Here is a 44,702-nt window from a genome sequence, read left to right as displayed (position 1 = left end):
AAAGAACACTACACGGACATCCGCCCACACGTCCAAACCTCCACGCATCCCGGGCGTGTCGCACCCAAAAAGCCCGAAAACAAGCCGATCGGCCCCCACACAGCCACACACGGCCGCGGAGACCCGGTCTGTCGAGCCGGGGGATCGCTCCTCAGGAGCATGCGCGGCACCGGGCGACCACCCGTCGGTGCTCCGCGAGGGAGTCCCCCTCGGTGACCGTGTAGCCAGGTCACCGAGACACCGGGTCGCAAAGACACCAGATCACTGGATCACTGGATCACTGGATCACTGGATCACGGAGACACCGGTCACCGAGTCACCGGGTCACCGAGTCACCGAGTCACCGAGTCACCGGGTCACCGAGTCACCGGGTCACCGGGTCACCGAGTCACCGAGTCACCGGGTCACCGGGTCACCGGGTCACCGGAACATCGGGGCACGGGGACACCAGGACGCGGGAGCACTGAGACACCGGCGCACTCGGTCGCCGGGTCACCAGGTCACCAGGTCACCAGGTCACCAGGTCACCGGGCCACCGGGTCGCGGAGACTCCGGATCACCGGACACCGAGACATCGAGACATCGAGACACCGGTACTTCCGAAGAGGCAAAGCCCCGAACGCGCGGGACACCGGGACACCGGGACACCGGGACACCGGCGATACCCGATGTCGCGACTAGGCGAGCGGAAGCAGCTGGACCGCGCCGAGCGAGACGACGGCGATGAAGATCCACGATGCGAGTCCGACGGCGACTGCGCGGCCACCCGTCCGGGCGAGCTTCTCGAAGCGGATCCCCGTGCCCAGACCGAAGAGGGCCAATCCGAGCAGGACGGTCTGCAGCAGATCCGCCGCGCCGAGAACGCCCTCGGGGATCGGCACCACGGTGCGGAGCACGACCGCGACGAGGAAACCGACGACGAAGAGCGGCACGATCGGCGGGCGTGCACCGACGTCGCCGCCTCGTCGGCGGATGACGAGCGAGGTGATCGCGACCACCGGGGCGAGCATCACCACCCGGGTCAGTTTCACGACGATCGCGATGGCCAACGCCGATGCGCCGGCGGTCTGCGCGGTGGCCACGACCTGCCCGACATCGTGCACGCTCGCACCCGTCCAGGCGCCGAACTGCATGTCGGTGAGGCCGAGAGCCGAGGCGATCGGCGGAAGGATCGCGATCGCGGCGGTCCCGCACAGGGTGACGAGGGCGACCGGGGTCGCGGCATCACGGCCGCGGTCTCTCGTGACCGCGCTCATCGCGCCGATGGCCGAGGCGCCGCAGATCGAGAAGCCGGCGGCGAGCAGCAGCGGCTGATCACCGGGCAGTCGTGCCCATCGGCCCAGCGCCCAGGTCACGAAGAAGGTCGCGGCCAGGATGGCGACGACCACCACGACGGTGAGCCACCCGAGCCCGGCAACATCGACGAGGCTGAGCTTGAGTCCGAGCAGCACCACCCCGATGCGCAGGAGCCGCTTCGCCGAGAGGGTCAGCCCGGGAGCGAGGACCCCGTCGACTGCGGGGCGTGCCGCCGGGATCTGCGCGACGATGACGCCAAGCAGAACGCACACGGTGAGGATCGGCACCGCCGGAACGAGCGAATGCACCCCCCATGCGATCGCCGTTGCGACCGCGGCCACCCCGACTCCCGGCGCCCAGGGGGCGCGGGGAGTCGCGGTCTTCGGGCCGGCGGTCACGACGGGCGCGCGGTCAGACGCGGTTCTTGGCGGGGTTGATCAGCGAGCCGATGCCCGAGATCGCGACCTCGACGGTCTGCCCCGCGGTGAACGGGCCGATTCCCGACGGAGTCCCCGTCAGGATCACGTCGCCCGGGAGCAGGGTGAACACGTCGGTGACGTACTCGATCAGCTCGGGGATCTTGTGGATCATCTGCATCGTGGACTCGCGCTGCATGACCTCGCCGTCGACGCGGGTCTCGATCGTCGCGTCGCTCCAGTCGAACTCGTTCTCGATGTACGGCCCGAGGGGCAGGAACGTGTCGTAGCCCTTGGCGCGTGTCCACTGGCCGTCGCTGTTCTGCACGTCGCGAGCCGTCACATCGTTCGCGATCGTGTACCCGAAGACCACGTCTTCGTAGTTCTCGGCCTTGACGCGCTTCGCGATGGAGCCGATCACGATGGCCAGCTCCCCTTCGAAGTCGACCTGGCCGACGTCGGGCGGAAGCTGGATCGAGTCGCCGAAGCCGATGACCGTCGTGTTCGGCTTCATGAACAGCAGCGGAGCCTCGGGCGGCGTCTGCCCGAGCTCGTCGGCGTGATCGTGGTAGTTGAGACCCACGCCCACGACCTTCGATCGGGGGATGACCGGGGCGAGGATCTTCGCCGAGCGGAGGGAGATCCGTTCGCCGGTGGTCTCGTAGCCGCTGTACATCGGGTCGCCTGCCAGCACGATGAGTTCGCGCTCGTCGACGATGCCGTAGCGGGGGTCTTCGCCGGGGGTGGCGAACCGTGCGATCTTCATGCGTCGAGCCTCGTCATCCATCCGTGAACATCGGGTCGCCGACCGTACTGGATGTCGGTCAATTCAGCGCGCAGGGACATCGTGAGCTCGCCGCCCTCGGCAGCGGGCGAACCGATGTGGATGCCCTCGCCCTTCAACTCGGCGATCGGCACGACGACCGCGGCGGTGCCGCAGGCGAACACCTCGACGATGTCGCCCGAGGCGACCCCGTCTCGCCACTCGTCGATCGTGACGCGTCGACGCTCGACCCGGTGCCCGCGCGCCTCGGCCAGCTCGAGGATGGAGTCTCTGGTGATGCCTTCGAGGATCGAGTCGCTATCGGGTGTGACCAGGGTCCCGTCGCGCTTGACGAGGACCACGTTCATGCCGCCGAGCTCTTCGATGTAGCTGCTCTCGGACGAGTCGAGGAACAGCACCTGCTGGCAGCCGTTCTCGTAGGCCTCCTGCTGCGGGAGCAGGGACGACGCGTAGTTGCCGCCCGTCTTGGCGGCACCCGTGCCTCCTTTGCCGGCCCGTGCGTAGTTCGTGGTCAACCAGATGGAGACGGGTGACACACCCCCCGTGAAGTACGCGCCGGCCGGGCTCGCGATCACGTGGTAGGCCACCTCATGCGCGGCCCGCACCCCGAGGAAGGCCTCGGTCGCGATCATGAACGGCCGGAGGTAGAGGCTGGTCTCGGGCGCCGACGGGACCCAGTCGAGGTCGGCGCGCACGAGCTGCCGCACGGATTCGACGAAGTCGTCGGTGCCGAGCTCGGGCAGGGCCAGACGGCGGGCCGACCGCTGCAGCCTCCGGCCGTTGGCATCGGGGCGGAACGCCCAGACGGAGCCGTCGGCGTGCCGGTAGGCCTTCATGCCCTCGAAGATCTCCTGGGCGTAGTGCAGCACGGAGGCCGACGGGTCGAGCTGGAGCGGCCCGTAGGCATGGACCGACGCGTCATGCCAGCCGCCCTCGAGGCTCCACGCGATGGTGACCATGTGATCGGTGAAGTGCTTGCCGAAGCCGGGGTCGGAGAGGATCGTCTCGCGCTCGGCCGCGTCGCGGACGCTCGCGGAGGGCCGGAGATCGAACTGCAGGCCGAACTCGGAGGGCGCGGTGTCGGTGGTGGTCATGATGCCCTTCGAGCGGAGGCGGACGGGGTCGACGACTGCGACCGGGCTTCGCGGATGCGGTCGGCGATGGCCGAGCCGATCTCGGCGGTGGTGCGAGGGGGCTCCGAGGAGGCGCGACCCGCCCGGTCGGCGATGTCGCCCTCGACCGCCGCCGTGACCCGCGCGGCGGCATCGGGCAGCCCGAGGTGATCGAGCAGCATCGACACCGACAGCACGGCCGCCGTCGGATCGGCCTTCTGCTGCCCGGCGATGTCGGGGGCCGACCCGTGGACGGGCTCGAACATGCTCGGGAACACGCCGTCGGGATTGATGTTGCCGGACGCGGCGAGACCGATGCCGCCGCTGATCGCACCGGCCAGATCGGTCAGGATGTCGCCGAAGAGGTTGTCGGTGACGATGACGTCGAAGCGGGACGGATCGACGACGAGATGGATGGTCGCGGCGTCGACGTGCTGGTAGTCGACGGTCACGTCGGGGTACTCGACGGCCACGGAGTCGACGAGGCGCTGCCAGAGCCCCCCGGCGAAGACGAGCACGTTCGTCTTGTGCACGAGGGTCAGACGGCCACGGCGGGCCCTGGCCTTCTCGAACGCGAACCGGACGACCCGCTCGACGCCGTGCGCCGTGTTGACGCTGACCTCGTTCGCGATCTCGTGCGGCGTGCCCTGGCGGAGCGACCCGCCGTTGCCGACGTACGGCCCCTCGGTGCCCTCGCGGACGACCACGAAGTCGACCTCGCCCGGATCGGCCAGGGGCGAGGGCACACCGGGGTGGACCAGGGTCGGCCGGAGGTTCACGTAGTGATCGAGCGCGAACCGCAGGCGGAGCAGCAGCCCGCGTTCGATGATGCCGCCGCGGAGGCGCGGGTCGCGCGGGTCGCCGCCCACGGCGCCGAGCAGGATCGCGTCGTGGTCGGTCAGGGCGGCGAGATCGTCGTCGGTGAGGATGTCGCCCGTCTCGAGATAGCGGGAGGCGCCGAGTCGGAACTCGGTCACCTCGAACACCGCGTCGTCGCCCACGGCGACGTCGAGCACCTTCAGGGCCTCGGCCACCACCTCGGGGCCGATGCCGTCGCCCGGGACGGCGGCGAGTCGGACGGTGCGCGGCATGGGACTCCTAGACGTCTCGGGGTGGACCGGCACCACATTACCCGTGCGCACCGACACCGCCGGCGGGGCGGCCGGGCGGCGCGTCCGGTGCGGCGAGCACGCTAGTCGCCGGCCGACGCCCGGCGCAGCGAGAACAGGGCCACGACGACGGCGAGGACCATGACGCCCGCCCCGACGCCGGCGGTCGCCACGAGACCCGCGTCGAACGCGTGCGTCGCGGCGTCGAGGAGCTGGCGACCGAGGGGGGCCTCGAGGGTCCCTGCTGCGGACACCGCGCCTCCCAGGGTCTCCCGGGCGGCCTCGCCGGTCTCGGCGGGGACCCCGGCCGGGATGACCAGGCTGCCTCGGTAGATGGCGGTGAGCATGCTGCCGAGCACGGCCGTCCCCAGCACCGCGCCGACCTCGTAGGCGGTCTCGGACACCGCCGAGGCGGCTCCGGCGCGCGCCGGCGGGACGGCCGCGATGATCTGGTCGTTCGAGATGGTCTCGGCCGCACCGACCCCGAGACCGACCAGCGCGAAGCCGACGACGAACAGGGCCACCGGGGCCTCCGCCCCCGCCAGCCACACGGTCGCGTAGCCGACGCCGGCGGAGCCGAGGCCGACGGCGACGATCACGCGCGGCGTCACGCGGCGGACGATCGGCACGACGATCAGACCCGCCACGATCATGACGGCGAGACCCGGCACCAGCGTCAACGCGGCCTGCAGCGGACGCAGACCCACGACGAGCTGGAGATGCTGCGTCGTGAAGAACAGGAAGCCCACGAGCGAGAGGATCGCCAGGAGGTTCACCACGATCGACCCGGCGAAGACGGGGTTCGAGAACAGCCGCACGTCGAGCAGCGGGCGTTCGCGCCGCAGCTGCCGGCGCACGAACAGCCAGCCCGAGACGACGCCGAGCACGGCGAGGCCCAGGACGTCGAGGCCGGGACCGTGGGTCGCGAGCAGCTTGATCGCCGCGACGACGGGGGCCATCGCGGTCAACGACAGCAGCACCGAGAGGGGGTCGAAGGGTCCGGGATCGGGATCGCGGCTCTCGACGAGCAGGATCGGCGCGAGCACCAGCAGCGGCACGAGCACCGGCACCGCGATCAGGAAGATCGAGCCCCAGGCGAAGTGCTCGAGCAGGATCCCGCCGACGATGGGCCCGAGGGCGGATCCCGCGGCGAACCCGCTCGCCCAGATCGCGATGGCGAGACGGCGCTGGTCGCGGTCGACGAACGTGCTGCGCAGCAGCGACAGCGTGGCCGGCATGATCATGGCCCCGAAGAATCCGAGGACCGCGCGCGCCGCGATCAGGGTCCCGGCGTCGGGGGCGAACGCGGCCCCGAGCGAGACGAGGGCGAAGCCCGACGCCCCGATGAGCAGCAGTCGACGACGACCGAAGCGGTCGCCGAGCGAGCCCATCGCCACGAGCAGGCCCGCGAGCACGAGCGAGTACACGTCGACGATCCACAGCTGGTTCGCCGCGCTCGGGCGCAGGGCGGTGGAGATCTCGGGCAGGGCGAAGCTCAGGACCGTGTTGTCGATCGAGACGAGCAGCACCGGCAGCATGAGGACGACCAGTGCGGCCCACTGCCGGGTCCCCGCGCGGGAGGGCGTGCCGACGGTCGAGGAGGCGCGGGTCATGGGGAGGGGTCGCTTTCGTCGCAGAGGGGGTGCGGTCGTGACGGAGCGCTCTGCGCTCTAAAACCGTCCAGGCGGTACAGTAAACCGTCCGGACGGTACAGTATCAGAATGAGTCCACGACCGTCGGCCCGCGAGAAGATGCTCGACTCCTTCGAACTGCTGGTCGTCGCCGACGGGGAACGCGCGGCGACCTTCGACGCCGTCGCCGCCGCCGCTGGCGTCTCGAAGGGCGGGCTGCTCTATCACTTCCCGAGCCGAGAGGCGCTGGTCGACGGGGTCGTCGACCGCCTCGCCTCACTCGTCGACGACGACATCCACCGCATGACCACGGCTCCCGACGGCGCGGTCGACTACTTCATCCGCACCTCGTCGCCGCCGGCCGTCGTCGCCGAGTCGCCGTTCGACCGGTGCATCACCGCGGTGGCCCACCTCGCCTCGAGCGGGCAGTGGCCCCGCGCGGTCGACGCCCTGACCGGGATGCAGAGCCGCTGGCACGAGGTCGTGCTCGAGGCCGTCGGCGACCCGGCGGTCGCCCGGGTGGTCTCGCTCGTGTCGGACGGCCTCTACTTCGGCCCGGGCCACTCGTCGTCTGCCTCGGGCGCCGGCCCCGATGCGGAGCGCGCGGGCATCGACGACGTCATCGCCGTGCTGCGTCGCCTCGCCGACGGCCGATGACGCCGCCTCAGCCGACGACGATGCAGGCGGGGCTGCCGATCGAGAAGACGTCGATCGGAGCGCCCGGCAGACCCGACTCGGGGTCGAGCGGCAGCACCGACACCGTGTCGGACCCCTGGTTCGCGCAGTAGAGCATGCCCGGGGTGATCGCGAAGTGCCGGGGCCATTCGCCGCCGCACGGCGCCTCGCCGACGAAGGTCAACCGCTCGCCCTCGCCCGAGAAGACGCTGATCGTGTCGCGTCCGCGCGTGGCCACGTAGACCCGGCCGGCGTCGACGACGATGTGCGACGGCAGGATGCCCGGAGTCGCCGACGCCCCCTCGAAGACCTCGATCGAGTGGTCGACCACGAGCTTCCCGCCGACCCGGCGCAGCACGTGCAGACGCGAGTCCAGCTCGCCGACCACGACGAGGCGGTCGTCGAGCCACGCGACGTGTCGAGGCCCGGAGCCCGAGGGCAGCGGATGCACCGCGACCTGCTCCGGGTCGAGCGTGATCGGGTCGATGACGTACTCGACGAGTCGGTCGGTGCCGAGATCGCTGATGAGGACCGTCCCCCACGGGGTGGGGGTGGCCTGGTGCGCGTGCGGGCGCTCCTGACGCTCGAGCACAGGGCCGTGACCGACGGGCAGCGCCAGCGACCGAGTCACCCGGGCCGGGTGCGACGCCTCGCCGGAGAGGACCCCGATACCGCCCCCGACGTAGTCGGCGACGACGAGCGCGCCCGAGACCGGATCGACGACGAGGTGGCACGGGGACGAACCGCCCGAGGACGCGCTGCTGGCCGCGACGAGCGAGCCGGCCGAGACGGTGTACGACAGCACACGCCCCTCGCCCGTCTCGGAGGCGGCGTGCAGCGCGCCGTCGGCGACGACGAGGAACGACGGGTCGTCGGCCTGGACGACCTGGACGGCCTGCCACGGCACGCCGGGTGCCGAGCGCTCGAGGACGGTGATGCCCTCGCCGCGCCCGCCGCTCGTCGGCGTGTACGAGCCGATGTACAGCCGGTCGGGGGCAGGGACGGCCTGACCCGCGACGTCCGTCGAGCTCATGGTCATGCCCGCCCGGCCCCCGGGCCCGTCGGCTCGGTGCCGTTGGCGATGCGCTCGTGATGGTGGATGACCTCGCCCACGATGAAGTTCAGGAACTTCTCGGCGAAGGCCGGATCGAGGTGCGACTGCTCGGCGAGCTGCCGCAGCCGCTGGATCTGCACCCGCTCGCGCTCGGGATCGCTCGCGGGCATGCCCGCGGCCGCCTTGAGATGCCCGACCGACTGCGTGAACTTGAACCGTTCGGCGAGCAGGTGCACGAGCGCCGCGTCGATGTTGTCGATGCTCTGCCGGATCCCGGTCAGTTCGTCGATCGCTGCCCGGTCGGTGCCGCTGAGGGGGCTGTCCGCCCCGAGGGGACTGTCGAGTGCCATTCACCGAGCCTAGCGAAGGAGGCCCCGCCGAGACCGAGGAGGCGCGTCCCCGGATGTCGGGACGCGCCTCCTCGGCGGGGTGCTCGCGTCAGTCGACGAGCGTCAGCGTGACCTCGACGTTGCCGCGCGTGGCGTTCGAGTAGGGGCAGACGTGGTGTGCCGCGTCGGCGAGCTCCTGACGGCGCTCGGGCTCGACGTTCGGCGTGTAGATGTCGAGCTCGACGGCGAGACCGTAGCCGCCGTCGCCGTTCGAGCCGATGCCGACGCTCGCCGAGACGGACGAGTCGGCGGTGTCGACACCGAGCTTCTTGCCCGCCCCGTGCATCGCGCTGAGGAAGCAGGCCGCGAAGCCCGCGGCGAAGAGCTGCTCGGGGTTCGTGCCCTCACCCGAGCCGCCCAGCTCCTTCGGCGGACGGGTGTCGAAGTCGAGACGGTCGTCTTCGCTTCGGACGTGACCGTCACGGCCCCCGCCGGAGGCGTGGGCGATGGCGGTGTATGCGATTTCCAGTGTCATGGTGATCAGGCTTCTCTACGAGTCTGAGCGGTTGCTGGGGGCGGTCAGGCGCCGCTCGAGACCCGCCCGCACGGTCGGCCATTCGTCGGCCAGCACCGAGTACACGGCGGTGTCGCGCCACGATCCGTCGGCCCTCGGCTGCGTCCGTCGCTGAACGCCCTCGAACGTCGCCCCGAGTCGCAGGATCGCGGCTCGCGACCGCTCGTTCCGGACGTCCGCCTGCAGCTGGACGCGCCCGAACCCGTGCGCGAACGCGTGACCGAGCACGAGCAGCTTCGTCTCGGCGTTGACGCCGGTGCCCCAGACCTCGGGCGCGTAGGCCGTCCAGCCGACGTGCGCGGACTCGTTGCGCAGGTCGAGGACCTCGAGCGTCGTCGTCCCGACGAGGACCCCCGAGGAGGCGCGGCGGACGCCGTAGACGAGCTCCGAGCCCCAGCGCAGGTACCCGCGGACGAAGGCCGCCCACCCGTCGTAGTCGGCCCGGTACGCGGCCGGACCGCCGCCCCAGCCGCCCGCGAAGACCTCGGGCCGCCCGATGGCCCCATGGAGCTCGGGCAGGTCGGACGGGTCGAGAGGAGCCACGGTGACGAGGGAGCCGGTCAGGGTGACGGTCGAGGGACGGCGCGCGGTCATGCCCCGAGTCTCTCAGCCCGCAGCACCCCGCGACGGCCCGCAACACCCCGCGACGGCCCGACGTCAGCCGCGGAGCGGCCCGGGCTCAGCCGAGGAGGTCGTGGCGGACGACGATCGCATCGCGACCGGGTCCGACGCCGATCGCCGAGATGCGGGCGCCGCTCATCTTCTCGACCGCGAGGACGTACGCCTGTGCGTTCGCGGGCAGGTCGTCGAACGTGCGGGCGCCGGTGATGTCGTCGTCCCAGCCGGGGAACTCCTCGTAGATCGGCTTCGCGTGGTGGAAGTCGCTCTGCGAGACGGGGACCTCGTCGTGACGGACGCCGTCGACGTCGTAGGCGACGCAGACCGGGATCGTCTGGAGCCCGGTGAGGACGTCGAGCTTCGTCAGGACGAAGTCCGTCACGCCGTTGATCCGGGCCGTGTATCGCGCGATCGGTGCGTCGTACCAGCCGCAGCGGCGGGGGCGGCCCGTGGTCGTCCCGAACTCGAACCCGTTGGCCCTCAGGAACTCGCCGGACGAGTCGAACAGCTCGGTGGGGAACGGACCGGCGCCGACGCGCGTCGTGTAGGCCTTGACGATGCCGATCACGCGCTCGATGCGGCCCGGCCCGATGCCCGAACCGGTCGAGGCGCCGCCGGCCGTCGCGGACGACGAGGTGACGAAGGGGTAGGTGCCGTGGTCGACGTCGAGCATCGTCGCCTGGCCGGCCTCGAAGAGCACGGTCTTGTCTGCCTCGAGCGCCTGGTGGATCTCGAGGGCGGTGTCGGCGACCATGGGCCGGAGCCGCTCGGCGTACGACAGCAGCGACTCGACGACCTCGTCGACCTCGATGGCCCGCCGGTTGTAGATCTTGACCAGGAGGTGGTTCTTCTGGTCGAGGGCCGCCTCGACCTTCTGGCGGAGGATGCCCTCGTCGAAGATGTCCTGGATGCGGATGCCGACCCGGTTGATCTTGTCGGCGTAGGTCGGGCCGATGCCGCGACCGGTCGTGCCGATCTGGCGCTTGCCGAGGAATCTCTCGGTCACCTTGTCGAGGGTGCGGTGGTAGTGCGTGATGACGTGCGCGTTGGCGCTGACCCGCAGTCGCGAGACGTCGATGCCCCGGGCGATCAGGGCGTCGAGCTCGTCGAAGAGGACCTCGATGTCGACGACGACGCCGTTGCCGATGACGGGGGTGACGCCGGGCGACAGGATGCCGGAGGGCAGGAGGTGCAGGGCGTACTTCTGGTCGCCGATCACGACGGTGTGACCGGCGTTGTTGCCGCCGTTGAACTTGACGACGTAGTCGATGCGGCTCGAGAGCAGGTCGGTGGCCTTGCCCTTGCCCTCGTCGCCCCACTGGGCTCCGATGATCACCACTGCGGGCATGGTTGCCTCCTCATGTCGGGGGAACGCACCGGCGGAGGTGCACTTGAGTCTACCGACCGGGGCGCCGAGGGCGATCGTGGGCGGACTCGAAGATGAGGAGATGGGCACCTTAGGAGATATGTGAATGTCATATGTTTCTTCCGGCGCATCGACGACCGTCGGCGACGCCTCCGCATCACGACAGGAAGCAGCTCCATGAACACGAAGATCCTCACCGGCCTCGGCACCGTCTGCCTCGCCACCGCGACCCTTCTCGTCTCGACCCCCGCCCTGGCCGCCCCGAGCCCGATCGCACCGGTCTCGGCCTCGGCCCCCTCCGACGCACGACCGCCCCTGGCGGCCGGCATCGAGGTCATCGGCGTCGTCGGCCTGCACGCCGGCATCGAGGTCACGGGCACCCCCGGCGCCTCGATCTCCGTCGACGTCGACGACCGGTACACCGTGCCGTTCCTCGTCGATGGCCACGCCGTCGAGTGGACCACCGTGGGCGACGACGGCTCGGCCCGGCTCGCCGTGCCCGCAGCCGCGGGGGCCGCCACGCACGTCACCGTCTGGATCGGCGAGGGTCGCGACACCCAGGTGCTCGAGACGACCGTCGACCGCACCGACGAGGAGGCCGTCGCCCCGGTCGTCGAGGTCGTCTCGGTCCAGGGCAGCCGTGCCACGGTGATCGTGCCCACGATCGCGGGCAAGTCGTTCGCCATCACGAACGGACGCGGTCAGCGCGTCGCCGGCGCGTACGGCTCGGGCGGACCGACGACGGTCGGCTTCAGCGTGATCCGCGGCACGACGCAGACGTACGAGCTGCGCATCGCCGGACAGGCGAACCTGCCGTTCACCGTCACGGCACGATGAGCACGGGCGGTGCCGGCCTCGGAGACCGGCACCGCACCTCCTCGACGCCCCCGACCGACCTCGCCACGCCCGTCGGCGGCGGCACTGGCGCATTTGTGGTCGGGTACGACAAACTACGGTCATGAGTCTCGTCGCCGGGGTCGACTCCTCGACCCAGAGTTGCAAAGTCGTCATCCGCGATCTGTTGACGGGCGAGCTCGTCCGGCAGGGGACGGCCAAGCACCCCGAGGGCACCGAGGTCGCCCCCGACGCCTGGTGGAGCGCCCTGCTCTCGGCCATCGAGGCGGCCGGCGGCCTCGACGACGTCTCCGCGATCTCCATCGCCGGGCAGCAGCACGGCATGGTCGCGCTCGACGCCGACGGCGAGGTCGTCCGCGACGCCCTCCTCTGGAACGACACCCGCAGCGCCCCTGCGGCGCGCGACCTCATCGCCGAGGTCGGCGCCGACGAGTACGCCAGCCGGACCGGCACCGTGCCCGTCGCGTCGTTCACCGCCACGAAGCTCCGCTGGCTGCGCGACGCCGAGCCCGAGAACGCCGCGCGGGTCGCGGCCGTCGCCCTGCCGCACGACTGGCTGACCTGGAGGCTCCTCGGCTACGGGACCCGCGCCTCCTCGGCCCTGGGCCCCGATCTCGACGAGCTCGTCACCGATCGCTCCGACGCCAGCGGCACCTCGTACTGGAGCCCCGCCCACGAGGCCTACGACCTCGAGCTCTTCGAACGCGCGCTCGGGCGCCCGGGGCGCGTGGCGGGCGGCGACGGCGACGGCGTCGTGCTGCCCCGCGTGCTCGGACCGGCGGACGCGGCCGGGACGACCGTCGCGCATTCGGGCATCCCCGAGGGGATCGTCGTCGGGGCCGGTGCCGGAGACAACGCCGGCGCGGCACTCGGACTCGACGCCACCGTCGGGGATCTCGTCATCAGCATCGGCACGAGCGGCACCGCGTTCGCGGTCACCGACTCCTCCGTCACCGACCCCACCGGGACCGTCGCCGGCTTCGCCGACGCGGCCGGAGGGTTCCTGCCCCTCGTCGCCACGCTGAACGCGGCCCGCGTGCTCGCCTCGATCGGCGCCCTGCTCGGCGTCGACCACGACGAGTTCGCCCGACTCGCCCTCGCCGCCGAGCCGGGCTCGGGCGGGCTCTCGCTCGTGCCCTACTTCGAAGGCGAACGGACCCCCGACCTGCCCGAGGCGACCGCCACCCTCTCGGGGCTGACCCTCGCCTCGACCACTCGCGAGAACCTCGCCCGCGCCGCCGTCGAGGGCATGCTGTCGGCCCTGGCCGACGGCGGAGCGGCGGTGCGCGATCAGGGCGTCGAGGTCCACCGGGTGCTCCTGATCGGCGGCGCGGCCCTCAACCCCGCCGTCCAGACCGTCGCCGCCCAGGTGTTCGACGTGCCGGTCGTCGTGCCGGCACCGGGCGAGTACGTCGCCGACGGCGCCGCCCGCCAGGCGGGCTGGGCCCTCTCGGGGAGCCGACCGCGGTGGGAGCTGTCGACCCGCGCCTCCTTCGCTCCCGAACCACGACCGGAGATCGGCGCGCGGTATCGCGAGGCCCAGGCGCTCGGCTCGCTGCCGCGACCGTAGCGCCCTCGGCGGGCGGGCTCCCGCCTAGAATCGCCACATGCCAGCGGACACCGGGTCGGCCCCCTCGACCATGACCGAGAACTACCTCAAGGTCATCTGGAAGGCCGACGAGTGGGCCGTCGACGGGGGCCCCACCGGGATCACGACGAACGAGATCGCGGCCACGCTCGGGGTCGGCGCCTCGACCGTGTCAGGCAACCTCCGCAAGCTCGAGCGCGACGGCTACATCGACTACCAGCCGTATCGGAGCATCGCCCTCACCGAGACCGGGCGTGCGGTGGCGGTCGCCGTCGTCCGTCGACACCGCCTCATCGAGACCTACCTCGTCGAGCGGCTCGGCTACGGGTGGGACGAGGTGCACGACGAGGCCGAGATCCTCGAGCACGCCGTCAGCGATCGGCTGCTCGAGGCCTTCGACGTCGAGCTCGGCCGCCCGACGGCGGACCCGCACGGCGACCCGATCCCCTCGTCCGACGGGACGGTCGTGCGCCCGACGGCGCATCGGCTCGGCGAGTTCGGGGCGGGCGAGTGCGGCTTCGTCGTCCGCGTCTCGGACGACGAACCCGAGCTGCTGCGCTACCTCAGCTCGCTCGACCTGCGCGTCGGCGCCCACGTGCGGATCGGCGAGCGCCGCGACTACGCCGGATCGCTGCAGGTCGTGGTGACCGACGCCCACGATCGACCGACCGGCACGGTCGAGCTCGCCGGACCGGCCGCCGCCTCGGTGTGGGCGAACTCGGAGCCGCACACGCACGCCTGATCGTGCGGCGTGCGCCTCACCCCGCGGTGCTCGGGGAGGGTGCGGGCAGGCGGGTCCCGGCCGGATCGGCGAGGAGGCGCGCGAAGGCGAGCTCTGCGGCGCCGATCGTCAGACGGTCGGCCCCCAGCTCGGCGGGGACGATGCGCAGGTCGTCGGCAGATCCCGGCAGCGCCTGGGCGGTGACGCCGGCGAGGAGGCGCTCCGGCTCGGCCGCGAGCAGGGAGGCCAGGAACCCGCCCAGGACGATGAGAGCGGGGTCGAAGACGTTGACGACGTTGCGGAGCGCGATCGACAGCTGGTCGACCTGGCGCTGCACCTCGACCCGCGCCTGCGAACCGGGCGCCGACGCGACGAGGGCCGCCGCGAGCTCGTCGGCCTGCGAGCGGTCGAGCCCGGTCACTGCGAGCAGGGCCGCCTGGCCCACCTCGGTCTCGAGGCAGCCCGTCGCGCCGCAGTGGCACAGCCGGCCCACCGAGTTGACGAGCGTGTGGCCGAGCTCGCCCGCGTATCCGCCCGAGCCGACCAGGGGCGCCCCGCCGACCAGCACGCCCCCGCCCACGCCGCTCGCACCGCCGTTGAGGAACACCAGATGCTCGACGCCCCGCCCGGCGCCGAAGCGCCCCTCGGCGAGGGTCGCCGCGGAGGCGTCGTTCGCCGCACGGGCCGGCAGACCGGTGGCCTCGGCCACGAGCTCGGCGAACGGCTCGTCGACCCACCCCAGGTGCGGGGCCAGCCGGACGAGACCGCCGTCGGCCCGGACGAGACCGGGGACGGCGAGACCGACCCCCACCTCGACGACCTCGGGCCGCTCGGCACGCAGCCCCTCGATGACCGAGGCCGCGATCGCCGCGGCCCCCTCGGCCGTCGGGATGCCGTCCGTCTCGCGTCGGACCCGGGATCGCACGACTCCGTCGAGGCCGACGACGCCCACCGTCACGGCATCGATCTCGGGATTCACGGCGTAGGCCACGACATCGCTGCTGGCCGCGACCACCGGGCTCGGGCGCCCCACCCGGACGACCCCGACGGGGTCGGTCTCGACGACGAGGCCCCGGTCGACGAGCTCGCCGACGAGCGCCGCGATCGTCGAGCGGTTGAGACCGGTCGCCTGGGTCAAGGCGGAACGGGACCGGGGGCCCGCCGCGTGCACCAGGCCGAGCAGCGCCGACAGGTTCGTCTGGCGCACACCGTCGGCGCGCGCCCCGGGTTCGATCGTCACGTGGCCTCCTGGGCCGAGCGTACCGGGGTTCCGACGGCGTCGAGTGGCCGCGGGGGCTCCGTCGCACGGGTGCGGACGGACCTCCGCGGCCACCCGGGCCGCTGACCCGGTGGGGCCGGATCAGCCGTCGTCGCGACCGAAGCGCTCGAGCTGCGGCGACACCGGCCGCGACCCGGACGAGGAGGCGCCGGTCTCGACCGACACCGCGCCTCCCGCCCGCGTCACGACGAAGTCGGCCGACTCGCCGTCCGGAGTCGTCACCGTCACGGAACAGGTGCCGTCGGCGCCGGGGAACACCCGCAGCACGAGCCCCTCGAGATAGTCGTGGTCGGGGCGGTCGTCACGCCCGCCCAGCGGGATGACGGCGCCCTCGCGGACGTACAGCGGCAGGGTCAGCACGCCGTGCGTCTCCGTGCGCCATGCGCCCGCGCCGGCGTCGACGACCTCGCCCGTGAACCAGTTCGTCCACCGGCCGGCCGGCAGATAGACCTCGACCGTGCCGTCGGCCGAGAACACCGGCGCCACCAGCAGATCGTCGCCGAGCAGGTACTGCGTGTCGACGTGGGCCGCGCCCCGGTCGCCGGGGAACGCCAGCGCCATCGGCCGCATGACCGGAAGCCCGGTGCGGGTCGACTCGAGCCCCGCGGCGTAGAGGTACGGCATCAGCCGCAGCTTCAGCTTCGTGAAGACCCGGGTCACCTCGACGGCCTCGTCGTCGAACGCCCACGGCACCCGCACCGAGCTGCTGCCGTGGAACCGGCTGTGGCTCGACAGCAGACCGAACGCCGTCCAGCGCTTGTAGACGTCGGGGTCGGGCATGCCCTCGAACCCGCCGATGTCGTGGCTCCAGAACGAGAAGCCGCTCATCGCCAGCGAGAGGCCCCCGCGGAGGGTCTCGGCCATCGACTCGAAGGTGGAGGTCGAGTCGCCGCCCCAGTGCACGGGGAGCGCCTGGCCGCCGGTCGTCGCCGAACGCGCGAACACGACGGCGTCGCCCTCGCCGCGGACCTCCTCGAGGACCTCGAAGACGGCGCGGTTGTAGAGCTGCGTGTACAGGTTGTGCATCCGCTCGGGGTCGGAGCCGTCGTGCCAGACGACGTCGGTGGGGATGCGCTCGCCGAAGTCGGTCTTGAAGGCGTCCACCCCCTGCTCCTGCAGCCCGCGCAGCTTCCCCTGGAACCAGGCCGTCGCCTCGGGGTTCGTGAAGTCGACCAGGCCCATGCCCGCCTGCCAGAGGTCCCACTGCCAGACGCTGCCGTCGGGGTTCGTCACGAGGTAGCCGGCGTCGGCAGCCTCGCGGAACAGCTTCGAGCGCTGCCCGATGTACGGGTTGATCCAGACGCAGACCCGGAGGTCGCGCTCGTGCAGGCGGGCGAGCATGCCCTCGGGGTCGGGGAAGACCCGGGGGTCCCACTCGAAGTCGCACCACTGGAACTCGCGCATCCAGAAGCAGTCGAAGTGGAACACGCTGATCGGCATGTCGCGGGCCGCCATCTCGTCGACGAAGGCCGTGACGGTCTCCTCGTCGTAGTCGGTGGTGAACGACGTCGAGAGCCACAGCCCGTACGACCAGGCCGGCACGTGAGCCGGGCGGCCGGTGAGCCGCGTGTACCGGTCGAGCACGTCGGCCGGCGTGGGGCCCGCGATCACGAGGTAGCGCAGCGTCTCGCCGGCGACTGAGAACTGGACGCGCTCGACCGCCTCGGAGCCGATCTCGTACGACACGTGACCCGGGTGGTCGACGAGCACCCCGTAGCCGCGGTTGGTCAGGTAGAACGGCACGTTCTTGTAGGCCTGCTCGCTGGAGGTGCCGCCGTCGGCGTTCCACACGTCGACGGTCTGCCCGTTTTTGACCAACGGGCCGAAGCGCTCGCCCAGCCCGTAGACGAGCTCGCCGACGCCGAGCGAGAGCTGCTGCGAGACGTACGACGGGGCGTGATCCGCCGCCGTGCCCGGGCGACCCGCTCCCTTCACCACGGCGCCGACCATGGCGCCGTCGATCCGCGCGTCGGGGGCCACCTGGTGGTAGCCCACCGACTTCGCGCCCGAGCGGGTCAGGACGGTGTCGCCGTCGCGGAAGACGAGGTCGAAGGGGCCGCCGCGACCCACGGAGGCGGTGAGCCGCCCCGAGGACAGCGTCGCGCCTCCTGCGGTCATCTCGGCGACGCCGACCCCGGCGGGGCCGCCCTCGGCGCCGACGAGGTCGAAGCCGATCTCGTCGCGCCCACCGGAGAAGTGGGCGACCTCGACGGCGATCACGCCCTCCATCGGCGAGCTGAGGCCGACCGTGAGCACCGGCCGGTTGAGCGTGTCGCCGCGGTGCGCGATGACCTTGGTGGGGGCCGTGACGACGAGCGAGCGCCCGTCGTCACCGGTCTCGACGTCGTAGACCTCCTGGCCGAAGAGGGAGGAGACGCCGGGACGCGTCTGCCAGAAGCCGTCGGTGAACTTCATGCGATGCCTTTCGAGCGGTGCGCGCTACTTGACCGCACCGGCGGTGATGCCGCGGGTGAGGGTGCGCTGGAAGAGGAGGAAGAACACGAGGGTCGGGATGAGACCGAGCAGCGCCGAGGCGCTGGTCGTCGTCACGTCCATCAGCCGGTCGCCCTGCAGCGCCGTGATGGCCACCGGCACCGTCTGGTTCGCGTTCGAGACGAGGAACGTCAGCGGGATGAGGAACTCGTTCCACGTCCAGATGAAGAAGAAGATCGCCAGCACCGACAGGGTCGGGCGGCTGATCGGCACGATGACGCGCCAGAGGATCTGCCACCGGCTGGCGCCGTCGAGCGAGGCGGCCTCGAGGACCTCCTTCGGGAAGGTCCCGTAGACGCTCGACAGGAGGTACGTGCCGAACGCGCTCTGGATCACCGTGAAGATGATGATGACCGCCCAGATGTTGTCGTACAGACCCACCTGCTTGAACATGAAGTACAGCGGGTAGAGCAGGGCCTCCTGCGGCAGCATGTTCGCCAGCAGGAACAGCACGATGATCCAGGTGCGTCCGCGCACCCGGCCGATGCCGAGGGCGTAGGCGTTGAAGACCGAGATCACGACGGCGAACAGCGCGACCAGACCCGAGATGACGAAGCTGTTCCAGAGCTTCTGGGGGAACTCGACGCGGTTCCAGAAGTTCACGATGCCGTCGAAGTAGAGCGACGTCGGGAAGCTGAGGGGCCCGCCCTGCGTGTAGTCCTCGGGGGACTTGAACGAGTTCACGAGGATCAGCAGGAACGGCAGCGCGATCAGCACGCCGAACAGCACGGCGGCGACCAGGACGACCCAGTCGGCGGTGGTCTTCCGGCGCTTGCGCTGCTTGGCCGGGGGGAGGCGCGGCTCCGGCACCGCGGGACGGATCCGGTCGTCCTTCACCGGGGGCACGACGGTGGTGGCCATCAGCGGTCCCTCTCTGCTCGTTCGGCCCGGTTCTGGGCCTGGATGAAGAAGACGGTGATCACGACGATCACGAGGGTCAGGGCCGTGGCGATCGTGGCCCCGTAGCCGACCTGCTGGCTCTGGAAGAACTCGCTGTAGGCGTAGTAGCTCGGCACGATGGTCGAGTCGCCCGGCCCGCCGCGGGTCAGGGCGTAGATCGGACCGAAGACCTTGAGCGCCGCGATCGTGCAGGTGAGCACGACGACGAAGATCTCGGGTCGGATGATGCTGACGGTGATGGCCCGGAACCGCTGGAACCAGCCCGCGCCGTCGAGCTCGGCGGCCTCGTACAGCTCGGGGTCGACCCGCTGGAGGGCCGCCATGAAGATGACCACGGGATAGCCGAGCTGCACCCAGACCATGACCACCATGATGCTGAGCAGCGCCGTGTCGGGGCTGCCGAGCCAGTTGTGCTGCAGGGCGCCGAGTCCCACCGCCTCGAGGACGGTGTTGAGCGCCCCGTTCTCGGGGCGGAGGATCCAGCCGATCACGATGGCGGCGATCGCCACGGGCAGGATCTGCGGCAGGTAGTACGTCGCCCGCAGGAACGATGCGAGACGGCCGCCGAACTTGCGGCCGATCAGGTCGAACAGCATGGCCGCGAGCAGCAGGCCGAGCAGGGTCGGCACGACGACCATCGCGATGATGAGGAACACGCTGTTGAGGAACGACGTCCAGAAGCGGTCGTCGGTCATCAGCTCGCGCCAGTTGTCGAGACCGGCCCAGGTCGGCGGGCGGATGCCGCGGTAGTCGGTGAAGCTGAGGTAGATGTTCCAGATCAGCGGGACCAGGACGACGACCGTGAAGAGGACGAAGCCCGGGATGAGGTACAGCCAGAATCCGCGTCGGCCGGAGCCGGGCAGGAGGCTCTCCTCCGGCGGGAGGGCCGACGACGTGCGTCGGCCCTCGCGACGGGGGCGCGCCTCCCTGGCACCGGGGCGGGTGTCGAGGGAGGTCACGGTCACTCTCCGGTGATGTCGTCGACGCCGCTCTGGTACTGGTCGCCCAGCGTCGACAGCATGTCGTCGGGCGAGGTCGAGCCGTTCACCAGCTCCTGCGTGCCGGCGACGAGCTGGTCGTAGAAGGTCGGCGTGGGCCAGTCGGGGTAGAAGGCGAGACCGTCGCGCTCGAGGAGCGTGTTGAAGTTCGCGATGAGCTCCTGGCTCTTCGGGTCGGTGATGTCGGCCGGGTCGGCCTTGACGGGCACGCCGCCGTTGTTGCCGATGAGGTTCTGGATCTCGGGGCGCATGGTGATGTCGATGAACTTCGTCGCGAGGTCCTTGTTCGCGGCGTTCTCGGGGACGACCCAGAGGTTCCCGCCCGAACCCGGAGCCATCTCGCTGCCCGGGAACAGGAACGTGCCCCAGTCGAAGGTCGCCTCGTCGGCGACCCGGCCGGCCCACCAGCTGCCGGAGACCATGATCGGCGCGCCGCCGCTCATGAAGGTCGTGCCCATGTCCTCGGCCTTGATGCCGGTGACGTCCTTCGAGATCCAGCCGTTGTCGACGTACTCCTGCAGCTTGTCGGCCGCGTAGGTCAGCTCGGGCCCCTGCCAGTCGACGTCGCCCTCGTAGAGCTGGTAGTCGTCGACGAACGAGCGGTCGGCCTGCGAGAGGGCGAGCTGGTAGAAGAGCTGCCCGAGCGGGTACTCGGCACCGGCCTCGGCGAGGGGGGTGATGCCGGCGTCGGCGAAGGTCTGCAGCGCGGCCTCGAACTCGTCGTACGTGGTCGGCACCTCGATGCCCTGCTCGGCGAAGGCGTCCTTGTTGTAGAAGACCTCGACGTACTCGCCGTAGTTGGGGATGCCGTACCAGCTGCCCGAGCCCATGATTCCGCGCTCGTCGTACTTCGACGTCGTGGCGATCGAGGGGGCGAGATCGTCGTCCCAGCCGTACTCGGCGACGGCGTCGTCGAGGTTCGAGAGCAGGCCCTGGCTCGCGAGCAGACCGGCGGTGGCGTTGCCCTTGTTGTACTCGAGGATGTCGGGGGCCTCGTCGGAGTTCAGCACCTGGCTGGCGGTCGACCGGATCTGCTCGAAGCTCTTCGCCTCGAACTCGACCGTGGCGCCGGTCTCCTCCTCGAAGGTCTCGATGGCCTGATCCCAGGCGATGCCCATCGCGCTGGTCTCGCTCTCGAAGTGCCAGAGCTTCAGCGTGTTCGGGTCGGATGACCCTCCGCCGCCGCCGGCGGAGCAGCCGGTGAGCAGGGCGGCGGTGGCCACGAAGGCCGTGCCGGTCGCGACGATGCGTCGTCTCTTCATTGTTCTACCTCCTCGTAGAGGGCCCGCGAATTCAGTGTCGAAGCGTTTCGACGATCGACGGGGAACGGCGGGCCCGGTGATGGTTCGATGGTGGAGCTGCGGTGTCGGTGGTGCCGGGATGGTGCGGTCGGAGAGGTTCAGGAGGCGCGGGCCGGCGCGGTGACCGAGCCCTTCGCCAGGTAGGTGGGCGCGATCAGTTCGACGCCCGTGTCGACGCGGCCGTCGATGCGCTCGAAGGCGGCCTCGACCGCGCGAGAGCACATCTCGTCGATCGGCAGGGGAACGGCGTCGAGCGCGGGATCGAGCTCGTCGGCCGCGTAGCTGGCGCAGGCGGCCAGGACCGACAGGTCGCCGGGGATGTCGACGCCGAGTCGGCGGAGGTGCTGCATGACGGCCTCGGCGGTGGGCTCGCTGCAGTGCAGCACGAGGGCGGTCATGCCCGGCAGCCGGCGCCGGAGCTCGTCGAGGGCGCGCGTGGCGGGCGCCCGCCCCAGATCGGTGGCGATGGTCAGGCTCTCGACCCCCCGGTCCGACGCTCGCGCCGCGAAGGCGTCGTCGAAGCGCCGGATGAAGCCGGTGTCGCGCTCGAGATACGACGCCGGGTGACCGATGACGCCGATGGAGGTGTGACCGAGGTCGGCGAGCCGGTCGACGACCAGCGCCGCCGCCGACTCGAAGTCGAGGTCGATGCAGGCGAGATCGTCGACGTCGCGCGGGATGCCGATGAAGCCGGCCGGCAGATCGAGTTCGCGCACCAGGTCGACGCGCTCGTCGACCGTGGCCACCCCGAGCGCGACGACGCCGTCGACGAGCGAGCTCGACGCGACGCGGCGGATGCCCGAGACCTCGTCGTCGGTCGCGAGCAGCAGGACGTCGTAGTCGCGACGCCGAGCGGCCTCGACGACCGCGGTCACGAACCGCATCTGGGTCGGCTGGTGGTTGTCGGCGCGGATCGGCGCGCTCAGGGCGAGGATGTTGGTCCGGGCGCCGGCGAGCATGCGAGCCCCGGCGTGGGGGCGGTAGCCGAGACGCTCGACCGCGTCGGTGACGCGCTGACGCGTGGTCGCGGCGATCGAGCGCTTGCCCGACAGCGCGTACGAGACGGTCGAGATCGACACGCCCGCAGCCTGCGCCACATCGTGGATCGTCGCCATCATGACCTCACCGTCACCGTCGTCTGCCTCGTGCCGCGGTGGAGGCGAAGCGCTTCGACCGGGTTCGTGAGGAGACCATACGACACCCCCGGATGATGCGCAAGGCGTTTGTCGGACCGATCAACAAAATGAACGAGACCCTCGACCGCAGCCCTCGTGGCGTATAAGTTGTAGTCGACAACAATCGCGACCGCCGCCTCCCGGGGGCTCGCGACACCGACCACGAAAGGGACGCTGATGTCCGTCACCCCCACCCGCGAAGACAAGTTCTCGTTCGGCCTCTGGACGATCGGCTACACCGGCGCCGACCCCTTCGGCGGCCCCACGCGCCCCGACCTCGACGTGGTCGAGGCCGTCGAGAACATCGACCGGCTCGGCGCCTACGGGCTCACCTTCCACGACGACGACCTCTTCGCCTTCGGGTCGACCGAGGCCGAGCGCCAGAAGCAGATCGACCGCCTCAAGGGCGCCCTGGACGCGACCGGCATCGTCGTGCCCATGGTCACGACCAACCTGTTCAGCGCGCCGGTCTTCAAGGACGGCGGCTTCACGTCGAACGACCGCGGCGTGCGTCGCTTCGCCCTCCGCAAGGTCCTCCGCAACATCGACCTCGCCGCCGAGCTCGGCGCCGAGACGTTCGTCATGTGGGGCGGCCGCGAGGGCGCCGAGTACGACAGCGCCAAGGACGTGCAGGCCGCCCTGTCGCGCTACAAGGAGGGCGTCGACATGCTCGCCCAGTACGTGACCGACAAGGGGTACGGCCTGCGCTTCGCCATCGAGCCGAAGCCCAACGAGCCCCGCGGCGACATCCTGCTGCCGACTCTCGGCCACGCCATCGCGTTCATCGACACGCTCGAGCGCCCCGAGCTGTTCGGCGTCAACCCCGAGGTCGGGCACGAGCAGATGGCGGGCCTGAACTTCACGGCCGGCATCGCTCAGGCGCTCTACCAGGGCAAGCTGTTCCACATCGACCTGAACGGCCAGCGCGGCATCAAGTACGACCAGGACCTGGTCTTCGGTCACGGCGACCTGCAGAACGCGTTCTCGCTCGTCGACCTGCTCGAGCACGGCGCCCCCCAGGGCGGCCCGAGCTACACCGGCCCTCGTCACTTCGACTACAAGCCCTCGCGCACCGAGACCATCGACGGCGTGTGGGAGTCGGCTGCGGCGAACATGCGCATGTACCTGCTGCTCAAGGAGCGCGCGCAGGCCTTCCGCGCCGACCCCGAGGTGCAGGAGGCGCTGGTCGCCAGCCAGGTCGCCGAGCTGTCGACCCCGACGCTCGGCGAGGGCGAGGGCTACGAGGCCCTCCTCGCCGATCGAGCCTCGTACGAGGACTTCGACGCGGACTCGCACTTCGGCGGACACGGCTACGGCTTCGTCCGCCTGCAGCAGCTCGCCGTCGAGCACCTGATGGGCGCGAGAAACTGAGGCAGGCGCGCCAGCGACTGCGTTTCTCGCGCTGACGCGCTCCAGCGCGTCGGGAAACTGAGGCAGGCGCGCCAGCGACTGCGTTCCTCGCGCTGACGCGCTCCAGCGCGGCAGACGGAGCTGAGGAGAACGCGGAGCGTTCTCGCTCCGAGCGCTGACGCGCTCCAGCGCGTCGGGAAACTGAGGCAGGCGCGCCAGCGACTGCGTTTCTCGCGCTGACGCGCTCCAGCGCGGCAGACGGAGCTGAGGAGAACGCGGAGCGTTCTCGCTCCGAGCGCCGACGCGCTCCAGCCGCTCACGACGGGCCGTCCACCTCCACCGGTGGACGGCCCGTCGTCATGCGTGTCGGCTGGCGTCAGGCGACGACGGGGCTCGACGACCCCTCGGGTGATCCGCTGACGACGAGGCCGGGCGCGATCGCCGGCGACGGAGGGGCGACGACCGGAGCATCCGCGCGCTCGTCGAGCTCGACCCCGACGCGGCGCGCGTCGACGCCGTCGAGCGCCGCATGGACCCGGGGCGCGACGATCTCGGCCCAGGTCCGGTGCAGGGTCGACCAGGAGAAGAGGCCGTGGACGGTGAGGGAGTCGATCGCCTCGGCCGGGAACCCGACATGATCGACGCCGACCAGCTCGCGGGCGAGTCGCTCGGTGACCGTGTTGAGGCGGTCGACCTGCGCGGCGATCAGCCGGCAGGCCGTCGGGGGGATCGGTCGGAACCGCGCGAGGGGCGGGATCGCGGCGAACACGACCGCGCAGTCGGGGCCGGCCTCCTCGCGGACGCGCTGGACGAGGATCCTGAGGTCGCGCTCCCAGGCCCGGGGGCTCGTGGCCGACAGGACGTCGGCGATCCCGAGGAAGATCACCGCGGCGCCGGCCCCGGCCGCCGAGAGGGTGGGCACGGTGGCCGCGGTGCGCGCGGTGAGGACGGGCGACGAGAGCTCGGACCACGACAGGCCCCGCCCGCGAGCGCGTGCGACGCGGGTGGCGACCTGACTGGAGGTCGTCATGCCGTGGCTGAGGACGCCCATGCCGGCGACGGCGATGCTGCCGATGAAGGCGATGCGTTCCGGATCGGGCCCGCCGATGGCGGAACTGCGCTCGTCGCGGGGGAACACGGCGGACGCGAGATCGCGTCGGTACATCTCCATGTGGAAGGCGAAGAGCGGACGAGCCAGGGCCACGAGCAGAGGGACGACTCCGGACGGGCGGACGACGGTCGTGTCGTCACGTCGGGTCTGGGGCATGGGAGTCCTGGTGCGTCGGTGGTGCCTGAGGGGGCCCGCGGGGCGGGCGCTCTCGAGTCTGTTCACCCGCAGGGGTGCGATGGGGGACGGTTCGCATTCGGGATACCCCGCGGACGCTGACCGGATATCGCCGATTCCCCCGTGGGATCCCAGAGAAGTGCTGGTCACAGTAGGTTTTCCGACGTGTCCGCCGAAAGGGGGACACGATCGTCCCCTGCGGCGACCCGTGAACTGGGGGTTCAGGTGATCGGCTCCGTCCAGCATCTTGCACAGCCGTGTGCAAGATCGTAAGATCGGCACGTGAACACGACGACCACCCGCACGCGAGCGCCGCGACGCGACGCCACCGCCAACCGCGAGGCCCTGATGGCGGCCGCGGTGCGCCTCCTGAACTCCGACCCGACCGTGCCCCTCGAGGCCATCGCCGCCGAGGCCGGCCTGTCGCGGCGGAGCGTCTACGGGCACTTCGCCACCCGCGACGACCTCGTCCGGGAGGTCACCCTGCGCGGCGCCGCCCGCATCGGGGCAGCCGTCGTCGTCCAGCCGGGCTCGAGCGACCCGGTCGTCCAGCTCGCGGCGCTCGGCGCCCGACTGTGGTCCGAGGTCGAGCACGTGCGCGTGATGGCCCAGCTCACCGTGCGGGGCCCCCTCATGCATGCCGTGGGCGAGGCTCTCGCCCCGCTTCGCGCCTACGTCCGCGAGACCGTCCGTCGCGGCGTCATCGAGGGCCGCATGCGACCCGACATCGACGTCGACACGCTCGCGCACCTCGTCGAGGGCGCCGCCCTCTCGGTGCTCGACGAGGCCACCACCCGCGATCTCGGGCGCGACGAGGGCCACCGCCTCGTCATGCTCGCCGTCCTGGCCGTGATCGGGCTGAGCTGGCGCGAGGCCGACGACCTCATCGCGCGGAACCCCGAGCTCGCCCTCCCCGCACTCCCCACCCTCGAGCCGGTCGACCACGAGGCGACGGCATGAGGCTCGAACTCGTCGCCGCCGCGGTCGGCGACGGCCCCGGCGCCCCGCTCGCCCCGCTGAGCGTCGTCGCGGACCGCGGCCGCCCCGGCTTCGTCGCCGTCGAGACCGAGAACGGCCCGACCGTCGCCAGCCTCGTCGCGGGCGGTCGGATGAGCCCCGACCACGGGGGCGTGCTGCTCGACGGGTCCGACGACGCCGCGGCGATCCGCGCCTCCGTCGCCCTCGTGGACACCCCCGGCGTCGCCGAGCCGTTCGGCTCCCTGACGGTCGCGCAGGTCGTCCGGGAGGAGCTCGCCCTCGCCGGGCTCCGCAGCGACCGCGCCTCGGTCGCGCTCCTGATCGGATCGCTCGGGCTCGACGAGCACCGACGGACGCGCCTCCACTCCCTCCCGACCGACCGACGGGTGCGGCTGCTCGCCGAACTGGCCGTGCTGCGACCGGAGGTGCGCGGGCTCGTCCTCACGACCCCCGAGCGACACGGCGGCGATGTCGCGGCCTGGCTCGAGGTCGTCCGCGACCTCGTCGACCGCGACTACACGGTGCTCACCGTGACGAGCTACGCGGCGCTCGCCCAGGCCTCCCTCCCCCTCCCCGACGTCGACGACGACGCCCCGTCTCCGACACCCGAAAGCGACCCCTCGTGAAGATCGTCACGCTCGTCCGTTCCGAGTTCCAGCGACTCACCTCGACGGGCCTCGCCCGGCTGGCCCTCGTCGCGCTGATGACCGTCCCCCTGCTGTACGGCGGCCTCTACCTCTGGGCCAACCAGGACCCGTACGCCAAGCTCGATCAGGTGCCGGCCGCGCTGGTCAACTCCGACGCGGGCGCCGTCTCCGACGGCGACGCGGTCGACTACGGCGACGACGTCACGAAGGAGGTGCTCGACGGCGGCGACTTCGACTGGCACGAGACGACCGCCCAGGAGGCGCGGGCCGGCCTGGAGGACGGAACCTACGACTTCACCTTCACGATCCCGAGCGACTTCAGCGCCGACCTCGTGTCGGCGTCGGGCGACGACCCCCGGCGTGCGCAGATCGTGCTCGCGACGAACGACACCAACAGCTACCTGTCGACGACCATCGCGGAGCAGGCCGCGAAGACCATCCGAGCCTCCGTGACCGAGCGGGTCGGCAAGGAGGCCGCGACTCAGCTGCTGGTCGGCCTGTCCGACATCCGCACCAGTCTCGGCGACGCCGCCGACGGGTCGGCGCAGCTGAACGACGGACTGGGGACGAGCGTCGGAGGGGCCGACCGGCTCTCGGCGGGCGCCGCCGACGCCCGTGACGGCGCCGACCGCCTGGCCTCCGGGGCCGCCGACGCCCACCAGGGCGCCGATCAGCTGGCCGCGGGCGCGGCGGCAGCCGACTCCGGGGCTCGCACCCTCGCCGACGGCACCGCGACCCTGAGCACGGGGGCCGCGGCCCTCGACACCGGCCTTCAGCAATTGCGCTCGGGCACCGCCGATCTGCCCACGCAGACCGAGGCCCTCGCCGACGGGGCCGCTCGGGTCGCGGCGGGCAACGACCAGCTGGCGACCACCGTCGGCGGAGCAGCCGCCGACAGCCAGCGAGCGGTTGACGCGCTCCCCCAGGCCCAGGCCGCCGCTCGGGCCGACATCCAGGCCGCCCTGGCCGCCCAGGGCTACGACGCCGACCAGATCGCCGCGATCGCCGCGACCTTCGCGCCGGTCACCGACGATCTCACCACCCGGCTGACCGATGCGAACGCGCAGCTCCAGGCCCTCGACGGCTCCGTGTCGACCCTGGCGGCGGGCGCCGACCAGGTGGCCGCGGGGACGAGCACCCTCGCCGAGCGGACGCCGGCGCTCACCGCGGGCGTCTCGTCGGCCGCCGACGGCTCGTCGCAGCTGGCCTCCGGGTCCGCGAGCGCCGCCTCCGGAGCCTCAGACCTCGCCGACGGGCTCGACACCCTCGACTCGGGGGCCGCCGCGCTCGCCGACGGCCTCGGCACGCTCGACTCCGGAGCGGCGACGCTCGCCACGGGGCTCGGCACGCTCGCCGACGGCACGGTCGAGCTCCACGACGGCCTCGTGCAGCTGCGCGACGGCAGCACCAGGCTCTCAGACGGTCTGCAGAACGGTCTGGCGCAGATCCCGGCCAGCAACGAGCAGTCCCGGGACGATCAGGCGTCGGCGATCTCCGACCCGGTGTCCGTGACCGACCGCGCCCTGACGAGCGCGGGCACCTACGGCGCCGGACTCGCGCCGTTCTTCATCAGTCTCGCGGCCTGGATCGGCATCTACGCGCTGTTCCTCATCGTGAAGCCGCTGTCGAAGCGGGCCATCACGGCCGTGAAGGCGCCCGGTCGCGTCGTGACCGCCGGCTGGCTGGCCCCCGCCCTGCTCGGCCTCGTGCAGATGGTCGCCCTGTTCGGCATCGTCACGGGCCCGCTCGGCTTCGACGTCGCCCATCCATGGGGCATGGTGGGCCTCATGGTGCTCGCCTCGGCGACGTTCGCCGCGATCATCATGATGCTCAACGTGCTGCTCGGCAGCGTGGGTCAGTTCCTCGGACTGGTGCTGATGGTCGTCCAGCTCGTGACCGCCGGGGGCACGTTCCCCTGGCAGACCCTGCCCGCCCCCCTCGCGGCGCTGCACTTCGCCCTGCCGATGAGCTACGCGACCGACGGGCTGCGGCAGGTCATGTACGGCGGCAGCCTCGTGACCGCGACCGGCGACGCGGCCGTGCTCGCCTGCTGGCTGCTCGGGGCGCTGCTCGTGTCGTATCTGGCCGCCGCGCGGATGACCCGCCGCCGGACCCTTCGCGACCTCCGCCCCTCGCTGATCGGCTGACGCCGGGGCCCCGCCGGGGCCGGAACCGAGGAGGCGCGGGTCGAGCATCAGCCGACCCGCGCCTCCTGCTGTGGCATGTCGTCTTGACGTTCCACATGTCGGTGAACAAAACTGTCGTGATGCACACGATCCCCGCGAAACCTCCGCCCGCCGTCCTGGCCTACCCGATGCACGGCCAGGGGAAGTTCACCACCGAGGGCTATCGCACGCGCGACGCGCATCTCGTCGAATGGCTGGGGCGCCTCACGGGCGGCCGGGGCGGCGTCGCCGTCGTGTCGCGACCCGAGCCGGTCGTACTCCGCGCCGCGGGTGCCCTCCGCCGCGTCGGGGGCCCTCGAGGCGACGGAGGGGGCGTCGCCGCCGGCACGCACCCCGTCGAGACGACGACCTGGCGTCTGCCCGACCCGCGCGACCGGCGCCGGTGGTGGACGCGTTCGGCGGACGCGTACCCGGGGCTGCCCGACGACTGGCGCGACGTGCCCGCGGTCGTCTGGAACCCCTTCACGGCGCTGGCGCTGCCGCGCTCGAATCCCTTCGTGACCGGGCGGACGACCGTGCTGGATCTGCTCGACGACTGGAGCGTGCACCATGCCTTCGCCGGCATCCGCGCCGATGTCGAGCGCGCCTACTCGGCCGCCTTCGCCAGCGCGTGTCACGTGACGGCCAACGGCGAGGGCACGGTCGCCCTCGCCCGGCGGTTCGGCCGCGACGACGTCGTGCTGCTGCCGAACGGCTGCGATCCCGAGCGGTTCGACGACACCAGCGCGGCCTCCGGGCCGCTCACCGTCGGGTACGTCGGCAAGATCGGGCGCCGGCTCGACCTCGACGGCATCATCGACTGCATCGAGGCGGAGCCCGAGGTCGGGTTCGTCTTCGCCGGCCCGGTGCTCGACCGCGGCTACCGCCGGCCGCTGGCCTCGATGCCGAACGTCACCCTGCTCGGCGACGTGCACTACGACGACGTCCCGGCCCTCCTGCGGAGCTTCGACGTCGGGTGGGTGCCGCACCGGGTCGGCAGCTCGGGAGGCTCCCCGGGCGGCGAGGTCGGGGGCGACATCATCAAGACGTACGAGTACCGGGCGGCGGGGCTGCCCGTGCTGACCACCCCCGTCGACGGATGCGACAGCCGGGGGCTCGACGGCGTGACCGTCCTGCCCCTCGACGGCCACGCCGCCCGACTCGGCGGGTGGCGACGCTCCGGACCACGGGTCGCCCGTCGACCGAGCGTCATCCCGCACGACGCGACCTGGCGCCCCAAGGCCGAGACGATCCTGGCCGCGGCGGCGGGGTCGCCGTCGCCGGTCGCCGAGGCCGCTCGATGAGGGTCGCCCTCGTCGCAGCCCCGCTCATGGCCCGGAGCGGCGTCTACCGCTCGGCCCACGACCTCGTCGGCGCAGCACGCGCGCGGGGCCTGCCCTGGACTGCGCTGATCGGGGTCCGGCCCGAGGCGCCCGGTGCGGTGACGCACTCCCCCGGCGTGACCGAGACGTCGATCTCCCGGCACGGCGTGGACGTCCTCCGCGACGTGCACCGCATCGTCCACGCGGACCCCGACGTCCGCCGCGCCGACGTCGTCATCTCTCTCGTTCCCCAGAGCGACATGGTGGTCGCCGCGTCGCGGACTCTTCGCCACGGACCGCGGATCGCCTGGGTGCGCGGCCTGCCCTGGCCGGCCGCCGGCGAGCAGGCCCGTGCCCGCCGCCTGCTCCTCACGACCCTCGAGTCGCGGGCGCTCCGCCGCCTCGACGACGTCTGGGCCACATCGCCGTCACTCGCCGACCAGGTGTCGAGGGTCCGCGAACCCGCGATCGTGCAGGCCGGGGTGCCCGGCCTGCCCCGCACCTCGACCGGTGAGCAGGAGGGGCCGCTCGTCTGGGCCGGGCGGCTCTCGGTCGAGAAGGGGCCGGGCGAGTTCCTCGACCTCGTGCGCCGCGTCGGGGGCCCGGCGCGCCTCCACGGCACCGGTCCGCTCGACGACGAGCTGCGCGCCCGCCGACCCGACGGACTCGAATGGGCCGGCTGGCTCCCCGCGGACCGGCTCTGGGGCGACGCCGGCGTGGCCGTGACGACGTCCTTCCGCGACGCCTTCGGACGCAGTCCCGTCGAGGCCGCCTCGGCCGGCGTGCCCGTGCTCCTGAGCGAGGGAACGGGCGCGGCACCCGCCCTGTACACCGATCCGGGGCTCCGCCGGCGCTTCGTCCTCCCCCTGGACGATCACGGGGCCTGGGACACCGCCGTCCGCGACCTCCGCCGCGATCCCGACCTGCGACGCCTCGTCTCCGACCACGTCCACTCCACCGCCTCCGAGCTGACCATCGACCGGTCCCTCGACGCGGCGCTGCACCGGCTCGCCGTGCTGGCACCGCACCTCGCTCCCCTCGAACGGACGGCCAGCCGATGACCCCCCTCGACCTCCTCGGCGCCCTGCGCCGGTCCGCGCTGCTGGTCGTCGCCATCACCCTCGTCGGCATCGCCCTCGGCGCCGCCGCCGTCGCGATGACGGCTCCGCTCTACACGTCGTCGACCCTGCTGTTCGTGTCGGTCCGTTCGGCCGCCACGACGACGGCGGGCGAGCTCGTCCAGGGCAACGCCGCCGCGCAGCAGAAGGTGCAGTCGTACGTGGGCGTCGCGACGAGCCCCCGGGTCCTGCAGCCCGTCGTCGACGATCTCGACGACGAGACGACCCTCTCGTCGTTGGCACCGCAGGTGTCCGCCGAGACACCGGTCGGCACGGTCAACATCCGCATCACGGTGGTCGACGCCGACCCGTCCCGGGCCGCACGGCTCGCCGGCGCGATCGCCGAGAGCTTCCGCACGGTCGTCGTCGACGAGCTCGAGACGCCGGCCCCCGGCGGCACGAGCCTCGTCGGCGTCGAGACGCTGGCGCCCCCGGTGGTCGCGACCACCCCGTCGAGTCCCGACCTGGTCGTCGATCTGCTGCTCGGCGGCCTGGTGGGGCTCTGCGCCGGCGTCGCGGCCGCCGCCCTCCGGGCCCGCCTCGACACCCGCATCCGCAACCGCGCCGACATCGAGGCGGTCACCGGCGGCCCCGTCCTCGGCGCGCTGGCCTTCGACCGCGACGCCGGGCAGCGACCGCTCGTCGTCGCCGTGGACCCGCGGAGCCCGTTCGCCGAGTCGTTCCGCGCGCTGCGGACGAGCGTGCAGTTCATCGGCCTCGACCGCACGGCACGCTGCCTCGTCGTGACCTCGGCACTGCCCGCCGAGGGCAAGACCACCACCGTGGCCAACCTCGCCGTGGCGCTCAGCGAGACCGGCTCGAAGGTGATCGTGGTCGACACCGATCTGCGCCTGCCCCGGCTGGCGGAGCTCCTCGGTCTCGAAGGGGCCGTGGGGGTCTCCGACGTGCTGCTCGGGCGGGCGGATCTCGCCGACGCCGTCCAGCCGTGGGGCCGCGGCGGCCTCGCCGTCCTCCCCGCGGGCACCCTGCCGCCCAACCCGAGCGAGCTGCTCGGGAGCAACCGCATGGCCGACCTGCTCGGCGAGCTCGCCCGGCACTACGACCACGTCCTGCTCGACGCCCCGCCCCTCCTCCCGGTCACCGACGCGGCCGTGCTGAGCCGACTCGCCGACGGGGCGATCGTCGTGGCGGCTGCCGGCCGCGCGACCCGCGGGCAGCTGGCCACGGCCCTCGAGACCCTCTCGTCGCTCGGTGCGACCTCGTTCGGAGTCGTCGCGACGATGCTCCGACCGACCGGCCCGCAGTCGTACGGGTACGGCTACGGCTACACGGCGCCGCGCACGGCACCGGAGGTCGACCCGGCGACGGCCTGAGGCGCGCCGCGCAGCGGCGGACCACGTCGGCGGACCACTCGCGTCGTCGCACGGGCGCTCCGTCGCACCGACGCGTCGTCGCACCAAGACGTCGTCGCACGCACAGCCCGTCGCGCCGGGCGGAGTCAGCCGAGCAGCTCGCGCAGTCGGGACTCGTAGGCCGCGCAGACGTCGCTCCAGGCGTAGTGTCGCCGAGCTCGTCGGCGGACCGCCGCGCCGAGGTCGGCCCGCCTCGTCGGGTCGTCGAGGAGCCCCACGACGGCACGGGCGATCTCGCCGGGCTCGGGGGCGACGAAGACGCCGGTCTCGCCGAGCACCTCGCGGTTGTAGACGGTGTCTCGCGCGACGACCGGCGCCCCGCAGGTCATCGCCTGCACGAGGGCGGGGTTCGTCCCCCCGACGCTGTGCCCGTGGAAGTAGACGCCGGCGTTCCGCCAGAGCGCGAAGAGGCGGCGGTCGTCGCGCAGGTGACCCAGGTGCTCGACGTTCGGGTATCGGGCGGCGAGGTCGGCGACACGCTCGTCGAGAGCCCCGCCGTAGCCGCTCGTGCCGACGATCACGACGGGGTGTCGTCGCGCGATGAGCTCGGCCGCCGCGACGAACTCCGCCACGGTGTTCTCCGGGACGAGACGAGCCACGAACAGCACGTAACCGCCGGGCACGAGAGCGGAGTCGGCCTCGGCGAGCTCCGCCGTCGAGGCGTCCGGCGCATCGGCACCGTAGGGCACGAACACCCCCTCGACCCCGAACTCGTCGCGCCAGCGACGTTCGATCTCGCGGGCGTCGCAGACGATGCGATCGGCCCAGCGGGCCGTCGCGACCGCGCCGGCCCGGAACACGGCGCGCGCCAGGCGACCCCACTTGGCGCGCTCCCACTCGATGCCGTCGACGTTGACGAGCGTCGGCACGCCGCGCCAGCGCAGCAGCGGCAACCAGAAGCCGTTGGCGCAGTTCATCACCAGTACGACGTCGGGTCGCCGCCGCACGGCGTCCGCGGTGGCCGTGAACCCGTAGGTCAGCGTGCTCAGCGAACGCGTCTCGAGCCCCCGGGTCTCGCGACGCACGATGCGCGGGTCGGCCCCGTCGGCGGTCGTCGCCCCGGGGCGGCCGTAGACGGTGACGTCCCAGCCGGCGTCGGCGAGCGCGGGAGCGAGTCGGCGGACGGCCGTCTCGAACCCGCCGTAGTGGCTCGGGTATCCGCGCGTGCCGATGATCGCGACCCGGGGACGGCGCTCGCCGGGGCCGAGGGGGTCTGCGACGGCTGCGGAGACGGCTCGGCCGGGCTGCTGCTGCTGCTGCTGCTGCTGCTGCTGGCGGATCATGGGGCGCTCCCTGGTGGGTCGAGGTCGAGGTCGGGGCCGGGGTCGGGCGGGCGACCGGCGAGCGCCGCGGCACCGGATGCGAGGACGGTCATGGAGGGCCAGAAGACGTAGTCGAAGGTGACGAGCATCCCGACGAACACGGCGCAGAGCGCCCGTGCCAGGGGGTCTCGGGTCGCGAGCGCGATCACCAGGACGGCCACCGACAGGGCGACGCCGAGGACCCCCTGGGTGGCGAGCGTGGTCACGAGCTGGTTGTCGAGCACCCAGAAGCCGTCCTGAGGGAAGAGCCCCTCGTCGTAGAGCCGCTCGACGGTGCCCACCCCGCTGCCGAACACGACCTCGAGCAGGGGCCGGCCCAGGAGGCGGGGGACGGATCCGATGGTGCCCGCCCGGTTCTCGTACGATCCGGACGAGACGAACCGGTCGGAGGCGACGCCGAGCTCGTCGACGAAGACGACGACGGCGACTCCGACGCCGAGGAGGGCCGCGGCGGCGCGGACGGCCCCCCGCCCCTCGCTCGCCGCGACGACGAGCACGGCGACGGCCAGGATGGCGGCGAGGACGACGCTGCGACTGCCCGACAGCAGCATGCCTACCATCAGAGCCGAGGCGACCAGCACCCGGGCGGGCAGCGGGACCCGGCGGCCCGCGGCGACCGTGACCACGAACGCCGTGCACAGGACGACGCCGTAGGTGATCGGATGCCCGAGGGTCCCCTGCACGCGCTCGAGCCCCCCGGGCAGGAGGGTGTTCACCAGCACGTAGTCGTTCACGTCGCGGTGGCGGCGCCCCCAGGGCACCGGGTCGCCCGTCGCGAACTCGACGAGACCCAGGGCGACCTCGAGCGATGCGATGACGACGACGCCCGCCCCGAGCACGCGGAGGTCGGTCGGCGAGGCCCGGAGCACGCACCAGGCGGCGCCGACGGCCAGCGCCCCGACGCGCACCGTGAGCCCCACGGCCTCGGGGTCGCCGACGACCGTCGTCGCGAGCGCCACGGTGAAGGAGACCGCGGTCAGACCGACGATCGCTCCGCCCCGGGGAGCCGACGGCGCGCCGGGGCCCAGGGCCGCCGCCGCCGCCAGCAGGCCGATCGCGCCGTAGACGGCACCCGTGCGGACCCCCTCGGGCGCCGCCGACGAGGCCGTGGCCACGAGCAGGGCCACCGCAGCCACCAGGACCGCACCGCGCCGGGCCGCAGCGGGCACGAGCAGAGCCCCGACCGTGCCGGAGGACCCGACGATCAGCGCCGCGGCGCCGACGACGCCCGCGTCGACCGAGCCGCCGATCACGTCGGGGACCCCGGGGAGGCGCGGCGCGAGCCGACGAGGAGGGGCACCACCACCGCGGCCTGGACCCCCACGGCGACGGCCTCGGCGGCCGCGACGCCGAGGAGGGCCCCGGTCGCACCGCCGGCCGCGCCGCCCCACAGCACGCCCGTCACCCCGATCGCCGCGGCCGCGATGGCGGCGACGGTCGTGACGCGGACGACCCCGAGCGTGACGAGCGCGAGGCCGAACGCCCGGGACAGGCACGTCAGGGCGACGAGCAGGGCGGCCACGGCGACGGCGCCCTGCTCGACCTCGACGACGCCGGTGAAGAGCACCTCGACGGCGGGCGGCAGGGCGACCAGCACGGCGACGGCCGAGGCCAGGGCCAGGGCGGCGTTCACGGCGAGCGACGCGACGGTGCGGCGCACGGCCAGGTCCGCGTCGGGGGTGCCGACCCACACCTGCAGCCGCTGGGGGACGATCGCGACGACGCCGAGCCCGGCTCGGGCCAGACGGTCGATCGCGCCGAAGGCCGCGACGGAGCCCGGCGCCACGCTCTGCAGCAGGGCGGCGGGCAGCGTCTTGTACAAGGCCGTGACGGCGCGGCCCGTCGTGACGACGAGCTGCCCCCGCACGATGGACGGCACGGCGAGGAGGCGTTCGCCGGTGGGGGTGATCCGGACGCCCACGGCCCGACCGGCGGCGACCAGGGTCACGGCCGCCGCCGTCAGCGACGCGAGGCCGTACGCCTCGAGCGGGCCGCCGACCGCGATGACGGCCGCCGCCGCCAGGGCGAGGACGACCCGGGGCACGGCCTCGCAGAGCAGGGTGAGACCCGGTCTCCCGAGGCCGACGGAGAGCCACGTGGGGCTCAGGGCACCCGCGGCGATGCCGAGGGTCAGCAGCACCGCCGCCGCGCGGTGCTCGTCGACGAGAAGCGCCACCGCGACGGCGGCGATCGGAGCGACGACGACCAGGGCGACGAGACGCGAGGCGAGGGCGTCGTGATGCACCTCGGCGCAGCAGGCCGGGTCCCGCGCCACGCGTTGCGGGCCGACGACCACCCACCCGAGCTCGGCGACGACCGCGGCACCCGCCCCGACCGAGAGCGCCACGGCGCAGGCCGCCCAGCCGTCGGCGCCGTAGCGGCTCGTGACGGCGGGCACGACGGCGAACGGGGCGAGGGCGGCGACGAGAGGCGAGGCGCCGTAGAGCAGCAGGGTCGTGACCTGGCCGAGGAGGCGCGTCACCGTCGGTCGCCCGCCGCGCCGAGGTGCGCGTCGAGGCTCGCGTACCCCCGGGCCACGAGGGCCTCGAGAGCCGGTGCGACCGGGCCCGGGGTGCGAGCGGTCGGGCGATGATCGCTCCGCCCGAATGCGACGAGGGCCGCGGCCACCGACGAGGCGTCGCCCGGTTCGGTCTGCACGAGTCGCGCCCCGGCCACGACCTGCAGCTCGTCGAGGGCGGTGCTGCGCTGGGTGATGACCGTCCGACCGCAGGCGAGACCCTGCCAGACCTTGTTGGCCACGACCGATCGCGCCTTGGCCGAGTCGCCGAAGACCCCCAGCACGACGTCGCTCTCGGCGATGGCCGCTCGGAGATCGCTCTCGGGAACAGGATCGACGAACCGGCAGGAGGCGCTCAACCCGGAGCGGTCGACCAGTCGGCGGATGCCGTCCCGACGCGGTCCTCCCCCGATGAGCGTCAACTCGACGGACCGGTGCGGCACGGTCATCTCGAGGGCCTCGATGACCGTCTCGGTGCCGTGGAGGGGGATGTAGTTGCCGTAGTAGAGGACCCGGAGGGTGCCGCCCGGATCCGTCGGGGGCAGGTCGCGCGCCCAGGCCGGCGCACCGACCGGGAGGACGACGACCGGGGTCGAGCCCCCGAGACGGCGGAGCGACTCCGCTCGGGGCTCGGTGTCGCTGAGGGCCACGTCGGCGAGGCGGACGGCGAGCCGATCGAGCAGTCGGAGCCGCAGCGCCCGCAGCGACCCCGGTCGGACGGACCCCCAGTCGAGCACGGCCGTCTCGTGCAGGCCGATGAAGCAGTCGACGACCAGCAGGGCCCCGCGGAGCCGGGACGCGAGCCAGGCCCAAGGCGCGTGGCTCGACCGCATCTCGGAGACCACGATCACGTCGACGTCGCGGGAGCCGCGCCAGAGTCCCCGTGCGTCGTCGAGGGCCCGGACGAGGCGCCCCCGACGACGGCTGCGGGCGGCGACGACGACTCGGGCCCCGTAGCGCTCGGCCAGGTGGCCGCGGATGCGGGAGTTCCGCGGGTAGGCGTCGTCGTGGACGCCGTAGTAGAGGACCTTCACGTCGTGACGGTCAGAGCGCCACGACGTGGTCGCCCGTCAGCACGTGGCGCGTGTCGAAGGTGGGCACGCCGTGGAGCAGCGAGAGGTCCACGCCGTCGTGATCGGTGACCACGACGGCGGCGTCGACCTCGGACACGACGTCGCGGACCAGGTCGACGCGACGGATGTCGGCGGGCCAGTACCGCTCGTGGACGTGCGGGTCGACGGCGACGACCTCGGCCCCCTGCTGCAGCAGGGAGCGGGCGATCTTGAGGGCCGGAGCCTCGCGCACATCACCCGAGTTCTTCTTGTACGCGAGACCGACGAGCAGCACGCGCGACCCCCGGACCGACCTCGAGCAGTCGTTCAGCATCGACTGCACCCGCTCGACGACGTGGTCGGGCATGTGCTCGTTGACGTCGTTGGCCAGGTCGACGAACCGGAACGGCTGACCGAGTCGGCGTCTCACCTGCCACGACAGGTAGCTGGGGTCGATCGGCAGGCAGTGACCGCCGACGCCCGGGCCCGGCGTGAACCGCATGAAGCCGAAGGGCTTGGTCGACGCCGCGTCGATGGCCTCCCAGACGTCGACTCCGAGTCGGTGCGCGAAGACGGCGAGCTCGTTCACCAGCGCCACGTTGACGTGTCGGAACGTGTTCTCGAGCAGCTTCGTCAGCTCGGCCTCGCGGGTGCCGGAGACCGGGACGGTGCGGAGGACGAGGTCGTCGTAGAACCTCGTGACCGCCGTCAGCGAGGGGGCGTCGATGCCCGAGACGACCTTGGGGGTCTCGACGAAGCCCCACCGGCGGTTGCCGGGGTCGATGCGCTCGGGGCTGTAGCCGACGTGGAAGTCGCGACCGGCGCGGAGGCCCGAGCCCTGTTCGAGGATCGGCACGACGAGCTCGTCGGTCGTGCCCGGATACGTGGTCGACTCGAGGATGACGGTGGCCCCGTGCCGCAGCCGCCCGGACAGCGACCGCGAGGCGCTCTCGACGAACGAGAGGTCGGGCAGACCGTCTCGGAGCGGGGTCGGCACGGTGATGACCGCGACGTCGAAGTCGTCACCGACCTCGTCGTAGTCCGATGTGACGTGATATCGGCCCGAATCGGCCGCGGCCCGGAGGGCCTCGTCGGTGACGTCGTCGACGTACGACGACCCCGCCAGGAGGCCGTCGATCCGGTCGCGGTCGAGATCGACGCCGACGACGCGGTAGCCGACCTCGACCGCTCGCATCGCCAGGGGCAACCCGACGTACCCCTGCCCGACGACAACGACTGTGCTGCTCATGCCTACGCCCCTCTCGACGCCCCCTCGTGGGGGCGGTGGGGCAATCTAAGCACAGACGATATGGCAACCGAAAGATATTACACAGCGCCGCTCACGACTCGATGCCCGCGACCGCCGTCGGGTCGGCGTCGTCGAGGAAGGTCCCGAGGCGCTCGACCTCGGACTCCTCGCCGATCGCGGCAGCCCCTCGGCGGAGCGCGTAGAGCGAGCGGAGCACGCCCCGGTTCGGCTCGTGGCTCCACGGCACGGGACCCTGCCCCCGCCAGCCCGCGCCGCGGAGGGCGTCGAGCCCCCGGTGATAGCCGACCCGCGCGTAGGCGTAGGCCTCGAGGTGCGCGCCCCGCGCCGCCGTCTCGTCGGACAGCAGCGCCCACGCGAGCGACGACCGAGGATGCGCGGCCGCGACCTCCGCCCGGGTCATGGTCTCGAGGTCGGCGAGCACCTCGGGCTCGGCGGGCAGGCGGGTCTCGGGAACACCGAGCAGGTTCTGGGAGGGCATGCGGACCAGGCTATCCGCCGCACGAGGGGAGGCGCTGGGCCTGTCGCTCTCTGTCAAAATAATGTAAAGTATCTCATGTTTGCAGATCGTCAGGAGACCCATGCCCTCGCCCCTCGTGTCCGTCGTCATCCCGGCGATCGCCGTCGACGACTACCTGCTCGAGGCCGTCTCGTCGGCCCTCGGGCAGACGTGGTCGCCCCTCGAGGTCGTCGTCGTGCTCGACGGGGCCACGGGAGACGAGGACGCCCTGCCGGCCGACCCGCGCCTCCTCGTGGTCCGTCTCCCCCGCCGCAGCGGCACGCCGTTCGCGCTGAACGCCGGGATCGCCGCGTCGCGGGGGGAGTTCGTCGCCCGCCTCGACGCCGACGACCGGGCCGAACCCGAACGCCTCGCCCGGCAGATGGAGGTCTTCGCCTCGCGTCCCGACCTCGTGGCGCTCGGATCGTCGGTGACGGTCGTCGACGCCGAGGGGACGCCCCTCCGCCATCTCGCCGCCCTCTCGGGCCGCGATCTGCGACGCGCACTGCTGACCCGGAACGTCCTCACCCACTCGGCGACGACCTACCGCCGCTCCGCCTTCGACCTGGTGGGCGGCTACGACCTCCGCTGCACCCGGATGCAGGACTACGACCTCTGGCTGCGCCTCGCGACCGTCGGTCCGATCGACAACGTGCCCGAGGCCCTGACCTCGTACCGCGTGCACGACGGGCAGCACAGCCGCCGGACGCCGCCCTGGGGCGCGGCGAGCCGCAGCGTCCTCGCCGGGCGCCGCCGACTCGCGGCAGCGCTCGGTTCGCCGCCCTCCGCCCAGCGGGCCCGCGACGCGGTGTGGAGCGCCGCCCAGATCACGCGGCACCTGGGGCTCCGGCGCCCTCGCTACCTCCCGTCGCCGATCACGCGGCGGTCACGCCGCGGCGTGCTGCTCGTCACGACCGCCGACGTGAGCCTCGACGTGCTCTACGCGGGTCAGGTGCGGCACTGGCTCGGCCGCGGCGTCGCCCCGCTGGCGATCGCGTCGGGCGACACGGGTCGCCTGGCCGCGGTCGGTCGCCGGGAGGGCGTGCGGGCGCACGCGCTCCCGCTCGTCCGCGACCCGTCGCCGGTCGACGACGTGCGCGCGCTCGTCGCGACCACCCGGCTCCTGCTGCGTCTGCGGCCGGCCGTCGTCGTCTACGGCACGCCCAAGGCGTCACTGGTCACCGCGCTGGCGGCGGCCGTCGCGCGGGTCCCCCGCCGGGTCCACGTGCTGCACGGCCTGCGGCTCGAGACCCAGACGGGTCTGCCGCGCCGCATCAGCCTCGCCGCCGAGCGCATCGTGGCCGCCTCGTCGACCGAGACGGTCGCCGTCAGCGCATCGCTGGTCGACACCTGCGGCGAGCTCGGCATCCCGACAGCCACGACGACGGTGCTCGGCGACGGCTCGGTGGGCGGTGTCGACGTCGAGGGGTTCGCGGCGGCCGGCCGGGACCACGGGCGGCGTCGCGCGGTCCGCGCGGCGCACGCCATCGACGAGGACGCCCTCGTCGTCGGCTTCGTCGGCCGGGCCTGCGCCGCGAAGGGCCTCGTCGAGCTGACGTCCGCCGTCGCCCGACTCCGACGGGAGGGCCTCCCCGCGCACCTCGTGATCGTGGGCCCCGACGAGGGCCTGGCCGACCTCCCGCCCGAGACCCTCCGGCTCCTCGACGGGGACGGGTTCGTCGTGCACGGCCCCGTCGACCACGCGTCCGAGGTGCTGGCCGCGTTCGACGTGCTCTGCCTGCCCTCCCACCGCGAGGGCCTCGGCTCGGTCGTGCTCGAGGCGAGCTGCGCCCGGGTGCCCGTCGTCGTCAGCGACGCGCCGGCCCTCGCCGAGGTCGTCCGACACGGCGTGACCGGACTCGTCGTGCCCCGACATGACGACGTGGCGCTCGCCGGCGCGCTCCGTGCCGTCCTGACCGATCGCCGCCTCGCGGCCTCCCTGGCGGCGGCCGCGGCGGAGTCGGTGGCCGAGCGCTTCGACCACCGCGCCGTCTGGGATCGAGCCGCCACGCACCTCCTCGGGCATCTCAGCTCGGCGGGCGCCCGAACCGGTGCTGACGCACCCACGCGTGCATGACGACGGCTGCCGCGGCCGACGCGTTGATGCTGCGGGTCGACCCGAACTGCGAGATCTCGAGCACCGCCTCCGACGCCGCGAGCGCCTCGTCGCTGAGACCGGGCCCCTCCTGACCGAAGAGCAGCACGCAGCGCTCCGGCAGGTCGAACGTCTCGATCGGCACCGACCCCTCCACGTTGTCGACCGCCAGCACGGGCAGCCCGGCCTCCTGCGACCACGCCAGGAACGACTCGACGTCGGGGTGGTGCACCACGTGCTGATACCGGTCGGTGACCATGGCTCCGCGCTTGTTCCAGCGGCGACGACCGACGATGTGGACGGTGTCGGCCGCGAAGGCGTTCGCGCTCCGCACGATCGACCCGATGTTCATGTCGTGCTGCCAGTTCTCGATCGCCACGTGGAACGGATGCCGGTGCGCGTCGAGGTCGGCGACGACCGCCTCCATCGTCCAGTACCGGTACCGGTCGATGACGTTGCGCGAGTCGCCGTCGCGCAGCAGGTCGCGGTCGTACCGGTCGTCGGCCGGCCATTCGGACTCGCCGCCGGGCCAGGGGCCCACCCCGTGCCGAGGAGGCGTGGTCCCGCTCGCGGTCGGGTCGGGGGCGTCGTCCTGGGGCATCGGACCAGGCTACGGCCTTCGACATCCGGGAGGCGCGCCTCCCGGGGTTGCGGACGGTGCGATCCGCGGGCGCGAGCCTCGCCGACGCGGCCGAGGCGTCGTCCGCCGCTCCGAGGAGGGCGGGCCGCGCACCGGACCGGGGTGGAACGGAGGGCGGCTCAGTAAGGTGTCGTCATGGCTCCCCGCGACGAGGTCGAATGCTGGCTCACCGACATGGACGGCGTGCTCGTGCACGAGAACCACGCGCTGCCGGGCGCCGCCGCTCTCATCCAGCAGTGGCAGGACGAGGGCACGCCGTATCTCGTCCTGACCAACAACTCGATCTTCACGCCCCGCGACCTCGCCGCCCGGCTGCGCGCGTCGGGCCTCGACGTGCCGGAGGAGCGCATCTGGACGTCGGCGCTCGCGACCGCCGACTTCTGCCGCTCGCAGATGCCGAACGGATCGGCCTTCGTGATCGGCGAGGCCGGGATGACGACGGCCATGCACGAGGCGGGGTTCATCATGACCGAGACCGCGCCCGACTACGTCGTCGTGGGCGAGACGCGCAACTACTCGTTCGACGCCATCACGAAGGCCGTGCGCCTGATCCGCAGCGGATCGCGCTTCATCGTGACGAACCCGGACGCCACCGGGCCGAGCGCCGAGGGCGTGCTGCCCGCCACCGGGGCCATCGCCGCGATGATCCAGGCGGCCACGGGCAGGTCGCCGTACGTGGTCGGCAAGCCCAACCCGATGATGTTCCGATCGGCCATGAACCGCATCGGGGCCCACAGCGAGAACACCGCGATGATCGGCGACCGCATGGACACCGACATCATGGCCGGCATCGAGGCCGGACTGCACACGATCCTGGTCATGACCGGCATCAGCGATCAGGCCGAGATCGAGCGGTATCCCTTCCGGCCGAACGAGATCCTCACCGGGGTGCACGAGCTGGTGCGCGCCGAGCCGGTCGAGTCCGACGTCGTGCCGTCGGAGTTCTGAGCCCGCCTGACGCCCGGCGCCCGCCGCCGCGCCGCCCCGTGATCAGAGGTCGACGACCGCGGCCGCCCAGGACAGACCGACGCCGAACCCGACGAACAGGGCCTTCTGACCCCGCGAGGCCCGCCCGCCGGCGAGAGCAGCCTCGAGCGCCAGGGGGATCGACGTCGACGTGGTGTTGCCCACCTCGTGCATCTCGACGACGAACCGGGACGGGTCGATGCCGAGCTTCCTGCGGAGGGTCTCGAGCATGAAGGCGTTCGCCTGATGCAGGACGAACACGTCGATGTCGTCCATCGTGACGCCGGCCGACCGGAGCGAGCGGTCGACGACCTCCGGGACCACCCGCAGCGAGAACGTGAACACCTCGGGGCCGTTCATGTACAGGTCGCGCCCCGACGGCGTCAACCCGCGGGCCGCGGGCAGCGACTTCGGAGCGAGCACCGACGGGTCGGCGAACCCGCCACCGGGGACGATCAGGTGCTCCACCCCCGAGCCGTCGGTGCCGTAGGCGAAACCGGTGAGGGCCGGCGCCTCCGCCGACGCCGTCACGAGGGAGGCGCTGGCGCCGTCGCCGAAGAGCGACCGCAGCTGCCGGTCGGCCGGGTTGATGAAGCGCGAGATCGTGTCGACGGTCACGAGCAGGATCGTCCGGGCCTGCCCCGACTCGATCAGGCCCTTCGCGACCCCGAGGGCGTAGACGTAGCCCGAGCAGCCCACGGTGAGGTCGAGCGCGCCCACACGGTTCGGGAGACCGAGCCGGTGCTGCACGAGGGAGGAGGTCGACGGCATGGTGAAATCGGGGCTCTGCGTGCAGAGGAGCAGGAAGTCGACGTCGTCGCGATCGATGCCGTTCTCGCGGAAGAGCCGCTCGGCCGCGCCGACGGCCAGGTCGGACGAGGTCTCGCCGTCGACGACGTGGCGGCTGACGATGCCCGTCTTCGCCGCGAGGCGGTCGATGTTCTCGGGGGCGAATTCGCGGTTCAGCTCGTCGTTGTCGACGACCCGCGGGGGGACGAACGACGCGACCGGCCCGAGGGCGGCGTAGCGGAAGGGAGCCGAGGAGGCGCGGGTCGGGCTCATCGCGCAGCCCCCGGCAGCATCACGGCCGGCACCCCGAAGACGGTCGACTCGGGGCGGACCCGGCGGAGGACGACGCTCCCGGCGCCGACGCGGGCCGAGGCGCCGATCTCGACGCCCGGGCTCAGGACGGCGGCCGTGGCGACGAACACCCGGTCGCCGACCGTGACCCCGCCGAGCAGTTTGGCCCCGCCGCTGACGGTGGCGCCGTCGCCGACGACGACGTCGTGGCCCAGCGCGGCCGACGCCTGGAGCCAGACGTGCGCACCGACCGTCACATCGGTCGAGACCACGACGAACGGATAGACGACAGACCCTTCGCCGATGCTCGAACCCGGGAGGATCACGGCGGTGTCGTGGACGAAGGTGGCATAGGCGGCTCCGACGGCGTCGAGCCGCTCGACCACGGACGCCCGCGACCGCGGCTCGCCGATCGCGCAGAGCACGAGGTCGGCGGAGTCGGGGACGTACGCGTCGATCGTGGAGACGACGGGTGCCGGCGACCCGGGTCGTTCAGCGGCATCGTCGACGAAGACGACGTCGTCGATGCGATGCGCGGCGAGGAACCGCGGTGACGACCGCACCAGGGCGAGCAGCTCGCGACCGGCGCCGCCGGCCCCGACGAGGACGAGGCGACGGCGCGTCTCGGCGAGCGCCGGGGTCTCGACGGGATCGAGATCCGCGGTCACGCGAGGACGGGAGCGGTCAGCGCCTGGACGTCGGCCAGGGTGACGCATCGAGCCAGCGCTTCGGCGTCGACGACGACGCCGCA

General features: G+C 72.5%; 40 protein-coding genes (1 of these 40 only partly in view). 13 read left to right on the top strand and 27 right to left on the bottom strand.

Features of this window, described 5'->3' with window-relative positions:
- Positions 1-677 precede the first annotated feature (677 nt).
- From ASF17_RS13740 to ASF17_RS13720, 5 genes are all read right to left on the bottom strand, one after another.
- Positions 678-1,694: a YeiH family protein gene (locus ASF17_RS13740; RefSeq protein WP_055801250.1), complete on the bottom strand. Its 1,017-nt coding sequence runs from the start codon at positions 1,692-1,694 to the stop codon at positions 678-680.
- A gap of 13 nt (positions 1,695-1,707) precedes the next feature.
- Entirely contained in the window at positions 1,708-2,478 is a 771-nt protein-coding gene (locus ASF17_RS13735; protein WP_055801247.1) for a fumarylacetoacetate hydrolase family protein, read from the bottom strand.
- Complete coding sequence (locus ASF17_RS13730; RefSeq protein WP_055801244.1) at positions 2,475-3,590, bottom strand: branched-chain amino acid aminotransferase; 1,116 nt, start codon at positions 3,588-3,590, stop codon at positions 2,475-2,477. The genes ASF17_RS13735 and ASF17_RS13730 overlap by 4 nt, the downstream gene beginning before the upstream one ends.
- Positions 3,587-4,699 carry a 3-isopropylmalate dehydrogenase gene (locus tag ASF17_RS13725; RefSeq protein WP_055801241.1) on the bottom strand — a complete coding sequence of 371 codons (1,113 nt, stop codon included), beginning with the start codon at positions 4,697-4,699 and terminating at the stop codon, positions 3,587-3,589. Before ASF17_RS13725 ends, ASF17_RS13730 begins: the two co-directional genes overlap by 4 nt.
- A 101-nt stretch (positions 4,700-4,800) precedes the next feature.
- On the bottom strand, positions 4,801-6,330 hold the full coding sequence (locus tag ASF17_RS13720) for an MFS transporter (RefSeq protein WP_055801238.1): 1,530 nt from the start codon (positions 6,328-6,330) through the stop codon (positions 4,801-4,803).
- 108 nt (positions 6,331-6,438) lie between these two features.
- Between ASF17_RS13720 and ASF17_RS16110 the strand changes: the two genes are divergently transcribed.
- Positions 6,439-7,005 (top strand): TetR/AcrR family transcriptional regulator, encoded by a 567-nt coding sequence (locus ASF17_RS16110; RefSeq protein ID WP_326934205.1) that lies wholly within the window; start codon positions 6,439-6,441, stop codon positions 7,003-7,005.
- Positions 7,006-7,012: 7 nt separating this feature from the next.
- Here ASF17_RS16110 and ASF17_RS13710 read toward each other — a convergent pair whose 3' ends face one another.
- The 5 genes from ASF17_RS13710 to ASF17_RS13690 all read right to left on the bottom strand — a co-directional run bounded on the left by ASF17_RS13710 (position 7,013) and on the right by ASF17_RS13690 (position 10,946).
- Positions 7,013-8,056, bottom strand: coding sequence for a lactonase family protein (locus ASF17_RS13710; protein ID WP_055801232.1), 1,044 nt, complete (start codon positions 8,054-8,056; stop codon positions 7,013-7,015).
- Between the two features lie 2 nt (positions 8,057-8,058).
- Positions 8,059-8,427, bottom strand: coding sequence for a chorismate mutase (locus ASF17_RS13705; RefSeq protein WP_055801228.1), 369 nt, complete (start codon positions 8,425-8,427; stop codon positions 8,059-8,061).
- An 88-nt stretch (positions 8,428-8,515) separates the two neighbouring features.
- The gene (locus tag ASF17_RS13700; RefSeq protein WP_055801298.1) at positions 8,516-8,935 is read right to left on the bottom strand and encodes an organic hydroperoxide resistance protein; all 420 of its coding nucleotides are present in this window, start codon (positions 8,933-8,935) and stop codon (positions 8,516-8,518) included.
- 21 nt (positions 8,936-8,956) lie between these two features.
- A complete protein-coding gene (locus tag ASF17_RS13695) occupies positions 8,957-9,574 on the bottom strand; it encodes a GNAT family N-acetyltransferase (RefSeq protein WP_055801223.1) in 618 nt (205 codons plus the stop codon).
- A gap of 85 nt (positions 9,575-9,659) precedes the next feature.
- Entirely contained in the window at positions 9,660-10,946 is a 1,287-nt protein-coding gene (locus ASF17_RS13690; RefSeq protein ID WP_055801219.1) for an adenylosuccinate synthase, read from the bottom strand.
- A 195-nt stretch (positions 10,947-11,141) separates the two neighbouring features.
- Between ASF17_RS13690 and ASF17_RS13685 the strand changes: the two genes are divergently transcribed.
- The 3 genes from ASF17_RS13685 (at position 11,142) to ASF17_RS13675 (ending at position 14,149) form a co-directional block, all read left to right on the top strand.
- Positions 11,142-11,801, top strand: a complete 660-nt coding sequence (locus ASF17_RS13685; protein ID WP_055801216.1) for a hypothetical protein — start codon at positions 11,142-11,144, stop codon at positions 11,799-11,801.
- A gap of 121 nt (positions 11,802-11,922) precedes the next feature.
- Positions 11,923-13,389, top strand: a complete 1,467-nt coding sequence (gene xylB / locus ASF17_RS13680) for a xylulokinase (protein WP_055801213.1) — start codon at positions 11,923-11,925, stop codon at positions 13,387-13,389.
- Between the two features lie 37 nt (positions 13,390-13,426).
- Entirely contained in the window at positions 13,427-14,149 is a 723-nt protein-coding gene (locus ASF17_RS13675) for a metal-dependent transcriptional regulator (protein ID WP_055801209.1), read from the top strand.
- Positions 14,150-14,165: 16 nt separating this feature from the next.
- Here ASF17_RS13675 and ASF17_RS13670 read toward each other — a convergent pair whose 3' ends face one another.
- The 6 genes from ASF17_RS13670 to ASF17_RS13645 form a co-directional block, all read right to left on the bottom strand.
- The gene (locus ASF17_RS13670; RefSeq protein ID WP_055801206.1) at positions 14,166-15,368 is read right to left on the bottom strand and encodes an ROK family transcriptional regulator; all 1,203 of its coding nucleotides are present in this window, start codon (positions 15,366-15,368) and stop codon (positions 14,166-14,168) included.
- A 120-nt stretch (positions 15,369-15,488) separates the two neighbouring features.
- Positions 15,489-17,822, bottom strand: a complete 2,334-nt coding sequence (gene yicI / locus ASF17_RS13665; protein ID WP_055801203.1) for an alpha-xylosidase — start codon at positions 17,820-17,822, stop codon at positions 15,489-15,491.
- A 24-nt stretch (positions 17,823-17,846) separates the two neighbouring features.
- Complete coding sequence (locus ASF17_RS13660; protein WP_055801200.1) at positions 17,847-18,761, bottom strand: carbohydrate ABC transporter permease; 915 nt, start codon at positions 18,759-18,761, stop codon at positions 17,847-17,849.
- The gene (locus ASF17_RS13655; protein ID WP_369814562.1) at positions 18,761-19,633 is read right to left on the bottom strand and encodes a carbohydrate ABC transporter permease; all 873 of its coding nucleotides are present in this window, start codon (positions 19,631-19,633) and stop codon (positions 18,761-18,763) included. The genes ASF17_RS13660 and ASF17_RS13655 overlap by 1 nt, the downstream gene beginning before the upstream one ends.
- A 128-nt stretch (positions 19,634-19,761) precedes the next feature.
- Complete coding sequence (locus tag ASF17_RS13650; protein WP_055801197.1) at positions 19,762-21,060, bottom strand: ABC transporter substrate-binding protein; 1,299 nt, start codon at positions 21,058-21,060, stop codon at positions 19,762-19,764.
- A gap of 137 nt (positions 21,061-21,197) precedes the next feature.
- On the bottom strand, positions 21,198-22,217 hold the full coding sequence (locus tag ASF17_RS13645) for a LacI family DNA-binding transcriptional regulator (RefSeq protein WP_055801193.1): 1,020 nt from the start codon (positions 22,215-22,217) through the stop codon (positions 21,198-21,200).
- Between the two features lie 234 nt (positions 22,218-22,451).
- On the opposite strand from ASF17_RS13645, the gene xylA reads away from it, so the two are divergent.
- On the top strand, positions 22,452-23,645 hold the full coding sequence (gene xylA / locus ASF17_RS13640; RefSeq protein ID WP_055801190.1) for a xylose isomerase: 1,194 nt from the start codon (positions 22,452-22,454) through the stop codon (positions 23,643-23,645).
- Positions 23,646-24,000: 355 nt separating this feature from the next.
- Here the strand turns inward: xylA and ASF17_RS13635 are convergent, their stop codons facing one another.
- Positions 24,001-24,891 carry a GDSL-type esterase/lipase family protein gene (locus ASF17_RS13635; protein ID WP_055801186.1) on the bottom strand — a complete coding sequence of 297 codons (891 nt, stop codon included), beginning with the start codon at positions 24,889-24,891 and terminating at the stop codon, positions 24,001-24,003.
- 300 nt (positions 24,892-25,191) lie between these two features.
- On the opposite strand from ASF17_RS13635, the gene ASF17_RS13630 reads away from it, so the two are divergent.
- From ASF17_RS13630 to ASF17_RS13610, 6 genes are all read left to right on the top strand, one after another.
- A complete protein-coding gene (locus ASF17_RS13630) occupies positions 25,192-25,869 on the top strand; it encodes a TetR/AcrR family transcriptional regulator (RefSeq protein ID WP_235476646.1) in 678 nt (225 codons plus the stop codon).
- On the top strand, positions 25,866-26,513 hold the full coding sequence (locus ASF17_RS13625) for a hypothetical protein (RefSeq protein WP_055801184.1): 648 nt from the start codon (positions 25,866-25,868) through the stop codon (positions 26,511-26,513). Before ASF17_RS13630 ends, ASF17_RS13625 begins: the two co-directional genes overlap by 4 nt.
- Complete coding sequence (locus ASF17_RS13620; RefSeq protein WP_055801180.1) at positions 26,510-28,681, top strand: YhgE/Pip domain-containing protein; 2,172 nt, start codon at positions 26,510-26,512, stop codon at positions 28,679-28,681. The genes ASF17_RS13625 and ASF17_RS13620 overlap by 4 nt, the downstream gene beginning before the upstream one ends.
- 119 nt (positions 28,682-28,800) lie before the next feature.
- The gene (locus ASF17_RS13615) at positions 28,801-30,003 is read left to right on the top strand and encodes a glycosyltransferase (protein WP_162236428.1); all 1,203 of its coding nucleotides are present in this window, start codon (positions 28,801-28,803) and stop codon (positions 30,001-30,003) included.
- Entirely contained in the window at positions 30,000-31,082 is a 1,083-nt protein-coding gene (locus ASF17_RS15380) for a glycosyltransferase family 4 protein (RefSeq protein ID WP_156357442.1), read from the top strand. Before ASF17_RS13615 ends, ASF17_RS15380 begins: the two co-directional genes overlap by 4 nt.
- The gene (locus ASF17_RS13610) at positions 31,079-32,473 is read left to right on the top strand and encodes a polysaccharide biosynthesis tyrosine autokinase (protein WP_055801177.1); all 1,395 of its coding nucleotides are present in this window, start codon (positions 31,079-31,081) and stop codon (positions 32,471-32,473) included. The genes ASF17_RS15380 and ASF17_RS13610 overlap by 4 nt, the downstream gene beginning before the upstream one ends.
- A 125-nt stretch (positions 32,474-32,598) precedes the next feature.
- On the opposite strand, the gene ASF17_RS13605 is transcribed toward ASF17_RS13610, so the two are convergent.
- The 6 genes from ASF17_RS13605 to ASF17_RS13580 form a co-directional block, all read right to left on the bottom strand.
- Positions 32,599-33,795 carry a glycosyltransferase gene (locus ASF17_RS13605; protein ID WP_082475395.1) on the bottom strand — a complete coding sequence of 399 codons (1,197 nt, stop codon included), beginning with the start codon at positions 33,793-33,795 and terminating at the stop codon, positions 32,599-32,601.
- The gene (locus tag ASF17_RS13600) at positions 33,792-35,087 is read right to left on the bottom strand and encodes a hypothetical protein (RefSeq protein ID WP_055801172.1); all 1,296 of its coding nucleotides are present in this window, start codon (positions 35,085-35,087) and stop codon (positions 33,792-33,794) included. The genes ASF17_RS13605 and ASF17_RS13600 overlap by 4 nt, the downstream gene beginning before the upstream one ends.
- Positions 35,084-36,316, bottom strand: a complete 1,233-nt coding sequence (locus ASF17_RS13595) for a hypothetical protein (protein WP_055801168.1) — start codon at positions 36,314-36,316, stop codon at positions 35,084-35,086. Before ASF17_RS13595 ends, ASF17_RS13600 begins: the two co-directional genes overlap by 4 nt.
- On the bottom strand, positions 36,313-37,386 hold the full coding sequence (locus ASF17_RS13590; protein WP_055801165.1) for a glycosyltransferase: 1,074 nt from the start codon (positions 37,384-37,386) through the stop codon (positions 36,313-36,315). The genes ASF17_RS13595 and ASF17_RS13590 overlap by 4 nt, the downstream gene beginning before the upstream one ends.
- Positions 37,387-37,396: 10 nt before the next feature.
- Complete coding sequence (locus ASF17_RS13585) at positions 37,397-38,653, bottom strand: nucleotide sugar dehydrogenase (RefSeq protein WP_055801162.1); 1,257 nt, start codon at positions 38,651-38,653, stop codon at positions 37,397-37,399.
- A 91-nt stretch (positions 38,654-38,744) separates the two neighbouring features.
- Positions 38,745-39,152 (bottom strand): DUF3151 domain-containing protein, encoded by a 408-nt coding sequence (locus ASF17_RS13580; protein WP_055801158.1) that lies wholly within the window; start codon positions 39,150-39,152, stop codon positions 38,745-38,747.
- A gap of 100 nt (positions 39,153-39,252) precedes the next feature.
- On the opposite strand from ASF17_RS13580, the gene ASF17_RS13575 reads away from it, so the two are divergent.
- Entirely contained in the window at positions 39,253-41,247 is a 1,995-nt protein-coding gene (locus ASF17_RS13575; RefSeq protein ID WP_055801153.1) for a glycosyltransferase, read from the top strand.
- On the opposite strand, the gene ASF17_RS13570 is transcribed toward ASF17_RS13575, so the two are convergent.
- Positions 41,198-41,866 (bottom strand): TrmH family RNA methyltransferase, encoded by a 669-nt coding sequence (locus tag ASF17_RS13570; RefSeq protein ID WP_055801151.1) that lies wholly within the window; start codon positions 41,864-41,866, stop codon positions 41,198-41,200. The two genes, ASF17_RS13575 and ASF17_RS13570, sit on opposite strands and share 50 nt — an antisense overlap.
- Before the next feature lie 174 nt (positions 41,867-42,040).
- On the opposite strand from ASF17_RS13570, the gene ASF17_RS13565 reads away from it, so the two are divergent.
- Positions 42,041-42,853, top strand: a complete 813-nt coding sequence (locus tag ASF17_RS13565) for an HAD-IIA family hydrolase (protein ID WP_055801148.1) — start codon at positions 42,041-42,043, stop codon at positions 42,851-42,853.
- A 42-nt stretch (positions 42,854-42,895) separates the two neighbouring features.
- Here ASF17_RS13565 and ASF17_RS13560 read toward each other — a convergent pair whose 3' ends face one another.
- The 3 genes in view from ASF17_RS13560 to ASF17_RS15660 are tightly spaced (each overlapping or abutting the next) and all read right to left on the bottom strand, a layout consistent with a single transcriptional unit that may run on beyond the window.
- Entirely contained in the window at positions 42,896-43,933 is a 1,038-nt protein-coding gene (locus ASF17_RS13560) for a ketoacyl-ACP synthase III (RefSeq protein ID WP_082475394.1), read from the bottom strand.
- Positions 43,930-44,619: a NeuD/PglB/VioB family sugar acetyltransferase gene (locus tag ASF17_RS13555; protein WP_055801145.1), complete on the bottom strand. Its 690-nt coding sequence runs from the start codon at positions 44,617-44,619 to the stop codon at positions 43,930-43,932. The genes ASF17_RS13560 and ASF17_RS13555 overlap by 4 nt, the downstream gene beginning before the upstream one ends.
- Positions 44,616-44,702, bottom strand: partial view of a phosphopantetheine-binding protein gene (locus tag ASF17_RS15660; protein ID WP_055801141.1) — the end only. Its footprint extends 141 nt past the window's final position; only the last 87 of its 228 coding nucleotides appear in the window; its start codon lies beyond the right edge, outside the window — the gene reads right to left on this strand; its stop codon occupies positions 44,616-44,618. Before ASF17_RS15660 ends, ASF17_RS13555 begins: the two co-directional genes overlap by 4 nt.

Origin of the sequence: Frigoribacterium sp. Leaf263, from assembly GCF_001422285.1 — a bacterium.
Lineage (GTDB): Bacteria > Actinomycetota > Actinomycetes > Actinomycetales > Microbacteriaceae > Frigoribacterium.
The sequence above is the reverse complement of the archived record's forward strand: the minus strand, read 5'-3'. Positions and strand labels throughout refer to the sequence as shown.

Excerpts from the sequence above, each read along its gene's own strand:
- ASF17_RS13735 (WP_055801247.1), bottom strand. The coding sequence starts at position 2,478 with ATGAAGATCGCACGGTTCGCCACCCCCGGCGAAGACCCCCGCTACGGC.
- ASF17_RS13730 (WP_055801244.1), bottom strand. The coding sequence starts at position 3,590 with ATGACCACCACCGACACCGCGCCCTCCGAGTTCGGCCTGCAGTTCGAT.
- ASF17_RS13725 (WP_055801241.1), bottom strand. The coding sequence starts at position 4,699 with ATGCCGCGCACCGTCCGACTCGCCGCCGTCCCGGGCGACGGCATCGGC.
- ASF17_RS13720 (WP_055801238.1), bottom strand. The coding sequence starts at position 6,330 with ATGACCCGCGCCTCCTCGACCGTCGGCACGCCCTCCCGCGCGGGGACC.
- ASF17_RS16110 (WP_326934205.1), top strand. The coding sequence starts at position 6,439 with ATGAGTCCACGACCGTCGGCCCGCGAGAAGATGCTCGACTCCTTCGAA.
- ASF17_RS13710 (WP_055801232.1), bottom strand. The coding sequence starts at position 8,056 with ATGAGCTCGACGGACGTCGCGGGTCAGGCCGTCCCTGCCCCCGACCGG.
- ASF17_RS13705 (WP_055801228.1), bottom strand. The coding sequence starts at position 8,427 with ATGGCACTCGACAGTCCCCTCGGGGCGGACAGCCCCCTCAGCGGCACC.
- ASF17_RS13695 (WP_055801223.1), bottom strand. The coding sequence starts at position 9,574 with ATGACCGCGCGCCGTCCCTCGACCGTCACCCTGACCGGCTCCCTCGTC.
- ASF17_RS13690 (WP_055801219.1), bottom strand. The coding sequence starts at position 10,946 with ATGCCCGCAGTGGTGATCATCGGAGCCCAGTGGGGCGACGAGGGCAAG.
- ASF17_RS13685 (WP_055801216.1), top strand. The coding sequence starts at position 11,142 with ATGAACACGAAGATCCTCACCGGCCTCGGCACCGTCTGCCTCGCCACC.
- xylB (WP_055801213.1), top strand. The coding sequence starts at position 11,923 with ATGAGTCTCGTCGCCGGGGTCGACTCCTCGACCCAGAGTTGCAAAGTC.
- ASF17_RS13675 (WP_055801209.1), top strand. The coding sequence starts at position 13,427 with ATGCCAGCGGACACCGGGTCGGCCCCCTCGACCATGACCGAGAACTAC.
- yicI (WP_055801203.1), bottom strand. The coding sequence starts at position 17,822 with ATGAAGTTCACCGACGGCTTCTGGCAGACGCGTCCCGGCGTCTCCTCC.
- ASF17_RS13660 (WP_055801200.1), bottom strand. The coding sequence starts at position 18,761 with ATGGCCACCACCGTCGTGCCCCCGGTGAAGGACGACCGGATCCGTCCC.
- ASF17_RS13650 (WP_055801197.1), bottom strand. The coding sequence starts at position 21,060 with ATGAAGAGACGACGCATCGTCGCGACCGGCACGGCCTTCGTGGCCACC.
- ASF17_RS13645 (WP_055801193.1), bottom strand. The coding sequence starts at position 22,217 with ATGATGGCGACGATCCACGATGTGGCGCAGGCTGCGGGCGTGTCGATC.
- xylA (WP_055801190.1), top strand. The coding sequence starts at position 22,452 with ATGTCCGTCACCCCCACCCGCGAAGACAAGTTCTCGTTCGGCCTCTGG.
- ASF17_RS13635 (WP_055801186.1), bottom strand. The coding sequence starts at position 24,891 with ATGCCCCAGACCCGACGTGACGACACGACCGTCGTCCGCCCGTCCGGA.
- ASF17_RS13625 (WP_055801184.1), top strand. The coding sequence starts at position 25,866 with ATGAGGCTCGAACTCGTCGCCGCCGCGGTCGGCGACGGCCCCGGCGCC.
- ASF17_RS13615 (WP_162236428.1), top strand. The coding sequence starts at position 28,801 with ATGCACACGATCCCCGCGAAACCTCCGCCCGCCGTCCTGGCCTACCCG.
- ASF17_RS15380 (WP_156357442.1), top strand. The coding sequence starts at position 30,000 with ATGAGGGTCGCCCTCGTCGCAGCCCCGCTCATGGCCCGGAGCGGCGTC.
- ASF17_RS13610 (WP_055801177.1), top strand. The coding sequence starts at position 31,079 with ATGACCCCCCTCGACCTCCTCGGCGCCCTGCGCCGGTCCGCGCTGCTG.
- ASF17_RS13605 (WP_082475395.1), bottom strand. The coding sequence starts at position 33,795 with ATGATCCGCCAGCAGCAGCAGCAGCAGCAGCAGCAGCAGCCCGGCCGA.
- ASF17_RS13585 (WP_055801162.1), bottom strand. The coding sequence starts at position 38,653 with ATGAGCAGCACAGTCGTTGTCGTCGGGCAGGGGTACGTCGGGTTGCCC.
- ASF17_RS13580 (WP_055801158.1), bottom strand. The coding sequence starts at position 39,152 with ATGCCCTCCCAGAACCTGCTCGGTGTTCCCGAGACCCGCCTGCCCGCC.
- ASF17_RS13575 (WP_055801153.1), top strand. The coding sequence starts at position 39,253 with ATGCCCTCGCCCCTCGTGTCCGTCGTCATCCCGGCGATCGCCGTCGAC.
- ASF17_RS13570 (WP_055801151.1), bottom strand. The coding sequence starts at position 41,866 with ATGCCCCAGGACGACGCCCCCGACCCGACCGCGAGCGGGACCACGCCT.
- ASF17_RS13565 (WP_055801148.1), top strand. The coding sequence starts at position 42,041 with ATGGCTCCCCGCGACGAGGTCGAATGCTGGCTCACCGACATGGACGGC.
- ASF17_RS13560 (WP_082475394.1), bottom strand. The coding sequence starts at position 43,933 with ATGAGCCCGACCCGCGCCTCCTCGGCTCCCTTCCGCTACGCCGCCCTC.